The sequence below is a fragment of the Roseateles sp. 22389 genome (genome assembly GCF_052044995.1).
Lineage (GTDB): Bacteria > Pseudomonadota > Gammaproteobacteria > Burkholderiales > Burkholderiaceae_C > Roseateles.
On sequence record NZ_JBQEOF010000011.1, the window covers coordinates 52160 to 106265 of the forward strand.

Below are 54106 nucleotides of genomic sequence, written 5' to 3' on the forward strand. Positions count from 1 at the left end.
GCACCGAGACCATCGCCCGCGCGATCGCCGCGTCGGACGCGTTCTCGATCGCCGGCGGCGGCGACACGCTGGCCGCGATCGCCAAGTACGGCATCGAGCAGGACGTGGGCTACATCTCTACCGGCGGCGGCGCCTTCCTGGAAGTGCTGGAAGGCAAGACCCTGCCGGCCTTCGAGATCCTGTCCAAGCGCGCGCAGGGCTGAACGCCGCGCCTCAAGAAAGAAACGCGCCCTCGTGCGCGTTTTTTGTTGCAGGCGAGAGGTCGCTAGTGAGCGCGTTCCTCGCACGCCGCGAGCGCGGCGGCCTGAAGTGCAATTGGGCACGGTTCTCGGGTGAACGCTCTAACTTGCGGGCAAATCCCGATGCGGACCCTCATGGCGCGCATGAGCGATTGCCATCTTTGCATGGCAGTTAAAGCTGAATTCATCGCGCCGCGCGAGCCGGAGGATTAAGCTTTGCGCCCCCCGGGCCCCTGTTACCGGGCGATTACGGCACCGGTTCGTCGCCGCGATCGCATGCCGGAAATGGCGCCGGGCCCCCTTCATCGCGACGGAGATTTGCATGACCGACAAGAACGACGGCCTCGGCCTGAGCCCCGCCGAAGCCGCCCTGCGCGAGGCGGCGCTGGACTATCACCGCACCCCGACGCGCGGCAAGATCGCCGTCACCCCGACCAAGCCGCTGGCCAACCAGCGCGACCTGTCGCTGGCCTACTCCCCGGGCGTCGCCTATCCCTGCCTCGACATCGAGAAGGACCCGACGCTGGCCGCCGAGTACACCTCGCGCGGCAACCTGGTCGGCGTGGTCACCAACGGCACCGCGGTGCTGGGCCTGGGCGACATCGGCCCGCTGGCCGCCAAGCCGGTGATGGAAGGCAAGGGCTGCCTGTTCAAGAAGTTCGCCGGCATCGACGTCTTCGACATCGAGCTGGCCGAGCGCGACCCCGACAAGCTGGTCGAGATCATCGCGGCGATGGAGCCCACGCTGGGCGGCGTGAACCTCGAGGACATCAAGGCGCCCGAGTGCTTCTACATCGAGAAGCAGCTCAGCGCGCGGATGAACATCCCCGTCTTCCACGACGACCAGCACGGCACCGCGATCATCTCCAGCGCCGCGCTGCTGAACGGGCTGGAACTGGTCGGCAAGGACATCGGCGCGGTGAAGGTCGCCGTGTCGGGCGCCGGCGCCGCCGCCATCGCCTGCCTGGACGTGATGGTCGGCCTGGGCGTGAAGCGCGAGAACGTCTTCGTCGTCGACTCCAAGGGCGTGGTCCAGAGCGAGCGCGCCGATGCCGCCAAGCTCGACGAGTCCAAGCGCCGCTATTGCCAGATCACTCCGGCTCGCACGCTGGCCGACGTGGTCAAGGACGCGGACGTGTTCCTGGGTTGCTCCGCCGCCGGCGTGCTGACCGGTGAGATGGTCAAGACCATGGCGCGCCAGCCCATCATCCTGGCGCTGGCCAACCCCGAGCCGGAGATCCGTCCCGAGCTCGCAAAGGAAGCGCGCCCGGACTGCATCGTCGCCACCGGCCGCTCGGACTATCCGAACCAGGTCAACAACGTCCTGTGCTTCCCCTACATCTTCCGCGGCGCGCTGGACTGCGGCGCGACCAAGATCACCGAGGCGATGAAGCTGGCCTGCGTGCGCGAGATCGCCGCGCTGGCCAAGGCCGAGACGCCGCCGGAAGTCGCCGCGGCCTATCCGGGCCAGGACCTGGCCTTCGGCCCGGACTACCTGATCCCCAAGCCCTTCGACAACCGGCTGATCCTGCGCATCGCGCCCGCGGTCGCAAAGGCGGCGGAGGACTCCGGCGTCGCGACGCGTCCGATCACCGACATGGCCGCGTACCGCGAGCAGCTCTCGCGCTTCGTCTACCAGACCGGCATGTTCATGCGCCCGGTCTTCGCCGAGGCCAAGGCCCATCCGGCCCGCGTGATCTACGCCGAGGGCGAGGACGAGCGCGTGCTGCGCGCGGTGCAGGTGGCGCTCGATGAAGGCCTGGCCAAGCCCACGCTGATCGGCCGCCCCGAGGTCATCGCGATGCGCCTGAAGCGCGCCGGCCTGCGCCTGAAGCTGGGCGAGGACGTGGCCGTCATCGACCCCGAGAACGACCACCGCTTCCGCCAGTACTGGGAGGCCTACCACCAGGCGATGGGCCGCAACGGCTTCACGCCGGAGATGGCCAAGTCGGCGGTGCGCCGCTCCAACACGACGATCGGCGCGCTCGCGATCCAGCTCGGCGACGCCGACGCGATGATCTGCGGCATGGTCGGCCGCTTCGACTCCCACCTGGAGCACATCCAGAACCTCATCGGCCTGAAGGCGAACGTCTCCAACTTCGCGACGATGAACGCGCTGATGCTGGAGCAGCGCACGCTGTTCATCGCCGACACCTTCGTCAACGAAGACCCCAGCGCCGAACAGCTCGCCGACATCGCCTGGCAGGCCGCCGAGGAACTGCAGCGCTTCGGCCTGCCGCCGAAGGTGGCCTTCCTCTCGCACTCGATGTTCGGCAGCAGCAAGCGGGCCTCGGCGGTCAAGATGCGCAAGGCGCGCGACCTCTTCGCGGCCGCCCATCCCGAGGTCGAATGCGACGGCGAGATGCATGGCGACGCGGCGTTGTCGGAGGACGTGCGCAACAACTTCCTGCCCGACTCGACGCTGTCCGGCTCCGCCAACCTGCTGGTGCTGCCGACGCTGGATGCCGCCAACATCCTCTTCAACGTGCTGAAGGTCGTGGGCGGGCAGGGCGTGACCGTGGGACCGATCCTGCTGGGCGCCCAGCGGCCGGTGCACATCCTCACGCCGTCGGCGACCGTGCGCCGCATCGTCAACATGACGGCGCTCGCCAGCGCGGACGTGAAGGCCTCGCAAGGCTGATCGGACGCTCCGGGAGTCGCGGCGTTGGAAACTTCGCCGTAACTCTCGGAAACTGTTCCGGGGCCCCGTGAGCCCCTCATAATCGGCGGCTGTAACTAAATTTCAGACAGAGACAAGTCATGTCCCGTGCCACCAAGATCGTCGCCACCCTCGGTCCCGCTTCTTCGTCGCCGGAGGTGCTGGAACAGATGATCCAGGCCGGCGTCGACGTGGTGCGGTTGAACTTCTCGCACGGCAAGGCGCAGGATCACATCGACCGGGCCCGGATGGTCCGCGAGGCCGCGGCCCGCGCCGGCAAGCAGGTGGCCATCATGGCCGACCTGCAAGGTCCCAAGATCCGCGTCGGCAAGTTCGAGAACGGCAAGATCGAACTGGTGAACGGCACGCCCTTCGTGCTGGACGCCGACCGCACCGAGCCGGGCAACGAGATGGTCGTGGGCCTGGACTACAAGGAACTGCCCCGTGACGTGAAGCCCGGCGACACGCTGCTGCTCAACGACGGCCTGCTGGTGCTGACGGTCGAGGCGGTGCGCGGCTCGCAGGTCCACACGATCGTGAAGCAGGGCGGCGAGCTGTCCAACAACAAGGGCATCAACAAGCAGGGCGGCGGCCTGACCGCCCCCGCGCTGACCGGCAAGGACATGGAGGACATCAAGACCGCGATGTCCTTCCAGTGCGAATACCTGGCGGTGAGCTTCCCCAAGAACGCCACCGACATGGAGATGGCCCGCCAACTGGCCAACGTCGCCGGCGAGCCCTACCGCCACAAGCCGGGGATGATCGCCAAGATCGAGCGCTACGAGGCCATCCCCCACCTGGAGGCCATCCTCAAGGCGTCCGACGGCATCATGGTCGCCCGCGGCGACCTGGCCGTCGAAGTCGGCAACGCGGCGGTGCCCGCGCTGCAGAAGCGCATGATCAAGATGGCGCTGGAGCTCGACAAGGTCTGCATCACCGCGACGCAGATGATGGAGTCGATGATCGTGAACCCGGTGCCGACCCGCGCCGAGGTCTCCGACGTCGCCAACGCGGTGCTCGACGGCACCGACGCGGTGATGCTGAGCGCCGAGACCGCCGCGGGCCGCTTCCCGGTCGAGACCATCCAGCAGATGGCCGCGATCGCGCGGGAAGCCGAGAACGCCGAGTTCGTGACGCTGGACACCGACTTCGCCAACCGCCAGTTCGGCCGCATCGACCAGTCGATCGCGATGGGCGCGCTGTTCACCGCGCACCACCTGGGCTGCAAGGCGATCGTGGCGCTGACCGAGTCCGGCTCGACCGCGCTGTGGATGAGCCGCCACCGCATCCATGTGCCGATCTTCGCGCTGACCTCGCAGACGCTGACGCACCGCAAGATGGCGCTGTACCGCAACGTCACGCCGCTGCTGATGCCCAACTTCAGCGATCGCGACCAGGCGCTGCAGGCCGCCGAGGACCTGTTGATCGAGCGCGGCGTGCTGATGCCGGGCGACACCTACGCCATCACCTGCGGCGAGCCGATGGGCTACCCGGGCGGCACCAACATGCTGAAGGTCTGCCGGGTCGCCTGAACCCCGGTCCGTTCGCATGAAGCCGCTGCGCCGCCGTGAGCTGCTGATGGGCGTGACGGGCGGCGTGGGCCTGGCGACGGTCGCCGGCGGCGCGCTGGCCAAGCCCGACGCGGCCGCGGTCGGTGCACCGGGGCCGATCCGGCTGGCCATCAGCGAACAGACGCACAAGCCCTTCGTCCTGCCGCTGCTGCGGCTGATCGCCGAAGCGGCCGGCCTGCAGTGGCAACTGCAGCTGCTGCCCTGGCCGCGCGCGCTGCTGGGCGCGGAACTCGGCCAGCACCTGACCTTCGGACTGTCGCGCAACCCGGCGCGGGACAAGATCTTCGCCTACAGCCAGCCGGCCTTCGTCAGCCGCGGCTGGCTGGTGGTGCCCAAGGCGCGGTCGATCGTCTTCGAGCGGCTCGAGGACCTGCGCGGCCTGACGCTGTGCGTGTCGCGCGGTGCGACCTATGGCCCCGCCTTCGAGGACGCCCGCCGGCGGCTGTTCCGCGTCGAGCACGGCGGCAACGACCTCGAGGGCCGCGCGCGCATGCTGGTGGCGGGACGCTGCGACGCGATGCTCGCCACCCACCGCGGCAGCGCGGCCGCGCTGGAGCGGCGCCTGCGTCCGCTGCGCGATGGCGCCCAGCTGCAGGTGCTGCCCCGGCCGCTGGTGGAGGAGGGCATCCTGTTCGCCGCGGCCAAGGGCAGCGAGCCCGCCTTGCTGCTGCCGCGGCTGGACGAGGCCATCCAGCGCAGCCGCGCCGCGATCCAGGCGCTGGTCGACAGCGATCTCTGACGGGGCCGGCGACGGGCCGGGCCTCAGGCGTTGCGCGCGGCCTGCACCAGCGCGGCGATGCGCGGCGTCATGTTCAGGGGCACGAGTTCCACGTCCTGGTGCGCGCGCGCGAAGACCCGGAACAGCTCGTCGGCAAAGGCATGGCCGACATCGGTGACGCCGGCGAAGTCGACTTCCGCCCGCTTGAACTGCGGCAGGCGCGCCGCCACCCGACGCGCCTGCGCCCGCGAGTCCAGCATCTGCCCCGCCCCGACGACCAGGTTCAGCATCACCCGCGTCTGGTCGAAGGCGATGCCGCTGCCGTCCACGCTCCACTGCTCCAGCACCTGCTCCAGCGTGCGGGTGCTTTCCAGCGCCATGGCCATGTAGATCGAGCTGCCCTGGCGCGGCAGGCCCTTGCCGTCCTTCCACGCATTGCCTTCCCACGCGCGGCGCTGGAAGGCCTTGCCGTTGGCGTGGATGTCGAACACGTCCGCCAGCTGCGAGCTGAAGAACAGCCCGCGTCCGGTGTGGGCCTGCGGCTGCGTCGTCAGCCGGCCCTTGCTCAGCTCCAGCATCGCGTGGCGGGCGTCGGTCAGTTCGTAGGTGTCGCAGATCTTGTCGAAGACGCCGCAGCCGTCGTCGGAGACCAGCAGCTGCGCGTGGGTCGGCGTCTGGCGCAGCGACACGGTGACGCTGGTGCCGCCGCTGTGGTCGATGGCGTTGTTCACCAGCTCGGTGAAGCCGTGCTGGACCATGCGCGCGACATGCCGCGGCAGCTGGAAGTGGGGTGCGAAGTCGCGTTGCCAGACCACGTCCTCCATCAGCCCGTGCAGCGTGTAGCTGCGCGCCACCTGCCGCAGCGCGCCCGGCCCGAAGACCGGCCGGCGCGTGGTGCCCGACCGGGTCAGCCACTGGGCGTCGACCAGCCGGCGCAGCGCCGCCAGCGTCGCGCGATGGCTGGCGCCGGTGCGTTCCTCGACGTAGGCGGGCAGGTCCAGCGAATGCTCGTTGGCGGCGGCGGTGATCCACAGCGTCAGCTGGTCGATCGCGAGACGGGTCATGAAGGTCCTGGCGGGCGCGACGCGTCGCGCGAAGGGAAGTCGCGGGCGATCCGCGCCGGTGGCGACCGGACAAGGCACGAGGCTTGCTCCCACCGGAGCCGGGCCGCCCGGGCAAGAGCCTACCGGCCGCTTCCGCCGCCGCGCAAGCGCATTCACCCCTGTCCGAGGGGGCGAGGCGGCCTGCCCGGGTTCCGGCGGGGCCGTCCCTCCGACGGGCGCTGGTATGGCACCAGTTCGGGGGGAGCCCCAGGTTGGTTACAGAGCCGGTCATGGGGGCTGGCTAGAATCCCGCCCAGTTACGGCGCGGTTACGGCATGGTGTTGGCGCCGGTCCGCGGCCCAAGGATTTTTCACTTCCTCGGAGAACTCTCATGGCACTCGTCTCGATGCGCCAGCTGCTGGACCACGCGGCCGAACAGGGCTACGGCATTCCAGCGTTCAACGTCAACAACCTGGAGCAGGTGCAGGCCGTGATGGCCGCGGCCGACGAGGTCGGCGCCCCGGTCATCCTGCAGGCCAGCGCCGGCGCCCGGAAGTACGCCGGCGAACCCTTCATCAAGCACCTGATCCAGGCCGCGGTCGAGGCCTACCCGCACATCCCGCTGGTGATGCACCAGGACCACGGCACCAGCCCCAAGGTCTGCGAGGGCGCGATCAACCTGGGCTTCGGCTCGGTGATGATGGACGGCTCGCTGATGGACGACGGCAAGACGCCCGCCAGCTTCGACTACAACGTGGACGTCACGCGCCGCGTCGTGGAGATGGCGCACAAGGTCGGCGTCACCGTCGAGGGCGAGCTGGGCTGCCTGGGCAACCTGGAAACCGGTGACGCGGGCGAGGAGGACGGCATCGGCGCCGCCGGCAAGCTGGACCACAGCCAGATGCTGACCGACCCCGAGGAAGCCGCGGTCTTCGTGAAGGCCACGCAGCTGGACGCACTGGCCATCGCCATCGGCACCAGCCACGGCGCCTACAAGTTCTCGCGCAAGCCCACCGGCGACATCCTGGCGATCTCCCGCGTCAAGGAGATTCACAAGCGCATCCCCAACACCCACCTGGTGATGCACGGCTCGTCGAGCGTGCCGCAGGAGCTGCTGGCGATCATCAACCAGTACGGCGGCAAGATGAAGGAGACCTTCGGCGTGCCGGTCGAGGAGATCCAGGAAGCCATCAAGCACGGCGTGCGCAAGATCAACATCGACACCGACATCCGCCTGGCGATGACCGGCGCGGTGCGCAAGTTCCTGGCCGAGAACCCGGACAAGTTCGATGCCCGCGAATGGCTCAAGCCGGCGCGTGAAGCGGCCAAGCTGGTCTGCAAGGCGCGTTACCTGGAATTCGGCTGCGAAGGCCAGGCCTCGAAGATCAAGCCGCGTCCGCTGACCGAGGTGGCCGCCGCCTACGCGCGCGGCGAGCTGGCGCAAGTCGTCCAGTGATCGATCCGGACCGGCCTCGCGCCGGTCCTTTTCCATCCCCCTCCGCTTTCCACCCGCTTTCCCGTCAGGGATGCCATGGCCCATCTCTTCACCTACGGCACGCTGATGTGGCCCGACATCATGGCCCGCGTCTGCGGGCCGGCCTGCGCGCCGCTGGCGACGCCACAGGCTGCGACGCTGGCCGGCCATGCGCGCCGCCCGGTGCGCGGGCAGGACTACCCGGCGATGGTGCCGGCGGACGGGCATCAGGTCGTCGGCCGCCTCTACCTCGACCTGCCCGAGGCCGCCTGGGCGCGGCTCGACCTGTTCGAGGGCGACGAGTACGAGCGCCACGAGGTGCTGGTCACCCTGGCCGACGGCCGCTGGGAGCGGGCCTGGACCTACCTGCTCAAGCCGGGCCTGGCGGGGCGTCTCGACGCCGGTGACTGGGACGAGGCCGCCTTCGAGCGCGAAGGCAAGGCGCGTTTCGTGGCGCGCTACGTCGGGTTCGACGCGATCTGAGGCGATCGGCGGCGACCGGCGCCGCGCCGGCGCGGCGTGAAGCGGATGGCGGGGGCGCTCGCAGAGCAGGGATTTCCCCTGCCGCCTCTAGAATCCCCGCTTTGCCGTTCCGTCCGACCGCACGCCCATGACCGCCGCCCTGCACACCTCGTCGATCACCTCCCTTCCCCTCCTCGCGCGCGGCAAGGTGCGCGAGAACTACGCGGTCGGCGAGGATCGCATCCTGATGATCGCCTCGGACCGCATCTCGGCCTTCGACGTCATCATGAGCGAGCCGATCCCGGGCAAGGGCGCGCTGCTGACGAAGATGGCGCTGTTCTGGTTCGACAAGCTCGACGGCATCGTCCCCAACCACCTGACCGGCGACGATCCGCTGTCCGTGGTGAGCGATGCGGAGAAGGACCAGGTGCGCGACCGCGCGATGCTGGTCAAGCGCCTGAAGCCGCTGCCGATCGAGGCGGTGGTGCGCGGTTACCTGGCCGGCAGCGGCTGGTCCGAATACAAGGCCGGCGGCAAGGTCTGCGGCGTCGAACTGCCGGCGGGCCTGCAGAACGCCAGCAAGCTGCCGCAGCCGATCTTCACGCCCGCCACCAAGGCCGAGATGGGCGATCACGACGAGAACATCGACTTCGAGCGCTGCGCGCAGATCATCGGCCGCGAGCTGGCCGAACAGGTCCGCGACATCGCCATCCGCCTCTATCAGCGCGCGGCGGACTATGCGCTGACCAAGGGCATCATCATCGCGGACACCAAGTTCGAGTTCGGCCTCGATGCCGACGGCACGCTGACGCTGATGGACGAGGTGCTGACGCCCGATTCCTCGCGCTACTGGCCGGCCGAGAGCTACGCGGTCGGCAGCAATCCGCCGAGCTATGACAAGCAGTTCCTGCGCGACTGGCTGGAGCAGGCCACCGTCGACGGCCAGCCCTGGGGCAAGGTCGCGCCGGCGCCGACGCTGCCTGCGGACGTGATCGCCAACACGGCGGCGAAGTACCAGGAAGCGCTGGACCGCCTGACGCGCTGAGGCCGGCATGCAAGACGCCTCGCCCGACGCGACGCCTTCCCCGGCGATCAAGTCGCGTCTGCTCAAGCAGCTCGAGAAGGAAATCGCCGCCGCCGCGTCGCCGATGGCCTCCGCCGGCGCGCGGGCCAAGCGCGCGATGCTGCTGGCGCGGCACGGCGCGGTGGGCGAGGCCCGCGAGGCGCTGACCGCGCTGCACCAGCTCTCCTTCCAGCATCCGCATCCGGAGATCGGCGCCTGGCTGCACATGGCCGAAGGCCTGATGAGCTACTACAACGGCTTCGTCGCGCAGCAGGCCTGGGACCGCATCCAGCGCGCGCAGGCGATCGCCGGCAGCGCGCCCGCGCTGGTCGAGGTGCGCGTGCTGGCCGCGGCCTGGCTGGCGCAACTGGCCTTCATCCGGCACGACCCGGCCGCGCTGGTCGAGCACGCGCGGCGCTGCCTCGACGAAGCGCGACCCGACCACCACGTCGCGCTGGCGCGCGTGGCGATGGCGATGGGCGTGGGCTGGCACTACGCCGGCGATGTCGAGTCCGCGCAGCGCTGGTACATCCGCGCGCGGCACCATGCCGCGGTGGAGGGCGACGATGCGTCGCTGTCGGCGTTGATGTTCAACATGGCGGGGATGCGCGCGTCGCAGCTGCGGCGCGAGAGCCTGTGGGCCCATGCGGCCCGCGGGCCCGAGCTGCTGTTGACCGTCGACTCGATGCATCACTTCGACGAGGCCGTCGGCGCGCAGATGATGGGCGAGTTGAGGCCGGTGCTGCGCGCGCAGGTGCTGACGATGCAGGGCGACTTCGACGAGGCGCGCCAGCTCTACGAGGAGCACCTGCCGCAGGCGATGTCGCTCGGGCTGGAGCGGCTGGGCAGCAGCCTGCTGTCGGACCTGGCCTGGTGCCGGGCCAACCTCGGCCAGCACGAGCATGCGCTGCATCAGGCGCGCGAGGCCGAGATCGAGCTCGATCCCGATTGCGAGCTCGACGACCGGGCGATCACCCACAGCCGGCTGGCGCAGACCTTCCGCCTGCTGGGTGAGATCACCGACGCCGACCGTCACCAGGCGCTGGCCGACGAGGCCTGGCAGCAGTTCGCCGATCAGCAGCGCCAATGGCGCGATCTGCTGGGGGCCAGCGGGCTCACGCCTTGAGGGCCAGGCGCTTCGCGACGAAGCGCCAGATCATCGCCGTCGCGTCCGGCCCGGCCGGGTCGCTGAAGGGCTCCTTCGCGGCGCCGCCGCTCCACGCATGCGCCAGGCCGTCGATCTCGACGAGCGTGGCCGCGACCGCGCGGCCGCGCTTGAAGTCGACCACCGTCATCGGCCAGCGACGACCGCGCTGCACGACGCGCGCGGGCGCCGCCTTGGCGCCTGCCGCCTCGGCCCATTGCCGCGCCGCCTCGTAGGCATTCGACGCACCGACCACGCGATCCCGCGTGCCGTGGATCACCAGCAGCGGTGGCCAGGCGCCGGTCGCATTCGACGTGGACGTCGATGCCGATGCCGATGCCGATGTCGATGTCGATGTCGATGTCGATGTCGAGGGCAGTGCCGAGCCGCGCATCGCGCGCAGGGCATTCGTCGCCGAGGTGGCCATGCCCGGCGGGACGCCGGAATGCATCGCGACGGCTTTGAAGCGCGAGGGGTGCATCGTCGCGAGCAGCGCCGCCATGCCCGCGCCCGCGGAGAGCCCGACCAGGGCGACGCGTTCGCGGTCGGCGCCATGGAGCAGGCAGACTTGATCGATGGCGGCGAGGATCAGCGCGGCCTCGGCCTGCGCGCGACCGGACTCGGTGTCGAACCAGTTCCAGCAGCGCTGCGGGTTGGCCAGGCGGCTCTGTTCCGGATAAAGCACCAGGAAGCCCTCGCGCGCGGCGAGCCGGTTCATCCGCGTGCTGCGCGCGAAGCCGGCGGGATCCTGCCCGCAGCCGTGCAGCATCACCACCAGCGGTGGACGCTCGCCCACCGCAAGCCCCGACGGACGGAAGAGCCGGAACCGACGCATGCCCGCGCGGCCCGAGGCGATCCCCGCGACCCAGTCGCCGAGTCCGGGCGAGGGATGCGCCGGCGTCTTGCGCATCCCGCGCACCAAGTCGGGCATCAGATCGGAGGAACCGGTGCGCCTGGCTTGGTGCGCCGCGTCGCGGGCGCTGCGCAAGACCTGGCCCGTGACGGCGCTCAGGCCCTTGCGCCAGGCCCGGCGCAAGGAGGCGGCAGCGGACGGACGTTTCGGCATCACGCCAGCCTAACGGGCTTTGATGGCAGGCGTACGACCGCGTGTCCATCGTGTGTTTGGCGCGTGAAGGAAACCGACGAGGGGGCAGACGACGAACCTCCCTCCGCACACCGATTGCCGCGACTCGCGGCATGATCGTCCCCATGTCCCCGACCCGCTGGTCCGTTGCCGACCTCCAGCTGTCCCGCATCGACACCAAGCTCGTGCGCGAGCACGACGCGCTGTTCCTGCTCGTGTGCAGCGCCTCCTTCATCGAGAGCGGCAGCGACACCTACACCCGCAACCTGATCGAGCGTTTCGACGATGACCCCGAGGTCGCCGCCTGGCTGCGCGACCACTGGGAACCCGAGGAGCTGCAGCACGGTGCCGCGCTGCGGGCCTATGTGGAGGCGGTGTGGCCGGGCTTCGACTGGGCATCCGCCTACGCCGCCTTCTTCGAGGAGTATTCGCGGCTGTGCACGATGGATCAGCTGGAGCCGACACGTGGCCAGGAGATGGTGGCGCGCTGCATCGTCGAGATGGGGACGACGACGTATTACCAGGCGCTGCACGAGGCCTGCGACGAGCCGGTGCTGCGTGACCTGTTCTGGCGCATCCGCTGCGACGAGGTGCGGCATTACAAGCACTTCCTGTCCTACTTCATGAAGTACCGCGGCATCGAGGGCCTGCATCGCGGCCGCGTGCTCACCGCGCTGGTGCGGCGCGCGCTCGAGCTGCGCAAGGAGGACGCGTCGATCGCGCTGCGGCACGCGGTGAACGGGCGCCTGCGCAGCGGCGCGCCGGATGGCGGCCCGGCACCGATCGCGCAGGCCGATGCGCTTGCGCGCGAAGCGATCGCACTGGTCGGCGCGCACCTGCCGATGGACCTCGCGGTGCGCATGACGCTCAAGCCGCTGATGCTGGGCCCGGCGCTACAGCGCGCGGTGGAGCGGCCGCTCGCCGCGCTCGGGCGGCGCGTGCTGCTGACCTGAGGCGGCGTCGCGTCGCGCGATTCAGATCTCCGAATCCCACGGCCGCGAGAGCCGCATCGCGCCATTGATGATCCCCACCATCGAGTAGGTCTGCGGGAAGTTGCCCCACAGCTCGCCGGTGACCGGATGGGTGTCCTCGGACAGCAGGCCGAGGTGGTTGCGCGAGGCGAGCAGCGCTTCGAAGAGCTCGCGCGCCTGGCCGTAGCGGCCGATGCGGGCGAGGGCATCGATGCGCCAGAACGCGCAGATGTTGAACGAGGTCTCGGGCTTGCCGAAATCGTCGGGCGCCTCGTAGCGGCGCATGTAGGGGCCGTCGCACAGCGTGGCCTCGAGCGCGTCGACGGTCTTCACGAAGCGCGGGTCGCGCGGGTCGATGAAGCCCACCTCCGTCATCAGCAGCACGCTGGCGTCCAGGTCCTTGCCGCCGAAGCTCTCGACGAAAGCCTGGCGATGCTCGCTCCAGGCGTGGTCCAGGATCTTGCGCTTGATCAGGTCGGCCCGCTCCTGCCAGAGCGCCACGCGCTGCGGCAGGCCGAGCACGCGCGCGATCTTGGCCAGGCGATCGCAGGCGGCCCAGTTCATGAGCACCGACGAGGTGTGGACCCGGGCGCGCGTGCGCAGCTCCCACATGCTGGCATCGGGCTTGTCGTGGATCGCGAAGGCCTGCTCGCCGGCGCGCTCGAGCAGCGCGAACTCGTCGATGCCGGCGCGCTGGTGCAGCCGGTGATCGAAGAAGGCCTGCGCCGAGCCCAGGACGATGTTGCCGTAGACGTCGTGCTGGAAGTGCTCGAAGGCCTGGTTGCCCGCGCGCACCGGGCCCATGCCGCGGTAGCCGCGCAGGTGCGGCACCAGGTACTCGGTGAGCTTGGCCTCCAGCCCGATGCCGTAGAGCGGCTGCACGTGGCCGTCCTGGGACTGGCCGATGATGTTGCGCATCCAGCGCAGGTAGTCCTCCATCGTGCCGGTCTCGGACAGGCTGTTGAGCGCGCGCACGACGAAGAAGGCATCGCGCAGCCAGCAGTAGCGGTAGTCCCAGTTGCGCTGCGTGTGGGGCGCCTCCGGCACGCTGGTCGTCATCGCGGCGACGATGGCGCCGGTCTCCTCGTAGAGGCACATCTTCAGCGTGATCGCCGCGCGGATCACCGCCTCCTGCCACTCCAGCGGGATGGCCAGGCGGCGCGTCCAGTCGCGCCAGTAGCTGATGGTCTTTTCCTCGAGCAGCCGCGCGGTGTCCTCGACGGCGCGGTCCAGCGTCTCGTCGGGGCCGAAGATGAAGCTCATCGGCATGTCCAGCGCGAAGGCGGTCTCTTCCTGGACGTAGGTGAGCGGCGCGTTGGTGGTCAGGCGGATGGTGCCTTCCGGGCCGACGAAGCGCAGGTGGTTGCTGCCGCGCGTGCGCGCCGGATGCGCCGAGCCCCACTGGATGACCGGCCGCAGCACGACGCGGATGCGCGGATGGCCCTGCAGCGGCCGCATCCGGCGCACCAGCATCATCGGCCGGTAGGGTCGGTCGTTGAGGAAGAAGCGCGGCATGAAATCGGTGATCTCGATCGCATTGCCGTGGGAGTCGTACAGCCGGGTGCGCAGGACCGCGGTGCCATGGTCGTAGGACTGCTCGCTGCGGGCGAAGTCCTCGAGCACGACCTGGAAGGTGCCGTCCAGGCCGATGCCGTCGGGCGAGTCGATCAGCGCGTGGAACACCGGATCGCCGTCGAAGCGTGGCGCGCAGCACCACACGACGCGGGCGCGGTCATCGATCAGCGCGCTGACGGCGCAATTGCCGACGAGACCGAGTTTGAGCGAGGCGGCGTCCATCGAGTCCTCCTTCTTCGTCGTTCTGGCGATGTTGCTCGGGACGGGGTCAGGGCTCAAGGCAAAACCCGTTCCCGAGGCGGGGTGCTTGCGGGGGCGAACCGCTTCGCTGCGATGGGACGACATGGCAACAGAATGTGGGTCTGCTCACTGCACCGCTTTGCCGCTCCATATGACCGCATCGGACCTGCGCGCCCACGCGCTCGATCAACTGAACCGCTACCTGGAGGTGCATCCGCAGGAGCGTGAGGAGCTCGGCGCGCTGATGGCGCAATTGCTGGAAGATCCTGCCGACGTCTTCGCCCGCGCCAACATGCGCGGGCATGTGACCACGAGCGGCATCGTCTACGACGCGCGCGCCGACAAGGTGCTGATGATCCACCACAAGGTGCTCGACCGCTGGCTGCAGCCGGGCGGGCATCACGAAGGCATCGATCGGCTGGACGTGTCGGCGGCGCGGGAGGTCCGGGAGGAAACCGGTGTGGAGCGCTTTGCGCCGTGGCCGGCGGGCGCGGAGAGCGAGCTCCCGTTCGATGTCGAGTCGCACGCGATCCGCGCCAACCCCGCGAAGGGCGAGGGCGACCATGTCCACCACGACTTCATCTATCTTTTCGCGGCCGATTCCACGCAGCCGGTGCAGCCGGAATTGGCGGAGGTGAAGGGCGTGCGGTGGATGTCGCGCGCGGAATTCGCGGCGCTGCCGAGCGCGCGTTTCGCGCGGATGGGCGAGAAGCTGCTGGCCTTGGCACCGGCCCGGACTCCGGCGGACCTGGCGCCGTCAAGCTGAACTCCAGGCGCCCGCCCGTGGCCGACGGCGGGAGCGAATCGCAAAGGGCGGCCGCCTGTCCAGGCGCTTGCGAGGTGAGGCGAATGCCCGCCGACTAGTCGTCGATCCAGCGCAGCGCCGCTTCGGCGATCGTGAGCGGCACTTCGCTGCCGGGCGCGAGGTCGGGGTCCTCATGCCCGCGCCATAGCGTCAGCCCCTGGCCGTTCGGGCCTTCGAGCTCGCAGGTGACACGCTGCTGCCCCGGGTAACTCGCGCGCACGGACGCGCGCAAGTGCAGCCCATCGCGGGGCGGATCCACGGGATGGGCATCGGTCGCTTCCGACAACATGAGCGCGTCCACCGGCGCGATCCAATGGCCGCTGTCGCGCCGCCAGGCGCCATCGAGCGTGCGTGCGTCCAGCCTGTTGAACAGGCCCAGGAAATCGGCCACGCGCCGGTTGGCCGGCGCGCGGCGCAGCTCGCGCGGCGATGCGCATTGCGCGATGACGCCGTCGACCATGACCGCGACGCGGTCGGCGATCTCGAAGGCTTCCTCGCGGTCGTGGGTCACGATCACGCAGCTCTGGCCCAGCGCCCGCTGCAGCTGGCGGAACTGCCGCCGCAGCGGCAGGCGGAAATGCTCGTCGAGCGCGGAGAAGGGCTCGTCCATCAGCAGCAGCATGGGCTGCGTCGCCAACGCCCGCGCCAGGGCCACGCGTTGCCGCTGGCCGCCCGACAGGGCCGGCGGCAGCCGGTCGGCGAGCGCCTGCAGCTCGACCAGCGCCAGCAGCTCCTCGGCGCGGGCATCGGCCACCGCTGGCTCCTCGCCCCGGGCGAGCGGACCAAAGCGGATGTTCTCGCGCACCGTCAGGTTGGGGAACAGCGCGTAATGCTGGAAGACCATGCCGATGTCGCGTTGCTGCGGCGGTAGCGACTGCACCTGCTGTCCGCTCATCGTGAGCGTGCCGGCATCGAGTCGCTGCAGCCCGGCGATCGCGCGCAGCAGCGTCGTCTTTCCGCAGCCCGAGGCGCCCAGCAGCGCGACCACCTCGCCGCGCGCCAGCGACAGGTCGATGCCGCGCAGCACCGGCCGGCCGCCCAGGGCCAGGCGCGCATCACGAATGGAAAGTTGGGGCATCAGGTCCATCGGCGAGAGAGTCTTGAAATGGCCACCACGACCGCGCCGACGCCGGCGAAGGTCATCACCATCAGCGCCGCGGCTTGATGACCGTTGGCATTGCGCAGGCTGTTCATCAGGGGCTGCAGCAGTTCCAGCTGACCGCCCAGCAGCAGGTTGGCGATGGCGAATTCCATCGCGGCCGTGACCCAGGCCAGCAGGAAGGCGGCCAGCAGCGCGGGCGCCAGCATCGGCAGCAGCACGCGGCGCAGTGTGTGGCCGTCGCTGGCGCCGAGCGTGCGGCCGGCCTCGATCAGCGCCGCGGCCTGGAGCTGCGCGAGCGCCGATTGCAAGGTCTTGTGCACCAGCGGAAACAGCGTCGGCGCCACGACCGCGACGTACACCAGCGGCAGCGGCAGCCAGCCGCCCCATTGACCGACGAACAGCTCCAGCGCGCTGATTGCGATCACCACCGGCGCGATCGCGAAGGGCAGCAGCGCGAGCAGGTCCAGCAGCCGTGTGAGCCGGGCCGTGCGCGCGGTGCCGTCGACAGCATCGAGCTGCGCGGCGATGGCCGCCGGGATCGTCGCCATCGCGCCGCAGACCAGCGCGAGCGCCGCGCTGGCCAGCGCGAGCACCGCGGTGCGCAGCACCGCGCCCTGCACGCGCGGGTCGAGGGCCGCCTCGGCCATCCAGCGCAGCGTGGGGCCCTCCGGCCACCAGTGACGATCCCAGCGCGTGCTCGCGCCGTAGAGCAGCAGCGCGAGCATCGGCACCAGCACCACGACGAGCAGCGCTGCGAGCGCGAGACCCGGGAAGCTCGGACGAAACGATCGCAGCCGTGAGCGCGAGGGCGCGCGGGCCGGCGAGCTCCCTGATGCCGCGGCGCTCATGCCGATCCTCCGGGCAGGGCTGGGCGTGAGGGATCGCCGGGCTTGCGGCGCAGGTGGGCGGCGATGCCGCGCGTCAGCCCGATCACGACGGCCAGCATCGCGAACAGCAGCAGCGCGAGCAGCGCGGACAACTCCGGCTGCGCGAAGATGTCGCCGCTGACCAGCGCGGCGATGCGCACCGCCAGCACATGCGCCGCCGTGCCGCTGAGCGCGAAGGGCGTGGCGAAGGCCGCGGCCGCGTTGGCGAAGAGCAGGCCGAAGACCTCGACCAGGCTGGGCAGCAGCAGCGGCAGGCCGACCCGCCGCCAGTACATCGCCGGGCTGGCGCCCAAGGTGGCGGCTGCGTCGGCCAATGTCGCATCGAGCATCCGCACCGGCGCGACGAGCAGCAGGGCCGCCAGCGGTGCCTGGAAGCAGACGTAGGCGAGCAGCAGCCCGCCCAGTCCCTGCAGGTCGACCCAGGGCGACAGCCCCAGCGCCTGCAGCGAGCCGGTCACCACGCCCTGCGCGCCGAAGAGCAGCAGCAAGGCCACCGACAGCGGCACGCCGGAGAAGTTGGAGCCCAGGCTGGCCAGCAGCGTCACGGGGCGTTCCAGCCGCGGCAGGCGCAGCAGCGCGATCGCCGCGCCCGTGCCGATGACCAGCCCGATCAACGCCGACGCGCTGCTCAGCCACCAGGTGTTCCAGGCGGCATCGAGGTAATAGCTGTCGGCGGTCAGCTCGCCGAGGGCGCAGCCGTCGCCGCGGCCCAGGCAGGCGCCGAGCACCGACACCGCGCGCCAGCCGAAGGGCAGGACCAGCGCCAGGCCGGTGAGCAGCAGCAAGGGCCAGGCGCAACGCCAGGCGCTGCCCGCGTTCAGCGTCATGCGGCGGGGTCCTCGCGATGCGCGCGGCCGTCGCGTCCGCCCAGGCCGAGCCGCTCGAGGATCCAGCCGGCGACCTCGGTCTGCCGCTCGGGCAGCGGGAGGTCGGCCGCGCCGTCATGCGGCGCCCAGACCAGCGGCACCTCGCGCTCGACGGGCAGCGGGCCGCCATGCATGCGGTCCGCGTGCATGCCGTGGTCGCTGGTCAGCAGCAGATCGAAACCCGCCGCGTGCCAGCGCGGCAGCAACTGTGCCAGCAGCATGTCGAGCTTGCGCGCGCTCATCGAATACTGCGTGGATTCGCCGCCATGCAGATGGCCCGCGAGGTCCGGACCCATCGGATGGATGAACAGCAGGGACGGCCCCTCCAGCGGCAGATGCGCGCGGCGCAGCGCCTCGGCGTCGGCCAGCAGGTGGCTGTCGGGGTAGTCGTCCTCCCAGTACCAGCGCGCGGCGGCGATGCCGCAGCCCGCGGGCACCGCGTCGCGATGGCGCAGCGGGTCGAAGACCTCGCCGGCCAGCAGCTCGTAGAACCAGTGGTAGGCGGCCACGGCTGCCGGCACCTCATGCGCGTCCAGCGAATGGAACAGGTGGCGCGCCAGCCGCTGACCGGCTTGACCATTGCCCAGGATGCCGTGCGTCAGCGGCGTCTCGCCGTTGATCACCGTCGCGTAGAGCGGGCGCGAGAGGCTGGGCAACTCACTGCGCAGCGAGCGCCATTGCGCGCGGCCCGCCTCGTTCAGCGCCTGCAGATAACCCATGTAGTCGTGCGCCGTGTCGGCGCGCAGGCCGTCGGCCAGCAGCACGACCAGCCGCCGTGAAGCGGCAGTGGGCACGCGTCCCTCGACCGGCTCGCTCATCGCGCCGCTCCCAGCACCTCGCGCTGCCAAGCGCGCGGCAGCTTCTTCACTTCCTCGGTCCACACCGCCGGCTTGAGCGCGCGCGCCTTCGCGTACTGGGCCTCCGGCACCAGCAGCGCCTTGAGGTCCGGCGGCAGCTTCAGATGCGCGACGCGGATCGGCCGCGCATGGCCGCGCGCCAGGTTCATCTGCCCGGCGTCGCTGAAGATGTACTCGCGCGCCAGCATCGCGGCGTTCGGATGCGGTGCCCAGCGGTTGATGATCGTCGTGTAGCCGCTGGTCACCGAGCCGTCCGAGGGGATCAGCACCTCGTAGTCCGCCGCGTTGGGTAGCTTGGCGCGGTAGGACAGCGCGTTGAAATCCCAGAGCAGGAAGACGTCGGCCTCGGCGCGCTCCATCAGCGCCGGCGTGGCGTTGGTGCCGATCAGGCGCCGGTCCTTGGCCAGCTGCGCGAAGGCGGCCAGCGCCGGCTGCAGGCGTGTCTCGTCCCCGCCCAGCGCCACCGCCGCCGCCAGCACCGCCGCGTTGGACTGCGCCGCGCGGCCGACCTCGCCGATCATCACGCGCGCCTTCGACGCGAACAGCGCCTGCCAGCTGCGCGGCACGTCCTTGAGCCGCCGGCGGTTCACCGCGAACGCGATCGTGCCGGTGTAGGCCAGCGCCCAGTGGCCTTCGGGATCCTTGGCCCAGTCCGGCACCTGCGCCCAGGTCGTCGGCTGGTAGGCCTGCGTGAGGCCACGCGCCTTCGCGATCGCGCCGAACTCGAAGCCCACGTCGCCGATGTCGGCGCTCGCGTTGCCTTTCTCGGCCTCGATCTTGGCGATCTCCTCGGCGCTGCTCATGTCGGTGTCGACATGGGCCAGCGCGTAGAGCCGCTGCAGATCGGCCCAGGTGGCGCGCCAGTTGGCCCAGTCGTCGGGCATGCCCAGGCTGTGAACGCGGCCCTCCTTGCGCGCCGCGGTCATCAGCGCGTCGAGCGCCGGCGTCGCCGGCATGCCGCCCTGGGCCAGGGCGTCCAGGGCAAAAGGCCCGCACAGGGCGGGCAGGGTCCGGAGCACGGCGCGTCGGGACAGGGTCATGCGGTCTTCTCCTTGGCCGGGCGACGCAGGTCCGACAGCAGCAGGTCCTTCGTCACCTTGGCCTTTCCATTCACGTCGCACAGCGCGAGGCGAAGTCGCAGATCATCCTCTCCTTCGGTGACAGGCTCGATGTCCACCACGCCGAAGTTCACTTCCGCCATCACCGCCGAGCGCCGGTTGCGGTTGGGCGTGGGAATGTCCCAGACCTCGGTGAGGCCGCTCGAGGTCGCGTCCCACAGCGGGTAGCCGCCATCGACCTCGACGCTGGAGAGCTCCGCGTAGTGCATGTCGCCGCTGAGGAACACCACACCCTCGGCGCCGGTGGCGCGGATCAGCTCGATCAGCCGGGCCCGCTCGCGCGGGAAGTTGGCCCAGCATTCCCAGCCGCTGCCGTCGGCCGCGAACTGCACGCTGGAGCCGATCAGCCGCACGTCCGCCGGCACGCGCAGCTGCGCTTCCAGCCATTGCCATTGCGCCTCGCCGAGGATCGTCGCCTCCGGCCGCGGGTCGGGCACATACCAGCCGGTCATCGGCTGGCCGCTGAGCTTGGCCCGCAGCACCATCGCGGCGTAGCTCGACTTCAGCGAGGGATCCGCCGTCAGCATCGTGCGGTTGAAGCGCAGGTCCGGCAGGATCACCTGGATGCGCCGGCCGAAGGCCTCGAAGACCTGGCTCGTGTAGATGCCGTCGGCGCGCCGGCGCGGCGAGTCCACCGGCTCGCCCCAGGCATCGCAGAACAGCTGCTGCGACAGCTGCTTGAGCGGATAGTCCGCGCCTTCGTCGTCATCGCCGAAGTCGTGGTCGTCCCAGATCGCCAGGTGCGGCGTCGAGCGCCGGAAGGCCTGCAGCGGCTCCACCGCCATGAACTCGGCGTAGCGCTGGCGCAGCGTGGCCTCGTCGCGGGCGTCGGCATAGAGGTTGTCGCCGAGGAAGACGAACAGGTCGGGCCTCGCCTCGCCGATGGCGCGCCAGATCGGTTGCGGCTTGGACTGCTTCGCGCAGGAGCCGAAGGCGACGCGAAAACGCGGCGGCGTCGTCGCATCGGCTGGGGCGCCCGCGGAGGCGGAGGCCTGCGGGCGCGCGACCTCGGTCGCGCAGCCGGCCAGCGGACCGCTCACCAGCGGCGCCGCGATCGGCGCCGCCAGCGAGCCCGCCAGCGACCTCGCGAGCAGGCGGCGGCGCGTCAGCCGCGCGGCGCCGGCCGCGCCGGCCTTCAGCACATCGTCGTCATGCGGCATGGCGTCAGAACTTGCCGGTCAGCGTCAGGGAGAACTGCCGCGGCGCGCCCGGCAGCAGCGTGGCGTAGGTGCCGGTCGGGTCGCTGTTGGTGAAGCCGTTGGAGCCGATGGTCGAGATGTAGTGCTTGTCGAAGACGTTGCTCACGCTGGCCTGCAGGCTCAGTTCGCGCAGCATCGGGACGTTCTTCATCCTGTAGCCGGCGCTGAGGTTGACCAGCGTGCGGTCCGGCACCGAGGCGTCGTTGGTGTACGAGTAGTAGCGCTTGGACATGTAGTCCACGCCGATCGTGCCGAACAGCGCGCCGTCGTCGTAGCCGAGCTGCGACTTGACCATGGTGTCGGGCGCGTCGGCCACGCGCTTGCCGCGGATCGCCACCGGCGTGCCGCCGCTGACGACGTCGTCGCGGTAGGTCGACTTGGACAGGCTCACGCTGTTGTACCAGGTGAGCGTCGGCGCCAGACGGAACGACAGCGCGCCTTCCACGCCGGTGGCGCGCACGTCGCCGACGTTGGACAGCACCACCGGATTGCCCTGGATGCCGGAGCCGCTCTGCACGCTCAGCAGTCGGTCTTTGAAGTTGACGAGATAGGCGCTGACCGAGCCCTCGTAGCCGCGGCCGCTGGTGCGCCAGCCCGCCTCGATGGTGTCGGAGGTCTCGGGCTTGAGGCTGCCCTTGATCGCGTCGAAGCCGACGGCGTTGGTCGCGAACGGCGAGGTGCCGGTGGCTGCGCCCTGATACGCGCGCATGTTGCGGGCGATGGTGCCGTAGAGCTCGTTGCTGGCCGACAGGCGGTAGTTGATGCCCAGCTGCGGCAGGAAGTTCTTCTGCGCCGTGATCGAGCCCGAGGGCATGTCGTTGCCGACCTCGCGGTTGCCGTCGATCTTGACCTTGAGCGACTTGAAGCCGGCGCCCACGGTCAGGTCCTTGGTCACCGACCAGGTGTCGGACAGCGAGAACTGCGTGGTCTTGGTGTTGAACCCGTACTGCCACTGCGTGGACATCGGGTTGGTCGGGAACTGGTAGACGCTGGGCAGCGCATTCGGGCGCACCGCGTAGAAGCGGCGCGCCTGATCGAAGTCGTTGTCCTCGAACCAGACGCCGGCCTTGAGCAGGTGCTCGCCCAGGTCCATCTCGGCGTTGGAGACCACGCCCCAGCGGTGGATGCCGTACTCGGTGGTGCGCTCGGCGATCGGGGAGCCGGTGCCCGCGATGTCGTTGCCCTGCGCGTCCTTCAGCGCCGGCGTCGCGTTGTACGGCGTGAACCACAGGCCCATGCCCTTGTTGTGGTGGTAGTACGCGGTGGTCTTCCAGGTCGCGTTCGTGGCCAGGCGCAGGTCGGCGGTGGCGCCGGCCAGTTCGTCGTTGCGCAGGCCCGCGCCGGCGTAGTACTGGTCATCGCAGGCGGCGACGTAGTTGCTCGGCTGGCACAGCGTGTTGGCGGCGTTCACCGCGGCGGCGAAGTCCGGATAGAAGTTGTCCAGCGTGTCGCCGCGGCGTTTGATCAGGTCCAGCGACAGGTCTTGATAGTCGACCTCGCGGCGCCGCGAGGTGTTGAGGAAGGCGGACAGGCGGCTGTCGCCGACGGCCTTCACCCACTTGAAGTTCCACTGCTCCAGCTTCTGCTGGCCGGAGCCCTTCCACTTGTCGGCGTCCTGGTTCGTGTAGCTCAGGTAGACCTGGCCCAGCGAGGAGGCGCCGCTGTCCACGCGCAGGAAGGTGCGGGTGGCCGAGTCGCTGCCCAGCGTCTGCGAGGCGCGGAAACCGAACTGGCCGGTCGGGTCGTTCGAATAGAACTGCAGCGTGCCGCCCAGGTTGCTCGAGGACGCCGCCTCCAGCGCGCCCGCGCCCTGCGACAGCGAGGCGCGGCCGACGTTCTCGCTCGAGATCGCGCGGCTGATGTGCAGGCCGTTGAAGTTGCCGTAGGACATGTCGCCCAGCGGCACGTCGTCGAGGGTGAAGCCGAGCTGGTTCTGCGAGAAGCCGCGCACGGTGAAGCGCGTGGACCACTCGTAGTTGCCCAGGCCGTCGGCGGACTGGAAGTTCACGCCCGGCAGGCGCGCGACCGTCGCCAGCGGGCTGCTGCCGGCCGGGGCGTTGTCGAACTCCGCCTGGGTCAGGCTCTGCACCGAGCGCAGCTGGCCGCGGCCGACCGAGACGGTGACGCGTTCGAGCTCGGAGCGCTCGCCGCCGGCGGTGGTGGTGGCCTCGGTCCTGGCGGTGTCGGCTGGCAGCGGGGCGGGGGTGGACGTCGCGGACTGGGCGGCGGCGGGGACGGCATGGGCCAGGCTCAGGGCCAGGACCAGGGCGGTGGGCATCGGGTGCTTCATCGGTCGCGTGCGGTGAGGGGAGGAATCGGGAAATCCGAAAGCCCCGCACTGTCACCAGCAAGCGCGACAGAACGACGACAAGCAGCGACCACCCGCAGCGCCGGCACGCGCGCCGCAGGCGATCCGCCACATCACAAATGAATCTTCAAACCGTCATAAAAAAAACGCCCCGGAACTCTGCGGGGCGTTGTCGCGGACGGGCGGGTCGCTGCTCAGAACAGCGCCATGCTCAGCTTGCGGCGGTACTGGTCCACCAGCGGATCCGCCGGCGCCACGACGCTCGGGCCGGACAGCTGCAGGCCGCCCGCGCCGGCCTGCGGGGCCGCGGCGCCATGCGCCGGCTGGGCGGGCTTGGTCATGATCTCGAGGATCGCGACATAGGTCTTGCGCGCGAGCTGCTCGTTCCAGGTCTTGTCGCGCATGATGATTTCCAGCAGCTCGTCCATCGCGCCGGTGAAGTCGCGGCCGGCGAAGAGCCCCTGCGCCAGCGCGAAGCGCGCCTCGAAATCGCGCTTGTTGGCGGCGATGGCCGACTGCAGCGCCGCCGGGTCCAGGCCCTGCTCGGCGCGTTCCGCCGCCGCGATCCAGGCGGCCAGCGCCTGGAAGCGCGCATGCGGGGTGATCGTGTCCGCGGCCAGGTGCGCCACCGGCGCGAAGGCGGCCTTGGCGTGCTCCAGCTGGTCGTCCTCGAGCAGCGCGCGGATCAGGTCGAAACGCGCCACCTCGTTCGAGGGATCGGCCTGCACCGCCGCCTGCAGCTTCTGCAGCGCGCCGTCGGCATCGCCTTCCTCCAGCAGCGCCTGCGCCTCGGCCAGGTCCTCCTCGGCCTCGAGCGCCTCGCCGGTGGGGACGTGGCGGTCCAGGAACTCGCGGATCTGCACCTCGGGGATCGCGCCGACGAACCCGTCCACGGGCTGGCCGCCGACGAACATCACGCAGAACGGGATCGAGCGCACGCCGAAGGCCTGGCTCAGCTGGGTCGCGATCTCGGGCTGGTCGTCGCTGTTGAGCTTGGCCAGCTTCCAGCGGCCGGCATAGGCCACCTCCAGCTTCTCCAGCATCGGGCCGAGCGTGCGGCAGGGGCCGCACCACGGGGCCCAGATGTCCAGCAGCACCGGTTGCTGCATGGACGCCTGCAGCAGGTCGGCTTCGAAGTTTTGGAGGGTGATGTCGGTCATGGTGGGGGAGGACGGAACAGGCCGGCGACGCTCGCCAGGCGGCAAGAACGGCACCTGAGGCTGCCCGCCTACAATTCAAGGTTTCACGATTTGACAGATCGAGGACCGACCCGTGAGCAGCGCCACCACTCCCGACATCGCCCCCGTCATCGGCGTGGTCATGGGCTCCAGCAGTGACTGGGAGACCATGAAACACGCCGCCGACATTCTCACCGAGTTCGGCGTGCCGTTCGAGGCGCGGGTGGTTTCGGCCCATCGCATGCCCGACGAGATGTTCCGCTACGCCGAGCAGGCCGAGGCCCGCGGCCTGAAGGCCATCATCGCGGGCGCCGGCGGCGCCGCCCACCTGCCGGGCATGCTGGCGGCCAAGACGCTGGTGCCGGTGCTGGGCGTGCCGGTGGCGAGCCGCCACCTGCAGGGCGTGGACTCGCTGCACTCGATCGTGCAGATGCCCAAGGGCATCCCGGTGGCGACCTTCGCGATCGGCACCGCGGGCGCGGGCAACGCGGCCCTGTTCGCCGTGGCCGTGCTGGCCCGGGACAATCCCGCGCTGCGCGACCGGCTCGACGCGTTCCGCCAGCGACAGACCGCCGCCGCGACCGCGATGACCGAGGAGCTGCGCTGATGCCGCTGCTGCCGGGCGCCGCCACGCTGGGCGTGCTGGGAGGCGGCCAACTGGGCCGCATGTTCGTCCATGCCGCGCAGGCGCTGGGCTACCGCTGCGTCGTGCTGGACCCGGATGCGGCCAGCCCCGCCGGCGCGGTCGCGCAGGACCATCTGAAGGCGGACTACCTGGACGCCGCCGCGCTCGAGGAACTGGCCCGCCGCTGCGACGCGATCACCACGGAATTCGAGAACGTCCCGGCCCGCGCGCTGGAGCAGCTGGCGCGCACCCGCGTGGTCGCGCCGGGCGCTTCGGCGGTGGCCATCTGCCAGGACCGGGCGCGCGAGAAGGCCCACTTCGACGCCAGCGGCGTCGCCTGCGCGCCCTATGCGGTGCTGCGCGCGCCGGCCGACCTGGCCGCCGTGCCGGACGCGCTGCTGCCGGGCATCCTGAAGACCGCCCGCCTGGGCTACGACGGCAAGGGCCAGCGCCGCGTGGCCGACCGCGCGCAACTGGCCGCCGCCTTCGACGAACTCGGCCGCGTCGACTGCGTGCTCGAGCAGATGCTGCCGCTGGCACTGGAGCTGAGCGTGCTGGTCGTGCGCGGCGCGGGCGGCGAGGTCGTCACCTATCCGGTCCAGCAGAACCTGCACCGCGACGGCATCCTGGCGGTGACCGAGGTGCCGGCGCCGGACGTCGATGCCGCGCTGCAGGCGCAGGCACGCCGTTCCGCCGCGGCGATCGCGACCGGCATGGGTTACGTCGGCGTGCTGTGCGTCGAGTTCTTCGTCTTGAAGGACGGTCGCCTGGTGGTCAACGAGATGGCGCCGCGGCCGCACAACTCCGGCCATTACACGATGAACGCCTGCGACCTGTCGCAGTTCGAGATGCAGGTCCGCGCGATGGCCGGCCTGCCGCTGCGCGAGCCGCGCCTGCATTCGCCGGTGGTCATGCTGAACCTGCTGGGCGACCTGTGGTTCGACGCCGCCGGCCGCGAACGCGCGCCCGACTGGGCCGGCGTGCTGGCGCTGCCCGGCGCCGAGCTGCACCTGTACGGCAAGGCGCAGGCGCGCCCGGGCCGCAAGATGGGCCACCTGAACGTGATCGGCGCCACCGCCGGGGAAGCGCGCGAGCACGCGCGCCGCGCCTGCGCGCTCCTCGGCCTGCCGGACACGTGGTGACGGAGGCGGGCGTGACGGTGCTCGACGGTCAGTCGCCCGAGGCGGTGCGCGAGACGGCGCGGGTGCTCGCCGCCGGCGAGCTGGCCGGCGTGCCGACCGAGACCGTCTACGGCCTGGCCGCGCGCGCCGACCGCGACGACGCGGTGGCGAAGATCTTCGCGGCCAAGGGCCGTCCCAGCGACCATCCGCTGATCGTCCATGTGCTCGACGAGCAGGGCGCGCGCGTGTTCGCGCAGGACCTGCCCCCGGTCGCGCACCGGCTGATCGAGGCCTTCTGGCCCGGTCCGCTGACGCTGATCGTGCGGCGCGTGCCCGGCATCGCCGCGGCGGCGGCCGGCGGGCAGGAGTCGGTCGGGCTGCGCTGCCCGTCGCATCCGGTCTTCCGCGCGCTGATGGCGCAGTGCCGCGCGCTGGGCGTCGAAGGCCTGGCCGCGCCCAGCGCCAACCGCTTCGGCCGCGTCAGCCCCACCACCGCCGCGCATGTCGCCGGTGAATTCGAGCCGGGCCTGACCGTGCTCGACGGCGGACCCTGCGAGGTCGGCATCGAATCGACCATCGTCGACGTCAGCCGCGGCGGCCTGGTGCTGCTGCGGCCCGGCGTACTGACGCCGGCGCAGCTGGAGGCCGCGGCCGGCATGGCTTTACACGCGCCCGACGCCCAGGCGCCACGGGCCTCGGGCACACTCGCGGCGCACTATGCGCCGCACGCGACGGTGCGGCTGATGTCGACCGACGCGCTGCGCGACGCCCTGGCGGGCGGGTGCCCGGCGGGGCTGGCGGTATATTCCCGCACGTCCTTCGCAGGGACGGGCGTGGCGCCAGCGCTGCAGCGGGCGATGCCCGCGCAGGCGCGGGCCGCGGCGCGGCAGCTGTTCGCCGTCCTGCGCGAGCTGGACGCGGCCGGCGCGACCGAGATCTGGATCGAGGCGCCTCCGCAGGAGGCTGCCTGGGATGGGGTGCGGGACCGCTTGTCCCGCGCGGCGGCGGCCTTTTCGCCCCGCTGAGTTTTCGAGATTTGGAGAGTTCATGAAGAGTCTGAAGCGCCACCTGGCCGTGCTGCTGGGTGCGACCGCGATGCTGGCGGCCTGCGGCGGCGGCGGCCAGCAGATCGACCCCTTCCGTCCGACGCGGATCATTGCCTTCGGTGACGAGGCCAGCGCGCTGCGCAGCGATGGCAGCAAGTACTCCATCAACGGCACCGACACGACCACCGGCGCGGTCACCTGCGGCCTGAATCCGGTCTGGACCCAGTCGCTGGCCACCTTCTTCGGCCTGGTGTTCGGCGAGTGCAACGCCGACAAGCTCGCCACGCCGACCGGCCGCATGTATGCCGCGGCCGGCGCCAAGGTCGCCGACGTCGCCGCGCAGATCGATCGCCAGTTCGCGCTCGACGGCTTCAACAACAAGGACCTGGTGACCGTGCTGGCGGGCGCCAACGACGTGCTGGAGCTCTACGCGCAGTACCCGGCGCAGGACGCCGGCACGCTGGGCAACGCGGCGCAGGCGCGCGGCGAGCAACTGGCCGCGCAGGTCAACCGCATCGTCGACGCCGACGGCCGCATCATCCTGTCGACCACGCAGGACATGGGCCTGTCGCCGTTCGCGCTCAAGGAAAAGGCCGCCAACGCCGACACCGACCGCGCCGCGCTGCTGACCGAGCTCTCGCGCCGCTTCAACGCCGGCCTGCGCCTGAAGATCCGCAACGACGGCCACTACATCGGCCTCATCCTGACCGACGAGCTGATGGGCACGATGAGCCGGTTCCCGTCGATCTACGGCGCGTCCAACTCGACCGACGCCGCCTGCCTGGCGACCTCGCTGCCGCCGGTGTGCACCGACAAGACGCTGGTCGCCAACGCCACGGCCACGTCCCACATGTGGGCGAGCGATCGGCTGATCGGGCCGCTGATGCATTCGCAGATGGGCTCGCAGGCCGCCACGCGCGCGTCGAACAACCCGTTCTGACGCCGTGCCGCGCCGGCGGGATGCCGGCGCCTTCCATTCTTCACGCCACGTTCACCCGGCCCTGACGCGCGATTCGCGCGCGGCGCCGGGTGACCCTCGGCCAGGGCGCCGATGGCGACCGGCTCCGACGCCGGCCATCCGCCCCGACGCGTCGTACCGCGCTGCGCACGCCCCCTTCGACAGGCGCCTCAAGACCTGGCCCCACGCCAGCGCCGCGCGCTGTCCGCATCGCGTCGACCTTGGCAATTCCGATGCCTGTTGCCCTGCGTGAACAGGCGGCCGCGCTTTCGCACAGCCATGACACAAGTGTTGCGGCCGCGCCGCGCCCAGGGGCAGGTTGTGCGTCCCGCAGCGCCGTGACGCTGGCATGCTGGCCCCTGTCAGGGTTTTCCTTTTGCGTTCGCCTCGTATCGAGCGCTTACAGTGATCCCTGAGAAAAACGAACGACCGTTCGATTTAATGCCGACCGCGATCGCCGGGACGGTGTGAACGACGGAGACAACCCCTGGAGAAGTCCGAATGAACAGCCAATTCAAACTGGCCAGCCTGACCCTGGCCGCCGCGGCCATGCTGAGCGCCTGCGGTGGCGGCAGCTCCGCTGCGAGCGACGATCCCCCGCCCGCGCGCGGCGCGGTGCAACTGGGCGTCGTTGCCTCGACGACCCCGGTGACCAAGGCGCAGATCGACGCGGGTACCGCGGCCAAGGGCATCGGCGCGCTGGCCGGCGCGGCGCAGTGCGACGTCGAGATCCGCTACGTCTACTACTCGACGCGTGATCCGCAGGGCGTGATCGCGATGGCCTCGACCGCGGTGTTCGTGCCGACCGGCACCGGCGCCGCCTGCTCGGGCAACCGCCCGGTGGTGCTGTATGCCCACGGCACGACGACCGACCAGACCTTCAACATGGCCCAGGTCGACAAGAACGCCGAAGGCTCGCTGGTGATGGCCTTCTACGCCGCCCAGGGCTTCATCGTCGTCGCGCCGAACTACCTCGGCTACGACCGCTCCGGCCTGCAGTACACGACCTACCTGAACGCCGAGCAGTCGGCGATCGAGATGGTCGACGGCCTGCGTGCCGCCAAGACCTACCTGAACGCCGACAGCGCGGTGAAGCCGTCGGCCAAGCTGCTGATCGCGGGCTACTCGCAGGGCGGCCACGTGGCGATGGCCACGCAGAAGGCGATCGAGCGCGACTACGCGTCCGAGTTCACCGTCACCGCCGCGGCGCCGATGTCCGGCCCGTACAACCTGGTGAAGTTCGGCGACGTGATCACCACCACCGGCCCGATCAACGCCGGCGCGACGCTGTTCCTGCCGCTGATGCTGACCAGCTACCAGAAGGCCTACGGCAACATCTACGCGTCGCCGTCCGACGTGTACCAGTCGCCGTATGACAAGACCGCGGAGACGCTGTTCCCGACGAAGTCGACCCTCACGCAGCTGATCCAGGACGGCAAGCTGCCGAACGACCCGACCTTCACCAAGCTGTTCGGCACCGGCGGCCTGCTGACGGACTCGTTCCGCGCCGGCTACGCGACCTCCAACTACCGCAAGGCGCTGCAGACCAACACGCTGCTGGGCTGGACGCCGAAGGCGCCGGTGGCGCTGTGCGGTGGCGCCAACGACCCGACGGTGTTCTTCTTCAACACCACCGACGCGCAAGCCGACTTCGCCTCGCGCGGCAAGGCCTTCCCGGCCTCCAACCTGGAGAGCGCGGCCTCGATGCAGTGGGCCGGCGCCACGACGGCGGCCACGATCGCCGGCGGCTTCGCGCAAGCCAAGGCGGCGACCTCCGCGGCCAACGGCGGCGGTGCGGCCGGCGCGGCCGCGGTCCAGGGCGCCTACCACGGCACGCTGGTCCCGCCGTTCTGCAATGCGCTGGCACGCGGCTTCTTCCAATCGGTCCTGGCTGCCCAGCCGTAATCCCCGGCGACCAGAACGGAGACACCATCCATGAACAAGAAAATCACCCTGATCCTGGCCGCCTCGCTGATGGCGCTGGCGGGCGCCGCGAGCGCCGAGACGGCCGTGGGCACCCACACGGTCTACCTGGGCCTGGCCCACATCGACGTGAACAGCAAGGCCGCTCCGCTGGAAGGCGGCACCAAGCAGTTCCCCGCTCCGGGCGCGCAGATCCGTGTCGGTGACGCGACCACCACCGGCTTCGGCTACACCTACCGCTTCGCGCCGAGCTGGAGCGGCGAGATCGCGCTGGGCATCCCGCCCTCGCACAAGATCTACGGCAACGGCGTCATCAAGAACGCCGGCCAGATCGCGGTCGTGCGCCAGATGCCGCCGACGGTGTTCATCAACTACCACCTGGGCGAGTACTTCACCAAGGTGGAGCCCTTCGTCGGCGTGGGCGTGAACTACACCTACTTCGAGAAGAAGCGCAGCACCCCGACCGGCGACGCGATCAGCGGCGGCCCGACCCGGATCACGCTGGAGAACTCCTGGGGCGCCGCGGCGCACGTGGGTTTCACCGTGCACTACACCAAGCAGTGGTCGCTGACCGCGACCGCGGCTTACGCGGACGTGCGCAGCCAGATGCGCTCGTACACGACGACGAACAACGGCACGGAAGAGCTTCACACGAAGATCAACTTCCGCCCGATGGTCTACACGATGTCGCTGGGCTACTCGTTCTGACGGCCGGCCGCTCGACCGCGTGCACCCACGCGGTCGGGGGCTTGCCCCGCCCCGGGCGGTCCGGGGCCGATACACTTGCCGCATGAGCGTGTTGCTGGCCCTGGATAGCTCGACCGAACACATGGCTCTGGCCCTCGTGGGCCAGGGCCATGCTGCTTTTGTGGACGCCGATGGCGGGGCCCTGGCCTCCCAGCGGATGGTCCCCGAGGCGATGGCGCTGCTCCAGCAGGCCGGCGTCGCGCTGACCCAGGTCGACGCGATCGGCTTCGGCCGCGGCCCCGGCGCCTTCACCGGGCTGCGCACCGCCTGCTCGGTGGCGCAGGGCCTGGCCTTCGGCGCCGGCAAGCCGGTGCTGGCCCTGGACAGCCTGATGCTGGTGGCCGAGGACGCGCGCCAGCAGCTTGCCGCCCGCCCGCAGGGTGGCGACGCGGCCCCGCTCGAGGTGTGGGTCGCGATGGACGCCCGCATGAACCAGATCTACCTCGGACGTTATCGCTGGGAGGGCGCGCGCTGGTCGGCGCGGCTCGAGCCGGCGCTGGTCGACCTCGAACCGCTGCGCGCGCTCTGGCGCGAGACGCCGCCGGCGATCGTCGCCGGCACCGCGCTGCAGGCCTTCGAGCTCGACACCGGCGCGGCGCTGCGCGTGCCGGGGACCGTCTCGCGGGCCCGCGCGCTGGGCGCGCTGGCGCAACAGGCCTTCGAGGCCGGCTTGGCCGAGGACGCCGACCACGCGCTGCCGCTCTACGTGCGCGACAAGGTCGCGCTGACGACCGCCGAGCGCGAGGCCGCCAAGGCCGAGGCGCAGGGACCGGTGCCACGATGAGCGCCCAGCCCAAGGACCTGGCCTGGCCGCCGTCGCTGCAATCGCTGCAGCCGCTGCGCGCGGTCGACCTGGACGAGGTGATGGCCATCGAGGCCGTCGCCTACAGCCACCCGTGGACGCGGGGCAACTTCATCGATTCGATGGCCGCGGGCTATGCCGGCTTCGTCATGCGCGACGAGCAGGCGCGGCTGTGCGGTTATTTCCTCGCGATGCAGGTGATCGACGAGATGCACCTGCTCAACATCACCGTGCCGCCGGAACGCCAGGGCCAGGGCCTGGCGCGCCGCATGCTCGACGCGCTGGGGCTGCTGGCGCGGGCGCGCGGCTGCCACCAGGTCTGGCTGGAGGTGCGCGAGAGCAACGTCCGCGCGCGCCGGCTGTACGAACGCTACGGCTTCGTGCAGAGCGGCCTGCGCCGCGGCTACTACCCGAGCGCCGACGGCCGCGAAGACGCGCTGCTGATGACGCTGCGCCTGACGGAGCACCCCGCATGAGCTGGACCGATCGTCAACGCGCGATGCTGGAGGCGATGGGCCTCAAGCTGTGGACGCCGCCAGCGGCGGCCGAGGCAGGCTCGCCGGCCAATGTGGCGGCTGATGCGACAGCGGCTCCTGCTGCGGCCGCGCCGCCGCGCGCCGTCCCGGCCAGCGCACCCGTCGCCGGTCCGGCGACGCGCGTGCCGCCGATGGACGCCGAGATCGCGGTCGCGGAACCGCCGCCGCGTCGCGCGTCCGAGCCGTCGCCCCGCACCGCGCCGGTGGCCGCTCCCGTGCTGGCCGCGGCCGCTGCCGACGCGGCGCTGGCGCAGGCCCGCGGACTGGCCCGCGAGACGATCGCCCGGCTCGACTGGCCCGGCCTGCGCGACGAGGTCGCGCAATGCCGCGCCTGCGCGCTGTGCGAGTCCCGCAAGCACACCGTCTTCGGCGTCGGCAACGAGCGCGCGCACTGGATGGTGGTCGGCGAGGCGCCCGGCGAGAAGGAGGACCTGCAAGGTGAGCCCTTCGTCGGCGCGGCCGGCCAGCTGCTGGACAGCATGCTGCGCGCGATCGGCCTGGGGCGCGCCGAGGGCCCGCCGCAGCGGCAGGTCTACATCGCCAACACGCTGAAGTGCCGCCCGCCGCGCAACCGCAATCCGGATCCCGCGGAGCTGGCGCAATGCGAGCCCTTCCTGCAGCGGCAGATCGAGCTGATCCAGCCGCGCATCATCCTGGCGATGGGGCGCTTCGCGGTGCAGCAGCTGCTGCGCAGCCAGGAGCCGATCGGCCGCCTGCGCGGCCGCGTCCATCGCTACCAGGGCGTGCCGCTGATCGTCACCTACCACCCGGCCTACCTGCTGCGCAACCTGCCCGACAAGGCGCGCGCCTGGGAAGACCTCTGCCTGGCGCTGAAGACGCTGGACGAATCCCCGGCTCGTCCGGAGGCCGGCGGCGGGAGCGCCTGAATGGTCGCGCCGGTGCCGCCCGTGCCGCCGGCAGGCCCGGCTTCCTCCGCCGAGGACCAGGCGGCGCAGTTCCGGCTGCTCGCCGACAACGTGCCGGTGCTGATCGCGGTCTTCGACGCCGCCACGCGCACCTGCCGTTTCGCCAACCGCCAGTACGCGCGCAGCTTCGGGCTGGACGAGGGCAGCGTGCTGGGCCGCACCTTCGCGCAGATCATCGGCGAGGACGCGGCGCAGGAGATCGAACCCCATGTGCGCCGGGTGCTCGACGAGCGCGTCAGCGTCAGCTACGAACGGCGCCTGGAGCGCCGCGACGGCCGGCCGCGCTGGATCGAGGTCAACCTGATCCCCTACCTGCCGCCCGGCGCGGAAGCGGTGCAGTCGACCTTCGTGCTGATCTCCGACATCACCCGCTTCCGCGAGGCCGAACTGGCGGTGCGCGAATCCGAGGACCGGCTGGCCAAGTTCATGGAAGCGTCGATGGAGGGCATCGTCTTCCACCGCGACGGCATCATGACCGACGTGAATCCGCCGCTGTGCGAGCTGGTGGGTTACTCGCTCGACGAACTGGTCGGGCGGCCGGCGCTGTCGATGATCGCCGGCGACCAGATCGACACGGTGCGCGCGGTCATGGCGGCCGGCCAGGAGACCCGCTACCCGACCGCGATCCTGCATCGCAGCGGCGCGCGCATCGACGTCGAATTCATCGTCCGCACGCTGTGGCGCAACGGCGAGCGGCTGCGCATGACGATCGTGCGCGACCTGCGTCCCCACCTCGAGGCGCTGGCGCGCATCCAGCACCTGGCGCAGCACGACCCGCTGACCGGCCTGCTGAACCGCTCGACCTTCATGGAGCGGCTGCGCGAGCGCCTGTCGCAGGGCTCGGCGCGGCGGGCGGCGCTGCTGTTCATCGACCTGGACAACTTCAAGCGGGTCAACGACTCGCTCGGCCACCTGGAGGGCGACCGCGTGCTGCGCACCGTGTCCGAGCGCCTGCGCGGCGGGCTGCGCGGCAGCGACCTGGTGGCACGCTTCGGCGGCGACGAGTTCGTCGTGCTGCTGGAGGACGTGCACCAGCGCAAGGACGTGCAGACGGTGCTGAACGCCTTGCTCAGCGTCGTCGAGGTGCCGGTGCAGGCGGACGGCCGCGACCTGTCGGTGACGCCGTCGATCGGCGTGGCGATGTACCCGGAGCACGGCGAGTCGCCCGAGGACCTGCTGCAGCATGCCGACACCGCGATGTACCTGGCCAAGACCGCCGGCCGCGCGACCTACCGCTTCTTCGAGCCGGCGATGGCCGAGAACGCCTATGCCGACCTGGTGCTGGAGAGCGAGCTCGCCCAGGCGCTGACGGCCGACGAGTTCGTGCTCTTCTACCAACCGCAGGTCGACGCGCGCAGCGGAGAACTGGTGGGCGCCGAGGCGCTGCTGCGCTGGCGGCATCCGCAACGCGGGCTGCTGACGCCGGACGCCTTCATCGTCGTGGCCGAGCGGCATCGGCTGATGCTGCCGCTGGGCGAGTGGGTCATGTACGAGGCCGCCCGGCAGGCGCGTGCCTGGCACGAGCGCGGCGTCGCGCCGGTGCCCATCGCCGTCAACCTGTCCAGCATGCAGTTCCGGCTGGCCAGCTTCTCCAAGTCGGTCGCCCATGTGCTGAAGACGGCCGGCGTGCCGGGCGAGTGGCTGGAGCTCGAGCTGACCGAGCGCATGCTGACCGACGAGATCGACCGCCTGCCCGAGCTGCTGCAGACGCTGCGTTCGCAGGGGCTGGCGATCTCGATCGACGACTTCGGCACCGGCTACACCGCGCTCAACCAGCTGACGCGGCTGCCGCTGGACAAGCTGAAGATCGACCAGAGCTTCGTCGCCGTGCTGCCGGACGACGCCGGCGCGGCGGCGATCACCCGCGCGGTGGTGCAGATGGCCAAGGGCCTGGGCCTGCGCATCGGCGCCGAGGGCGTGCGCAACGCGCGGCAATGGCATCTGCTGGCCGAATGGGGCTGCGACGAGCTGCAGGGCGAGGTCATCGCCACCGCGATGCCAGCCGACGAATTCGAAGCATGGCTGGCCCAGCGCGGCGAGCCCCGGCTTCCCAGGATCGACACATGACTTCCAAGACTCCCGACTCCGCCGGCCTGAATGGCGCGGCGTCCGCGGCGCATGGCGCGCCGGCTTCCCCGGCATCCCACGCGACCGATCCGGCCATGACCGCCTTGCTGCGCGACGAGATCGCCGCCGCCGGCGGCTGGCTGCCCTTCGACCGCTACATGAGCCTGGCGCTGTACGCGCCGGGGCTGGGCTACTACGCCAACGCGCGCCGCAAGTTCGGCACGATGCCGCAGCAGGGCTCGGACTTCGTGACGGCGCCGGAGCTGTCGCCGCTGTTCGGTCGCGCGCTGGCGCGGCAGGTCGCGCAGGCGCTGGCGGTCAGCGGCACCGACACGGTGATCGAGTTCGGCGCCGGCAGCGGCGCGCTGGCCGAGCAGCTGCTGGAGGCGCTGGACGCCCTGGGGCAGCCGCTGACGAAGTACTTCATCGTCGACCTGTCCGGCAGCCTGCGCGAGCGCCAGGCCGAGCGGCTGGCGCGCTTCGCGCCGCGGGTCGAATGGCTGGACCGCTGGCCCGACGAGATCCACGGCGTGATGGTGGCCAACGAGCTGCTGGACGCGATCCCGGTCGACCTGGTGCGCTGGGACGGCCGACAGTGGCTGCGGCGCGGCGTGGGCCTGGACGGGCAGGGCGGGCTGGTGTTCGTCGACCGTGCCGGCGACGCGCGTCCGCCGCTACCGCCCGAGGAGGATGCCGGCTTCCTGCCGGACACGGTGACCGAGATCCACCCGCAGGCCGAGGCCTTCGTGCGCACGCTGGCGGAGCGCCTCAAGCGCGGTGCGGCGTTCTTCATCGACTACGGTTTCCCGGAGTCGGAGTACTACCACCCGCAGCGCACCGGCGGCACGCTGATGTGCCACCACCTGCACCGGGCCGATCCCGATCCGCTGGCGCTGCCGGGGCAGAAGGACATCACCGCGCATGTGAACTTCACCGGCATCGCGCTGGCGGGCCAGGACGCGGGGCTGACGGTGCTGGGCTACACGAGCCAGGCCAACTTCCTGATCAACTGCGGCCTGGTCGACCTGATGGGCCAGGCCACGCTGGCGCAGCGCGGCATGGCCCACCGGCTGATCGCCGAGCACGAGATGGGCGAGCTGTTCAAGGTGATCGGCTTCGCGCCGGGCGAGGGCTTCGACGCGCTGGGGTTCAGCGCGGGCGATCGGTCTCACACGCTCTGAGCGCGGCCAGCCGCGCCGCGTGGATCGCCTGCCCGATCGCCGGCCCTTGCTTGCCGGCCGCCAGCGCCGCCGCTGAAATCGCCGACTGGTCGACCGACTGCACCGCCTTCAGGTCGTGCAGCAGCGCGGTCCGCTGCGGGTAGGCGCGGTCCTGCAGGCCGGCACGGCCGCGCGCGTCGCACTCGCAGGCCAGCAGCAGCTGCGCGAAGCGCTCCGGCCGGCGCATCGCATCGCAACGCTCGATCAGGCGCAGGCGCGCCTCGGCGCTGAAGTCCAGGCTCTGGTGGACATGCGTGTGCTCGCGCGCCACCAGCTCGGCCAGTTCCTTGCAGTCCGACGGCACGCGCCAGCGCTGCGAGAGCGCGGCCGCCAGGGCCACGCCTCGCGCCTCGTGCTTCAAGTGGCGGGGCCACTCGGCCTCGGGCGTCGTGCCCTTGCCCAGGTCGTGGCAGAGCGAGGCGTAACGCACCGGCAGCGGCGCGTCGATGCGCGCGCATTCCGCCAGCACCAGCAGCAGGTGGGCGCCGGTGTCGATCTCCGGGTGATGCGCCTCGGGCTGCGGGACGCCGAACAGCCGCGCCAGCTCCGGCGCGATGCGCGCCAGCGCGCCGCAATCGCGCAGGATCTCGATCATCCGCGCCGGATGCCGCTCCATCAGCCCCCGGGAGAGTTCCTGCCAGACGCGTTCGGCGACCAGCGCATCGGCCTCGCCGGCGTCCACCATGCGGCGCATCAGCGCCATGGTTTCCGGCGCGACCGAGAAGTCCCCGAAGCGCGCCGCGAAGCGGGCCAGGCGCAGGATCCGCACCGGATCCTCGGCGAAGGCCGGCGACACGTGGCGCAGGATGCGCGCCGCCAGATCCCGCTGGCCGCCATAGGGGTCGATGAGCGAACCGTCCTCGGCCAGGGCCATCGCGTTGATGGTCAGGTCCCGGCGCGCCAGGTCCTGTTCGAGGGTGACGTCGGGGTCGGTGTGGAACTGGAAACCGTGGTATCCGGATCCGGTCTTGCGCTCGGTCCGGGCCAGTGCCACCTCTTCATGGGTCACGGGGTGCAGGAACACCGGGAAATCCTTGCCGACGGGCTGAAATCCCTTGTCGATCAAGGACTTGGGCGTGGCTCCGACCACCACCCAATCACGGTCCTGGACCGGCAGGCCCAGCAGGGCGTCCCGAACGGCCCCCCCGACGAGATACATCTGATCACTCATGTTGCGGCGCAGCATCCCCAAGCTATGGGGTGCTCATTTAGGCTGTGTCTCCGTATATTCACCAATGCCACCTGCACACCAGTGTCTGTTCAAACAGACCAGCTACCGAGAGAGACAGTTGTAGCCAGGCAGGTCGGGCAAGCAGTCGGGAGTTTATGAATGAAGTCTGTTCTCCTCCTCTTGCTGGGCGGAATTGGTCTGGCCGCTCAAGCGCAGGAATCCCCGGTCACGGACGCGAAGGCCGTCCATGTGGCCGCCGAGACGAGTTTCGTCTCGCAAAGCCAGTCGGCACCGGCCCAGCTGCCGGATGTCAATGAACAGGACGGCGCGGACCAGGTGCTGCCGTCGTTCGTGTCCGAGTCCCAGAACCAGGCCATGATGCTCGGCGGCTTGCTGGCCGCCGGCTTCCTGGTCCGCCGCCGCCGCGATCACTGACCCCGGCGGTCCACCTCGCCGCTTCCCGCCGCCTGCCCGCACAGGTGACCGGAAGCGGTTTTTCATGGGGCGGGCGGGTCGGCGGGCGTCTCAGCCCTTGAGCACCGGCACCGGCCCGCTGACGTCGCGATAGGGCTCCTCGAAGTCCAGGAAATCCTTCTCCGCGATCGCGTCGGCGATCCACTCGCGCACGCCGGGGGCCGCTTCCACGCGCGCCAGGTAGCCCTTGAGCGCCTCGGGCACCGGCAAGGCGTAGCGCGTCACCCGCATCACGACCGGCGCGAAGAACGCATCCGCCGCGCCGAACGCGCCGAACAGGAAGGGCCCGCCGCTTTGCGCGAGCGCGTCCGTCCACAGCTCGACGATGCGCGCCAGGTCCTTGCGCAGGCCGGCCTCGGAGGCCAGCAGCCGCGGCCCCACCGAACTCAGGTCGGCGTCGATGTTCATCACGCACAGGCCGCGCAGCTGGCCGAAGCCGCTGTGCATCTCGGCGCACAGGCTGCGCGCGCGGGCGCGCTGGCGGGGATCGCTCGGCCAGATGCCCTTGTCGGGGAAGCGCTCGGCCAGGTACTCGACGATGGCCAGCGAATCCCACACCGCCAGGCCCTCGTCGACCAGCACCGGGACCTTGCCGGTCGGCGTCGCCGCGCCGACCTCGCGGTAGAAGGCCGAATCCGGCGTGAAGTCGAAGCGCAGCACACGCTCCTGGAAATCGATGCCCAGGCCCTTCATCAGCACCCAGGGGCGCATCGACCAGGACGAGTAGTTCTTGTTGCCGACGATCAATTGCATGCGGGAGTCCCTTCGCGTGGAGGAGGACGGCGCCGGCGGGGAGCCGGCGCCGCGGGGTCAGTTGGTGCCGGCGGGCGCGCCCGCCGTGGTGCCGTTGGCCGGGATGTCCGGCGCCGACGCCGCGGCCGGGCCGATGACGCGCCCGAGCCGGTCGCGCAGCTGCGTGCCGCCCTCGCGGCCCATCAACTGGGCATAGATCGTCGCGTTGGACAGCACCTTGCGCACATAGTCACGGGTCTCCCAGATCGGGATGTTCTCGGTCCAGATGGCGGCGTCGAGCTGCGGCCCCTCGCGCCAGCGCCGGGGGCGGTTCGGTCCGGCGTTGTAGGCCGCCGCGGCCATCGCCTGCGAACCGTCGAAGCTGTCCATCACCAGCTTCAGGTAGCCGGTGCCCAGGCGCAGGTTGGTGTCCCGGTCGTGCAGCATGTCGGGCCGGAATTCGACGCCCAGTTTCCTGGCGGTCCACTTGGCGGTCGCCGGCATCACCTGCATCAGGCCGCCGGCGCCGACATGCGAGCGCGCGTCCATCATGAAGCGCGACTCCTGGCGGATCAGCCCGTAGACATAGGCCGGGTCCAGGCCCACCGCGGTGGACTGCCGGAGCACGTCGGCGCGGTAGGGCATGGGGAAGCGCTGGGCCAGGTCGATCTCGGTGCGCGTGCGTTCGCTGGTCTGGATGCAGCGCTCCCAGAGCTCGCGCTCGCAGGCGGTCTGCGCGACGGCGAGCAGTTCGCGGTCGGACAGGCCGCGCAGGCTGAAGTTCCACTCCCGCTGGCCCTCGCTGCGCAGGCCCACCGCCAGCAGCTGCAGCGCGCGCTGGATGCCGGGATTGGCCAGCGCCTGCGCCCGTTCCTGCGCGCTCAGCTCGGCCGGCGAGGGCGGCAGCGGCAGGCGCAGCTTGAGTTCGTCCGCGGCGAGCTTGCCGTAGAAACTCAGCGGCGACGCGATCGCGCGCAGTGACTCCAGGGCCTCGCGACGCTGGGCGTCGCCGGCAGGGCCGTTCGCCGCGAGCTGCTGCTGGGCCTTGGCGCGCCAGTACTGCCAGGTGATGTCCTTCTGGTCCGACGGCTTCATCAGCGCGATCGCCGCCACCAGCTGCTCCGGCCGGCTGGCGCCGGCATCGCCGCGCAGCGCGGCGCGGGCGATCCAGTTCACCGTGTCGTCGCTCCATTCGAGCGGCCCGCCCAGCCGCGCCTGCAGCTTCAGCGCGCGTTCGAAGTGGTCGTTGGCCTCGTCCTTCAGCCGCAGCGCGGCCTGCCGGCCGTACTGGGCCCACAGCCAGGCGGACAGGTCGTTGGGCAGCTTCGGCGCCCAGCGGCGAACGTCGTCTTCGGCCTTGTCGTAGTCGGTGGCGAGCAGCCGCATCAGCGCCAGCAGCGTCAGCTCCGCTTTGGCGCGCGGGGACGCGGCGGCCTTGCGCTGGAGGTAGCGGTCGGGCTTGTCCATCAGTTCGGCGATCGCGTCCTGGTCCGCCTTGGACAGCAGCGCCGCGGCCTGCTTCACGGCGCGCGGCTTGTTGGTCTCGACGACCAGCCGCAGCTTGCGCCAGACGTCCGAGTCCTTGAACTGGCCGTTCTCGTGCAGCGTCGTGGCCAGCATGTTGCAGCCCTCGTCCGCATCGCGCTGCGCCAGCCAGGCGGTGCGCGCCGCCTCGCGCAGCTCGCGCGCCGGCGGGTCGGCCAGCAGCGTGTAGCAGACGACCTCGCGGTCGTCCTGCATCTTGTAGCCGGCCAGGTCGCGACGGAAGTTGGCCCAGTCGCGCCGGTGGCCCAGTTCGAGCAGCCAGTCGTTGCGCAGGCGGTCCTCGACGTAGCTGCCGGGCCAGCGGGCGTAGAAGGCGGTGATCTCGGGCTGCTGCGCGTCGGCCAGCCGGGCGTTCAGCTCCCAGTAGTCGAACCAGGGCGCGAGCGGGTGCTGCTGGTCGAAGGCGACCTGCCGCATCGCGGCCAGCCGCGAGCGGTCGCGGGTGCGCCAGGCCTCGCGGGCGTCGGTCACCAGGTCCGGCAACGGCGGTGGCGGATTGGGCACGACGGCGAAGGGCATCGTCGACTGGGCGGCGGCGGGGAGGGCCGTCCAGGCGCAGAGCGCGCCCAGGACGGTGCAGGTGAGGGCGGTTACAGTGATTCGAGCGAACTTCATGACCGACTGCGATGAATGATTCCCCCACGGCCCCCGACGCCGCCGGCATCGCCGGCAAGACCTGGCCCCATGAGCGAAGCGAATTGCGCCGCGCCTTGCTGGCGCGCCGCCGCGAATGGTCGGCCGGCGCCGAGGCCCGTCTCGCCGCCGACAAGCTGGGCGAGCAGCTGCTTCCGCTGCTGCGCCAGCTCGAGCCGCTGAGCCTCGGCCTGTACTGGCCGCTGGAGGGTGAATTTAACGCAGCGGCCTGGGCCGCGACGCACAAGCTCGGCGGGGCGATGCAGCTGGCGTTGCCGTTCGCCCGCAAGGCCGGCGATCGCGGGCCGGCGGCGATGGAATTCCGGCGCTGGGACGGCACCCCGCCGACGCTCAAGGACGAGTGCGGCATCCCCAGCGCCACCGGCCCGGTCCTCGTGCCCGAGGTGCTGCTGGTGCCCTGCCTGGGCTACACGCGCGAGGGGTTCCGGCTCGGCTACGGCGGCGGTTATTTCGACCGCTGGCTGGAAGCGCATCCCGGCGTCGCGACGATCGGCCTGGCCTGGAGTTGCTGCGAAGCCAGCTTCGAGGTGCAGCCGCACGACCAGGCGATGACCGTCGTCGTGACCGAGCGCGAGGTGATCGCGCCCTGAGGCGGCGCGGCGCTCAGCCCGAGTGCTCGTCCACGGGCGGATCGGGCTCGCCGATCGCGCGCCGGGTGAGCGCCGACTGCTCGCCGATCCAGCGCGCGAACTCGACGACCTCGGGCCGCTGCCGCCCGTGCGCCGACATCATGAGCCAGTAGACCGTCGGGCAGTCGGTGCGACCGGCCGCGCCGAAGGGCTCGACCAGCTCGCCGCGCTCCAGCGCCTCGTAGATCAGCGGTAGCCGCGCCAGCGCGACCGCCTGGCCCGAGACCGCCGCCTGGATCTGCTGGTAGGTGAAGTTGAGGTACATCCAGCGCCGCGGCTGCAGGTCGGGCGCGCCGTGCAGCGCCAGCCAGCGCCGCCAGCTCAGGAACAGGCCGCTGGGGCGCTGGTCGTCCTCCTCGGCCAGCGTGTACTGGCGCAGGTCGGCGGCCTGGCTCAGCGGCGGGCCCTGGCCCTCCTGCGCCTGCTTCGCGACCCAGGGGTTGACCACCGGCGTGAGCATCTCGCCGAACATCCGCTGCGCCGACGGCGCCACCCGGTTGGGCGCGGCATAACGCAGCGCGACGTCGAACTCGCTGTCGTCGATCTCGACGAGCTGGTCGAGCGCGGACACGCGGATGTCCATGTCCGGATGCTCGCGCTGGAAGGCCTCCAGGCGCGGGATCAGCCACAGCGACGCGAACGAGGCGAAAGTGGTGACGTTGACCACGCGTCGGCCGCGCGTCGAGCGGATCTGGCGCACGGTGCCGTCCAGCCGGTCCAGCATGGGCTCGACCGCCGCCAGCAGCAACTTGCCGTCCGGCGCCAGTTCGACATGGCGGGTGCCGCGCAGGAAGAGCGTCGCGCCGAGTTCCTCCTCCAGCGACCGGATCTGGCGGCTGATGGCGGACTGGGTCAGGTAGAGCTCGTCGGCGGCGGCGCTGAAGCTCAGGCGCCGGGCCACCGCCTCGAAGGCGCGCAGCGGACCGACGGCGAGCGGGCGATGGCGAGGCGGATTCATGCTCGGATGGTATCAATCGACGCGCGAAGACTCATTGGACCGGCATGCGGGGCAACCCTAATATCCCTCCATGTCCACGAGGAACGCCGCCAAGTGCGCGGGCCGCCCGGCGGACGGGGAGCCGATCATGAACGTCATGCAAAAGTCATCAATCCAGGTCAGCCGCGACGATGCCGCTTGGGCGTTGTCCGCGGGCGAGGCGATGAGCCTGCCGATCGGCCCGGGCCGCCGCGAGCTGCATGTGCTCGACGGGCGCGTCTGGGTGACGCAGCGCGGCGACCTGAACCTGCCGGCCCAGGACTTCTGGCTGTCGGCCGGGGAGACCCTGGAAGTGGCCAGCGGCACCGAACTGGTCGTGGAAGCCTGGCCGACCGCCCGCTTCCAGCTGATGGTGCCGCCGCAGGCCTGCGCCGCCCAGCGCGCGCGGCGCGTCAGCCGGCTGCCTTCTTTCGGGCAGCTGTTCGGCCAGCGCCTGGCGAACGCTTGAGCGCCGGAGCCGTGGCCTTGACCGGTTTCAGCTTCCTGTCGGTGCTGGGTTCGGCGGTGGTGCCGGCGCTCTTCTTCGGCGTGCTGGCCTTCGGCTTCGCATTGGCCGAGCGCAAGGCCGACTCCATCGCCAGCCGCCCCCAGGGCAGCATCAGCGCCGGCGACTCCAGCGTCTCCTCCGGCGGCCGGAAGTAATTCAGGCTGGCGACCTCCTGTCGCCCGTCCTTGCCGGTCTTCGCGTACCGGAAGGGCTCGCAGCCGGCCTCGAGGTAGCGCGGCTGGCTGACGGCGTCCGCCTTCAGGTAGAGCTCGTCGCGGCTGATGATGGCCAGGAACAGGTCGTCGACATAAAGCCCGAAGCCCCCGAACATCCGCCGCGCCAGCACGGGCCCGAGCGGCGCCAGCAGCTCCATGCAGTGGTTGGCGAAATCGCTGCCCGCGCCGGCGACGCGCCGGACGGTTCCCGTGGTGGTGGTGCCTCGTGCCATGGCGGCGACTCTAGCAACCCGCGTCCGGCGCGGCCACAATGGCCGGCTCCGGGGCCCGTCGGTCCCGCTGGGCAACGCGAAGGGGCCGGATGGATCCGAACGACAAGCTGCCGATTTCCGAAGACCGCCAGGCGCTGCGCGAGCGCCTGATCCGCGAGCGCCTGGACCTGCCGGGCCGCCTGGAACTCGCGGACCTGGTGCAGGGCGTGCTGCGCGTGTGGCTGGTGGGACGCAAGGAAAAGCGCATCGCGGCGTACTGGCCGATCAAGGGCGAGTTCGATCCGCTGCCGGCGCTGTACCGCTGGAGCGAGGTCGATCCCGAACGTCGCATCGGCCTGCCCGTCGTCGATCGCGAGCAGGGTCGCCTGCGCTTCCACGTCTGGTATCCCGGCTGCCCGATGGAAGAGGACGCGACCGGCATCACCAAGCCCAAGGACACCGAGGCCTTCGAGCCCGAACTCCTGCTGCTGCCCTGCCTGGGCTACGGCCCGGGCGGCATCCGCATGGGCTACGGCGGCGGCTTCATGCTGCGCACCATCGCGCAGATCCAGCCCCGGCCGCAGGCCGTGGGCGTCGGTTTCAGCCACGGCTTCCAGCCGACGCTGACCGCCCAGCCGAACGACGTGCGGCTGGACGCGATGCTGACCGAGATGGGGGTGGTCTGGGAGAATCCGCGCGCATGAATGCCGTCGATTCCCTCGTCCGCCCGACCGCCGACACGCTGGATGCGCTGTATGTGGCCCACCTCGCCGAGCAGCAGCGTCGCACCGAACACGCGCTCCAGCGCGGTGGCTACGACGCGCTGCTGATCGCGTCCGGTGTCGAGAAGTTCGCCTTCCTCGACGACCGGCCCTACGTCTTCCAGCCCAACCCCCACTTCAAGCTGTGGGTGCCGTTGATCCGCCATCCGGACAGCTGGCTGGTGATCCGTCCCGGCCACCGGCCCCGGCTGGTCTACGTCCAGCCCGAGGACTACTGGCATGTGCCGCCCGAGGCGCCGAGCGGTTTCTGGGTGGAGCACTTCGAACTGATCGTGGTGCGCACCCCGGGTGACGCGCTGCCCTACCTGCAGCTGCCGGGCGAGCTGGCGATCGTCGGCGAGGCCGACGCGGCGCTGGGCGACATCGTCCCGAACAACCCGCCCGAGGTGCTGAACCCGCTGCATCACGCGCGCGCGGTGAAGACCGGCTACGAGCTGCTGCGCCTGCGCGAGGCATCGGCGCTGGGCGCGACGGCGCACCTGGCCGCGCAGCGCGCCTTCCGCGAAGGCCGATCGGAGGCGGCGATCCATGCCGCCTACCTCCGGGCCTGCGGCCTGGCCGAGCGCGACCTGCCCTACGGCAACATCGTCGCGCTGAACGAGCACGCCGCGGTGCTGCATTACCAGTACCAGGACCAGCGGGCACCGGCGCAGTCGCTGTCGCTGCTGATCGACGCGGGCGCGCACAGCTGCGGGTATGCCTCGGACATCACCCGCACCACCGGCAACGGCGACGCCAGCTTCCAGGCGCTGGTCGACGCGATGGAGGCCGCGCAGCTGCGCCTGGTCGATCGCGTGCGCGCGGGCGTCGACTACCGCGACATCCACCTGGCCTCGCACCGCGAGATCGCCGGCGTACTGCGGCAGCTGGGCATCGTGCGGATGGACGAGGACGCGATGCTCGCGCAGGGCGTGACCTCGACCTTCCTGCCGCATGGCATCGGCCACCTGCTCGGCCTGCAGGTGCATGACATCGGCGGCTTCATGGCCGGCGAGGACGGCGGCACGATCGCCAAGCCCGACGGCCATCCCTACCTGCGGCTGACGCGCGTGCTGCAGCCCGGCATGGTGGTGACGATCGAGCCGGGGCTGTACTTCATCCCGATGCTGCTGGACAAGCTGCGCGCGACGCCCGCGGCGGCGCAGGTGGACTGGGCGCTGGTCCAGCACCTCAGCGCCTTCGGCGGCGTGCGCATCGAAGACGATGTCGCCTGCCGCGACAGCGGCGCGCCGGAGAACCTGACGCGGGACGCGTTCGCGGCGTTGGGCTGAAGGCGGGCGCTCCTCGGCGCCCACCCCATCGCGCATGAAAAAAGGGCCCGCGGGCCCTTTCGTTCATCGTTCCGGTCGTCGAGCGGCGCCCGACGACCATCGCTGGCGGGCGCTCGCCCGCCGGCCTCAGGCTGCCTTGCGGCGGCGCGCCATGCCCAGGCCGACCAGCGCCAGCCCGGCCAGGGCCAGCGAACCCGGCTCCGGCACGGTCGTCAGCTGCACGTTCCAGTTGTTGATCACGCCGACGTCGGCGCCGGCCAGGTCGGCCACGCGCAGCGTCCAGGTGCCGAAGGTGTCCTGGCCGTTGAAGGCCGACAGCAGTTCTTCCGCGCGGAAGGTGCCGGTGAACGGCGCGGCGCCGTTGGCGATCGAGGTGGTCGCCGCATCGTCGAAGACGGTGTTGAAGAAGTTGTCGGCCGATCCGCCGCGGCGGTTGAACAGCTGGACGGTGGTGCCGGTCGGCGCGATCAGCCAGATCGCCAGGTCGGCGTCATAGGTGTGGCGCAGGTCGACGATCGACACGTTCACGTCGCTCAGCGTGCCGCGGGTGTCCACGTTCAGCGTGGAGGTCACGACGCAGCGGTCGCAGATGGCGGTCGGCGTGGTGCTGGAGGCGGTCACGACCGCGGCTTGGGCGGCGAAGGCGGTGGTCAGGGAGGCGGCGCAGACGGCCAGCAGACGCTTGAAGTTCATGGAGTCAGGGTCACAAAAAGGTGGCTTGTGACTCCATGTAAGCAGTGTTCATGCCAATGAATTAGGGATGGCGTTCGAATCCCTTTCGGCATAAGCACTTGGCGTTGTTTCCGTGAACAATTCCCGGGGCCTCGCGCGTGCGGTTTTAACGAACTGTCAAGAATCCCGACGTTTGGCGGCTCGCGTCGTCCCCTCAGCCGATGCGACGGCCAAGGGGATGAAGCGGATTCCTGGGACTTAGAACCGATAGCCCACGCCGACGCCGATCAGCAGCGGATCGATCTTGAACTTGCCGACCGACGCGCCTTTGGAGCGCACCTCGGTGTCCATCTTGAGCTTCTTGATGTCGAGGTTGATCGACCACCGCGGATCCAGCATCACGTCGAAACCGGCCTGCACGGCCAGGCCGACGCTCTGCTTCTCGATGCTGGGCGCCAGCGCCGCCTGCACGGCTGGCTCGAATCGGGCGCTGGAGAAGCGCGTGTAGTTGAGGCCGGCGCCAAGGTAGGGGCGGAACTGCCCCTCCGGGTTGAAGTGGTACTGCAGGGTCAGCGTCGGCGGCAGGTGCTTGACCGTCCCGATGCGCACGCCGTTGCTGCGCAGCGTGTGCCGTTGCGGCACGGTCAGGATCAGTTCGGTCGCCAGGTTCGGCGTGATGAAGTAGCTGATGTCGACTTCGGGAATCGTCTTGCGGCTCAGCGACAGGCCGAGGCCGGTCCGGTCCTTGTCCGCCGGGTCGATGTTCACCGCGCGGGCGCGGATCACCCAGGGGCTGCCCTGCGCATGCGCGGGCAGCGCGGCGGTCGTCATCAGCGCCATGAGCGCCATGGGCGCCATGAGCGCCGCGGCGCCGAGGGACAAGCGGGGTCGGGTGGGGATGCGGGACATGCGTTCACTCCTGGTCAATGGGTGACCGGCATTGAACGTGGGCTCCGGGCCGCTGGCCTTGACCGTTCACAAGGAACGGCGGCGCGGCATGAAGACCGCCCGCGGCGGCGCGGACCGCTTGCGCGGGGTCAAGCTTGGGCGGCGAGACCGAGGCGTTTGCACAACTCCAGCGTCAGCGCGCTCTGGTTGAGCGTGTAGAAGTGCAGCCCCGGCACGCCGCCGGCGATCAGGCGCTCGCACAGTCGCGTGACGACGTCCAGGCCGAAGGCGCGCACGGAGGCGGCGTCATCCATGTAGCCCTCCATCTTCAGCGCGACCCAGCGCGGGATCTCGATGCCGTCGCGCTGCGCGAACTGCGCGATGCGCGCGTAGTTGTTGATCGGCATGACGCCCGGCACGATCGGCACCTCCACGCCCAGGGCGCGGGAGGCCTCGACGAAGTGGAAGTAGGCATCGGGGTTGTAGAAGAACTGCGTGATCGCGCCGCTGGCGCCGGCGCGCACCTTGTCGGCGAAGAACTGCAGGTCGCGCGCCGCGTAGCGCTGCTGCGGGTGGTACTCGGGATAGGCCGCGACCTCGATGTCCCAGTCCTCGCCCTGCGTCTCGCGGATGAAGCGCACCAGCTCGGCGGCGTAGCGGAACTCGCCCGCCGTGGCCGTGCCGCTGGGCAGGTCGCCGCGCAGCGCGACGACGCGGCGGATGTCCTGCGCGCGGTAGGTCGCCAGGATCTCGGCGATGTTCTCGCGCGTGGAGCCGACGCAGGACAGGTGCGGCGCGGCGTCGAAGCCTTGCGACGCGATGTCGGCGACGGTCGACAGCGTCTTCTCGCGCGTGGAGCCGCCGGCGCCGTAGGTGACGCTGAAGTACTGCGGATTCACCGCGCGCAGTTCCTGCACGACGGTCTTGAGCTTCTCGGTGCCGACGGGCGTGTTGGGCGGGAAGAATTCGATGCTGACCGGCGTCGTCATGGCGGGGCGTCCTGGAAGGTCGATGGAATCGGGGGATCCGGGGATCGGGAGGGGGCGGGCCGGCGCTCAGGCGCTCGCCTTGCGGGCCCACAGGAAGAATTCGCGGTTGCCGTCGCCGCCGGTGATGGGGCTGTCGAACCAGCCCTGCACCGACCAGCCGAGCGCCGTCGCCGCGTCGCGCGCCTGCTGCTCGAGCACCGGATAAAGCGACGGGTCCTTGACCAGTCCGCCCTTGCCGATGGCCTGCGGGCCGAGCTCGAACTGCGGCTTGACCAGCAGCAGCGCCTGCCCGTCCGCGGCGAGCCACGGATCGAGCTGCGGCAGCGCGCCGATCATCGAGATGAAGCTGAGGTCGCCGACGATCAGCGCGAAACCGCCGGGCGGGGCGAGCGCCTCGAGCCGCGACCCGGCGAGCTCGCGCACATGCGTGCCCTCGAGCGCGTCGACCCGCGCATCGCTCGCGAGCGAGGCGTGCAGCTGGCCGTGGCCGACGTCGATGCCGACCACGCGCGCCGCGCCCGCCTTGAGCAGGCAATCGGTGAAGCCGCCGGTGCTCTGGCCGACATCGAGCGCGACCCACCCCGCCGGATCGAGGCCGGCCAGGCGCAGCGCGCCTTCCAGCTTCAATCCGCCGCGCGAGACATAGCGCAGTTCCGCGTCGTCGGTGACGCGCAGCTGCGCCTGCTCGGGCAGCGCCTCGCCGGCCTTCTTCAACGGGACCCAGCCCTTGGGCGAGTCCCATTGCACGGCGCCGCGCTCGATCAACCGCTGCGCGGCCGATCGCGTCGGCGCCAGGCCGGACGAGACGAGGAGCTGATCGGCTCTCATCGGTTCAGAGGCTCGCGGATCAGTAGCGGTAGGTGTCGGGCTTGTAGGGGCCGGACTTGGACACGCCGATGTAGGCGGCCTGCTCGTCGGTCAGCTCGCTCAGCTGCGCGTTCAGCGTCTTGAGCTGCAGGCGCGCGACGTGCTCGTCCAGGTGCTTGGGCAGCACGTAGACCTGGCCCACGGCATAAGCGTCCTTGTGCGCGAAGAGCTCAATCTGCGCGATGGTCTGGTTGGCGAAGCTCGAGGACATCACGTAGCTCGGGTGGCCGGTGCCGCAGCCCAGGTTCACGAGGCGGCCCTTGGCCAGCAGGATGATGCGCTTGCCGTCCGGGAAGATCACGTGGTCCACCTGCGGCTTGATCTCCTCCCACTCGTACTGCTCGAGCGAGGCGACGTCGATCTCGTTGTCGAAGTGGCCGATGTTGCAGACGATCGCGTTGTGCTTCATCGCGGCCATGTGCTCGTGGCGGATCACGTTCTTGTTGCCGGTCGTGGTCACGAAGATGTCGGCCTTGTCGGCGGCGTATTCCATCGTCACGACGCGGAAGCCCTCCATCGCGGCCTGCAGCGCGCAGATCGGATCGATCTCGGTGACCCAGACCTGGGCCGACAGCGCGCGCATCGCCTGCGCCGAGCCCTTGCCCACGTCGCCGTAGCCGGCGATCACGGCGATCTTGCCGGCGACCATGACGTCGGTGGCGCGCTTGATGCCGTCCACCAGCGACTCGCGGCAGCCGTAGAGGTTGTCGAACTTGCTCTTGGTGACCGAGTCGTTGACGTTGATCGCGCGGAACAGCAGCGTGCCCTTGGCCGACATCTCCTTCAGGCGATGCACGCCCGTGGTCGTTTCCTCGGTCACGCCGATGATCTCGGCGCTCTTGCGGGTGTACCAGGTCGCGTCTTCGGCGATCTTCTTCTTGATCGCGGCGAACAGGATGCGCTCTTCCTCGCTGCCCGGGTTGGCCAGGACCGACAGGTCCTTCTCGGCCTTCTGGCCCAGGTGCATCAGCAGCGTCGCGTCGCCGCCGTCGTCCAGGATCATGTTGGGGCCTTCGCCCGCTTCGCCCTTGGCGCCGAATTCGAAGATGCGGTGGGTGTAGTCCCAGTAATCCTCCAGCGTCTCGCCCTTGTAGGCGAAGACGGGGGTGCCGACGGCGACCAGCGCGGCGGCGGCGTGGTCCTGCGTCGAGAAGATGTTGCAGGAGGCCCAGCGGACTTCGGCGCCCAGCGCCTGCAGCGTCTCGACCAGCACGGCGGTCTGGATCGTCATGTGCAGCGAGCCGGTGATGCGCGCGCCCTTGAGCGGCTGGGCCGCGGCGTATTCCTCACGGATCGCCATCAGCGCGGGCATCTCGCTCTCGGCGATCTTGATCTCCTTGCGGCCCCAGTCGGCCAGCGACAGGTCTTTGATCAGGTACTGGTCTTGGGCCAGCGGCTTCAGTTGGGCGTTCATGCGGACTCCTGCGAGGAAGGGCCGTCGACGCCAGCGATCAGGACATGGGGAGAAGTGGGGAGGGCACTTGCCGCTCGGTCCTCACCCGGCCTGCGAAGGGTCGACGGGTGAGCGCGGTTGCCATGGCCGCGGGCACGTCGCCGCGCGGCGGTTCCGAGCCTGGCCTCGATGGGATGGGAGGTCGCAACGCTCCTCGGAACAGGGCGCGATTGTAGACATGTTCCGTTCGACGGCTCGATGACAGCGTCACGGTCGGGGCCACAATCGCCCCCCATGCGAACGATCCCCCCGCTCAGCGACTGTCCCCGCGCGGCCTGGCTCCCCCTGCGCGGGGTGCTGACCGACATCGACGACACCCTGACGGCCGAGGGCGACATCGCCCCCGCCGCGCTGGCGGCCCTGCACCGGCTGCAGGACGCCGGCGTCCCGGTCATCGCGATCACCGGCCGGCCCGCGGGCTGGAGCGCGCCCTTCGCGTTGGACTGGCCCCTGCGGGGGATCGTGGCGGAGAACGGCGGGGTGCTGCTGCACCGCGAGAAGGACGCGCTGGTCACCGAGTTCGCCCAGGACGACGCGACGCGGCGGGAGAACTTCGCGCGCCTGCAGGCCTGCGCGGGGGCGATCGTGGCGACGGTGCCGGGCGCCCAGCTGGCGCGCGACAGCGCGGGGCGGCTGACCGACATCGCGGTCGACCACAGCGAATTCACGCGGCTGGACGACGACGCGATCGCCGCCGTCTGCGACCTGATGCGCGCCCATGGGCTGGTGGCGACGGTGAGCTCGATCCACGTCAACGGCTGGATCGGCGAGCACAGCAAGTGGACCGCCGCGCAATGGGCGGTGAAACGGCTGACCGGGCGAGCGTTCGATCCGCGGGAGTGGGTCTACGTCGGCGACTCGACGAATGACCAGCTGATGTTCGAACGGGTGCCCCTCTCGGTGGGAGTGGCCAACATCGCGCGTTTCCTGCCGATGCTGGATCACCCGCCGGCCTACGTCACCGCCAGCGAGCGCGGCGACGGTTTCGCGGAAGTGGCCCGCGCCTTGCTGGCCGCGGCTGGCTGAGGGCGGGTCGGCGCGTCCTCGAGGACCGGGACGCGCGGCCGCGGCTGGCGCCCTTCGACCGGATCCCGGGCATGCCGCCCGACCAGCGCCGACACGCCCGGCCAGTCATGCCCACGCGGCAGCACCCGCGCCAGGCTCGCATGGCTGACGCGTCCGCCGACGGCCACCAGCCGCTCCGCCACCTCGATGCGCCGGCGACGCAGCCGCGGCAGCAGCCAGCGGTTGGTCGGGCGCTCGCGCAGCACGCTGGGATGCGGCATGCAGCGGTGCTCCGCCATCAGCAGGTGGCGCAGTAGCACCTCCAGTCCGAACGGGTCGAGGTGGCGCCAGTCGGTGCTCAGCCGCGCCAGCGCGAAGCGCAGGTTGGCCTGGGCGTCGGAACGCGCGACATGGAAACGGTTCTGGCCGGTCATGAACATCGGGGCCTCCGATCGAGGGAGATCGATGCGCCCGCGCGGCAAGCGCGGCGCCTGTCCAGGATGTCGGCGGGCGCGCGCGGGTTCTGAAGCCCGAGGATGTCCCCAAAAACGTCACGAAACGCAAACGCCCCTCGAGCTGAGGGGGGGCCTCGTCGGAGGGAGGCGAGACCCCCGAACGTGGACGGGGCCGCCGGAAAAAGCGAAGGGCCGCGCGAGGCGGCCCTTCCGGGTGGGGGTGAGGCGTCAGCCGGCCTCGGGGTGGCGGGCCTTCCAGGCGCGCATCGCTTGCCGGTAGCGGTCCATCGCCAGGTCGTGCAGGTCGAAGATGCACGGGTCGCAGCCGTTGCCGCAGCAGGCGTCGATGTCCGGCTGCACGGGCGGCTGGGGCATCGGGTCGTCGGCCTCGAGCGAGGCCGGCGCCGCGGCGGGGTCGGGCAGGGCGGTGGTCATGACCGGGAGGCTCCGCGAGGGTTTCGGCCCCCGCGGCGCACGCTCAGCGACGGACCGGCGGCGGTCCCGAGTGGGCCGAGCGCTGCAGGTGACGGAAGGTGATCCGGCCCTTGGTCAGGTCGTAGGGCGACATCTCCAGGGAGACGGCGTCGCCAGCCAGGATGCGGATGTGATGCTTGCGCATCTTGCCGCCCGTGTAGGCGATGACCTGGTGGCCGTTCTCCAGCGTCACGCGAAAGCGCGAGTCCGGCAGGATTTCGTTGACGACACCCTGCATTTCAATCAGTTCTTCCTTGGCCATACGGGAGGCTCCTTTCTTGAAATCGATAAGGGCGCCGGCCGCGGTCTGCCGCGGGCCTTCGCCTCGGGAATCACGGGCGCGCCGTCAATGGCAGCGCGCCCAGGCCGTGCCTTCGGTCTCCGCGTAGCGCAACGCGGCGCGGCGGGTCTCGAAGGTCGGCACGAATCGCATGACGCGATCGATGCTGGCCATGCCGCGTCCCGATCGGATCGAGACGGCCGCGGCGAATCCGCCGTCGGCATGGGGTTTGGTCATCGGTGAGACAAGGAATCGCCCCACCTCAATGCTTTTGGTTCGCATAGTTCTCATGAGGTGTGCGCCTTGACAGGCAATCGCAATAAGCAACCGTCTTGGCGCGGTTTGGGAATGTGCCCTTTCCCTGTTTCGATGGCGCGAAGCCGGGGCGGGACACGAAGAGGTGCTCCAGCAGCCGTTCGCCCAAGGACGATCGAACCGGCCGAAGCCAGAAACGCGCAAGCGCACGAACCGGGGGTTGATGCTGGTGCGAGCCGCTCGCAGAAAGGTCCGTGAGAGGGACCGGAGGGGCTGCAGAAGAAGACCTGAAGAGGGTGGTCTTGTGCGAATCAAGCTGCGGATTGTAGCGCAAGCGCGCGAATTGCGCAGCGTCGCTTGCAGTCAGGACGCGGGGATCGTGCGGAAGGGCCGGCGGTTGGCGGGCGGCGCAAGCGGGACGAGCGCGACGAGCACGACGAGCACCGCCTGCCGGTCGCGGCGGATCGTGCAAGCGGTCCGCCGGAACGGGCATGCGGCCCCGGGGGCTGCTGCCTACGATGAATCCATCCCTCGCGAGGTCCGCCGGCAAGCGCCCCCGTCGAGGGGAAATCCCTCCACCCTGTCATCCCTCCAAGGACTGAATCCCATGAGCAAGATCTGGTTCATCACCGGCGCCAACCGCGGCTTCGGGCTGGAGATCGCCAAGGCGGCGCTGGTCGCCGGCGATCGCGTCGTCGCCACCGGCCGCGATGTCGCGGCGCTCCAGGACGCCTATGCGGCGCACGCCGACGCCGTGCTGTGCCTGCCGCTGGACGTCAGCCGCGAGGCCGACGCGGTCCACGCGGTCGAGCAGGCCGTCGCGCGCTTCGGTCGCATCGACGTGCTGGTCAACAACGCGGGGTATGGCCAGCTGGGCCTGTTCGAGGCCATCGGCGCCGACGACATCGAGCGCCAGTTCGCCACCAACGTCTTCGGCCTGATGCACGTCACCCGGGCGGTGCTGCCGGTCATGCGCCGGCAGCGCGACGGTCACGTGATCAACATCGCCTCGGTCGGCGGTTTCCGCGGCTTCGATGGCGCGGCGGTCTACTGCGCGACGAAGTT

General features: G+C 70.6%; 53 protein-coding genes and 1 riboswitch (2 of these 54 cut by a window edge). Of the genes, 28 read left to right on the forward strand and 25 right to left on the reverse strand.

The genetic code is table 11. The features are described 5' to 3' along the window. From ACTJKJ_RS16235 to ACTJKJ_RS16250, 4 genes are all read left to right on the forward strand, one after another. Positions 1 to 203, forward strand: partial view of a phosphoglycerate kinase gene (locus ACTJKJ_RS16235; RefSeq protein WP_440821043.1) — the end only. The gene continues 991 nt to the left of window position 1, outside the view; 203 of the gene's 1194 nt are visible here — the last part of the coding sequence; its start codon lies beyond the left edge, outside the window; it ends in the stop codon at positions 201 to 203. Between the two features lie 358 nt (positions 204 to 561). Beyond that, positions 562 to 2880, forward strand: a complete 2319-nt coding sequence (locus ACTJKJ_RS16240; protein ID WP_091727937.1) for an NADP-dependent malic enzyme — start codon at positions 562 to 564, stop codon at positions 2878 to 2880. A gap of 119 nt (positions 2881 to 2999) precedes the next feature. Next, positions 3000 to 4430 carry a pyruvate kinase gene (pyk, locus tag ACTJKJ_RS16245; protein WP_091727933.1) on the forward strand — a complete coding sequence of 477 codons (1431 nt, stop codon included), beginning with the start codon at positions 3000 to 3002 and terminating at the stop codon, positions 4428 to 4430. A 16-nt stretch (positions 4431 to 4446) separates the two neighbouring features. Then, complete coding sequence (locus tag ACTJKJ_RS16250) at positions 4447 to 5208, forward strand: substrate-binding periplasmic protein (RefSeq protein WP_440821045.1); 762 nt, start codon at positions 4447 to 4449, stop codon at positions 5206 to 5208. Between the two features lie 23 nt (positions 5209 to 5231). Here ACTJKJ_RS16250 and ACTJKJ_RS16255 read toward each other — a convergent pair whose 3' ends face one another. Beyond that, positions 5232 to 6251, reverse strand: coding sequence for an STAS-like domain-containing protein (locus ACTJKJ_RS16255; RefSeq protein WP_091727924.1), 1020 nt, complete (start codon positions 6249 to 6251; stop codon positions 5232 to 5234). 370 nt (positions 6252 to 6621) lie between these two features. Here ACTJKJ_RS16255 and fba point away from each other — a divergent pair, with 370 nt between their 5' ends. The 4 genes from fba (at position 6622) to ACTJKJ_RS16275 (ending at position 10355) form a co-directional block, all read left to right on the forward strand. After that, positions 6622 to 7686 carry a class II fructose-bisphosphate aldolase gene (gene fba / locus ACTJKJ_RS16260; RefSeq protein ID WP_091727920.1) on the forward strand — a complete coding sequence of 355 codons (1065 nt, stop codon included), beginning with the start codon at positions 6622 to 6624 and terminating at the stop codon, positions 7684 to 7686. A gap of 75 nt (positions 7687 to 7761) precedes the next feature. Beyond that, entirely contained in the window at positions 7762 to 8187 is a 426-nt protein-coding gene (locus ACTJKJ_RS16265; RefSeq protein ID WP_147242287.1) for a gamma-glutamylcyclotransferase family protein, read from the forward strand. A gap of 127 nt (positions 8188 to 8314) precedes the next feature. Then, positions 8315 to 9211 (forward strand): phosphoribosylaminoimidazolesuccinocarboxamide synthase, encoded by an 897-nt coding sequence (locus ACTJKJ_RS16270; RefSeq protein ID WP_183482919.1) that lies wholly within the window; start codon positions 8315 to 8317, stop codon positions 9209 to 9211. A gap of 7 nt (positions 9212 to 9218) precedes the next feature. After that, entirely contained in the window at positions 9219 to 10355 is a 1137-nt protein-coding gene (locus tag ACTJKJ_RS16275; protein WP_440821046.1) for a tetratricopeptide repeat protein, read from the forward strand. Here the strand turns inward: ACTJKJ_RS16275 and ACTJKJ_RS16280 are convergent. Continuing rightward, entirely contained in the window at positions 10345 to 11439 is a 1095-nt protein-coding gene (locus tag ACTJKJ_RS16280) for an extracellular catalytic domain type 1 short-chain-length polyhydroxyalkanoate depolymerase (protein ID WP_440821047.1), read from the reverse strand. The genes ACTJKJ_RS16275 and ACTJKJ_RS16280 overlap by 11 nt on opposite strands. A 143-nt stretch (positions 11440 to 11582) precedes the next feature. Between ACTJKJ_RS16280 and ACTJKJ_RS16285 the strand changes: the two genes are divergently transcribed. Next, complete coding sequence (locus tag ACTJKJ_RS16285) at positions 11583 to 12410, forward strand: ferritin-like domain-containing protein (RefSeq protein ID WP_440821049.1); 828 nt, start codon at positions 11583 to 11585, stop codon at positions 12408 to 12410. A 21-nt stretch (positions 12411 to 12431) separates the two neighbouring features. Here the strand turns inward: ACTJKJ_RS16285 and ACTJKJ_RS16290 are convergent, their stop codons facing one another. Next, positions 12432 to 14225, reverse strand: a complete 1794-nt coding sequence (locus ACTJKJ_RS16290; protein ID WP_183482913.1) for a glycoside hydrolase family 15 protein — start codon at positions 14223 to 14225, stop codon at positions 12432 to 12434. Here ACTJKJ_RS16290 and ACTJKJ_RS16295 point away from each other — a divergent pair. After that, complete coding sequence (locus ACTJKJ_RS16295) at positions 14206 to 15009, forward strand: NUDIX hydrolase (RefSeq protein ID WP_440821050.1); 804 nt, start codon at positions 14206 to 14208, stop codon at positions 15007 to 15009. The two genes, ACTJKJ_RS16290 and ACTJKJ_RS16295, sit on opposite strands and share 20 nt — an antisense overlap. A gap of 94 nt (positions 15010 to 15103) precedes the next feature. Here the strand turns inward: ACTJKJ_RS16295 and ACTJKJ_RS16300 are convergent, their stop codons facing one another. The 8 genes from ACTJKJ_RS16300 to ACTJKJ_RS16335 form a co-directional block, all read right to left on the reverse strand. Then, the gene (locus tag ACTJKJ_RS16300) at positions 15104 to 16126 is read right to left on the reverse strand and encodes an ABC transporter ATP-binding protein (protein WP_440821052.1); all 1023 of its coding nucleotides are present in this window, start codon (positions 16124 to 16126) and stop codon (positions 15104 to 15106) included. After that, the gene (locus ACTJKJ_RS16305) at positions 16126 to 16998 is read right to left on the reverse strand and encodes an ABC transporter permease subunit (protein WP_440821053.1); all 873 of its coding nucleotides are present in this window, start codon (positions 16996 to 16998) and stop codon (positions 16126 to 16128) included. The genes ACTJKJ_RS16300 and ACTJKJ_RS16305 overlap by 1 nt, the downstream gene beginning before the upstream one ends. After that, positions 16995 to 17864, reverse strand: coding sequence for a hypothetical protein (locus ACTJKJ_RS16310; protein ID WP_440821055.1), 870 nt, complete (start codon positions 17862 to 17864; stop codon positions 16995 to 16997). Before ACTJKJ_RS16310 ends, ACTJKJ_RS16305 begins: the two co-directional genes overlap by 4 nt. Then, complete coding sequence (locus ACTJKJ_RS16315) at positions 17861 to 18721, reverse strand: alkaline phosphatase family protein (RefSeq protein ID WP_440821056.1); 861 nt, start codon at positions 18719 to 18721, stop codon at positions 17861 to 17863. Before ACTJKJ_RS16315 ends, ACTJKJ_RS16310 begins: the two co-directional genes overlap by 4 nt. After that, a complete protein-coding gene (locus tag ACTJKJ_RS16320) occupies positions 18718 to 19800 on the reverse strand; it encodes an ABC transporter substrate-binding protein (RefSeq protein WP_297382944.1) in 1083 nt (360 codons plus the stop codon). Before ACTJKJ_RS16320 ends, ACTJKJ_RS16315 begins: the two co-directional genes overlap by 4 nt. Continuing rightward, complete coding sequence (locus ACTJKJ_RS16325; RefSeq protein WP_440821058.1) at positions 19797 to 21038, reverse strand: alkaline phosphatase D family protein; 1242 nt, start codon at positions 21036 to 21038, stop codon at positions 19797 to 19799. Before ACTJKJ_RS16325 ends, ACTJKJ_RS16320 begins: the two co-directional genes overlap by 4 nt. Positions 21039 to 21042: 4 nt before the next feature. Continuing rightward, on the reverse strand, positions 21043 to 23355 hold the full coding sequence (locus ACTJKJ_RS16330; RefSeq protein ID WP_440821060.1) for a TonB-dependent receptor: 2313 nt from the start codon (positions 23353 to 23355) through the stop codon (positions 21043 to 21045). Positions 23356 to 23579: 224 nt separating this feature from the next. Continuing rightward, complete coding sequence (locus ACTJKJ_RS16335; RefSeq protein ID WP_440821061.1) at positions 23580 to 24545, reverse strand: tetratricopeptide repeat protein; 966 nt, start codon at positions 24543 to 24545, stop codon at positions 23580 to 23582. 136 nt (positions 24546 to 24681) lie between these two features. Here ACTJKJ_RS16335 and purE point away from each other — a divergent pair, with 136 nt between their 5' ends. The 11 genes from purE to ACTJKJ_RS16390 all read left to right on the forward strand — a co-directional run bounded on the left by purE (position 24682) and on the right by ACTJKJ_RS16390 (position 36495). Beyond that, a complete protein-coding gene (gene purE, locus ACTJKJ_RS16340; protein ID WP_091731619.1) occupies positions 24682 to 25170 on the forward strand; it encodes a 5-(carboxyamino)imidazole ribonucleotide mutase in 489 nt (162 codons plus the stop codon). Continuing rightward, positions 25170 to 26330, forward strand: coding sequence for a 5-(carboxyamino)imidazole ribonucleotide synthase (locus ACTJKJ_RS16345; protein WP_440821063.1), 1161 nt, complete (start codon positions 25170 to 25172; stop codon positions 26328 to 26330). Before purE ends, ACTJKJ_RS16345 begins: the two co-directional genes overlap by 1 nt. Before the next feature lie 11 nt (positions 26331 to 26341). Next, the gene (locus tag ACTJKJ_RS16350) at positions 26342 to 27334 is read left to right on the forward strand and encodes an L-threonylcarbamoyladenylate synthase (protein ID WP_440821064.1); all 993 of its coding nucleotides are present in this window, start codon (positions 26342 to 26344) and stop codon (positions 27332 to 27334) included. Between the two features lie 22 nt (positions 27335 to 27356). Then, a complete protein-coding gene (locus ACTJKJ_RS16355) occupies positions 27357 to 28295 on the forward strand; it encodes an SGNH/GDSL hydrolase family protein (protein ID WP_440821066.1) in 939 nt (312 codons plus the stop codon). Between the two features lie 519 nt (positions 28296 to 28814). Next, a complete protein-coding gene (locus ACTJKJ_RS16360; RefSeq protein ID WP_440821067.1) occupies positions 28815 to 30218 on the forward strand; it encodes an alpha/beta hydrolase in 1404 nt (467 codons plus the stop codon). Positions 30219 to 30248: 30 nt separating this feature from the next. Next, positions 30249 to 30944, forward strand: a complete 696-nt coding sequence (locus ACTJKJ_RS16365; protein ID WP_440821069.1) for an OmpW/AlkL family protein — start codon at positions 30249 to 30251, stop codon at positions 30942 to 30944. A gap of 82 nt (positions 30945 to 31026) precedes the next feature. Further along, the gene (gene tsaB, locus ACTJKJ_RS16370; protein ID WP_440821070.1) at positions 31027 to 31767 is read left to right on the forward strand and encodes a tRNA (adenosine(37)-N6)-threonylcarbamoyltransferase complex dimerization subunit type 1 TsaB; all 741 of its coding nucleotides are present in this window, start codon (positions 31027 to 31029) and stop codon (positions 31765 to 31767) included. After that, a complete protein-coding gene (gene rimI / locus ACTJKJ_RS16375) occupies positions 31764 to 32261 on the forward strand; it encodes a ribosomal protein S18-alanine N-acetyltransferase (RefSeq protein ID WP_091727842.1) in 498 nt (165 codons plus the stop codon). Before tsaB ends, rimI begins: the two co-directional genes overlap by 4 nt. Next, on the forward strand, positions 32258 to 33208 hold the full coding sequence (locus tag ACTJKJ_RS16380; protein WP_440821071.1) for a uracil-DNA glycosylase: 951 nt from the start codon (positions 32258 to 32260) through the stop codon (positions 33206 to 33208). The genes rimI and ACTJKJ_RS16380 overlap by 4 nt, the downstream gene beginning before the upstream one ends. Then, positions 33209 to 35314 (forward strand): putative bifunctional diguanylate cyclase/phosphodiesterase, encoded by a 2106-nt coding sequence (locus tag ACTJKJ_RS16385; protein ID WP_440821073.1) that lies wholly within the window; start codon positions 33209 to 33211, stop codon positions 35312 to 35314. 95 nt (positions 35315 to 35409) lie between these two features. Beyond that, positions 35410 to 36495: a class I SAM-dependent methyltransferase gene (locus tag ACTJKJ_RS16390; protein WP_440821149.1), complete on the forward strand. Its 1086-nt coding sequence runs from the start codon at positions 35410 to 35412 to the stop codon at positions 36493 to 36495. On the opposite strand, the gene ACTJKJ_RS16395 is transcribed toward ACTJKJ_RS16390, so the two are convergent. Continuing rightward, a complete protein-coding gene (locus tag ACTJKJ_RS16395) occupies positions 36464 to 37693 on the reverse strand; it encodes a multifunctional CCA addition/repair protein (protein WP_440821074.1) in 1230 nt (409 codons plus the stop codon). The two genes, ACTJKJ_RS16390 and ACTJKJ_RS16395, sit on opposite strands and share 32 nt — an antisense overlap. A gap of 171 nt (positions 37694 to 37864) precedes the next feature. Between ACTJKJ_RS16395 and ACTJKJ_RS16400 the strand changes: the two genes are divergently transcribed. After that, complete coding sequence (locus ACTJKJ_RS16400) at positions 37865 to 38140, forward strand: hypothetical protein (protein WP_147239771.1); 276 nt, start codon at positions 37865 to 37867, stop codon at positions 38138 to 38140. 90 nt (positions 38141 to 38230) lie between these two features. On the opposite strand, the gene ACTJKJ_RS16405 is transcribed toward ACTJKJ_RS16400, so the two are convergent. Further along, positions 38231 to 38932 (reverse strand): glutathione S-transferase family protein, encoded by a 702-nt coding sequence (locus tag ACTJKJ_RS16405; RefSeq protein WP_440821076.1) that lies wholly within the window; start codon positions 38930 to 38932, stop codon positions 38231 to 38233. Positions 38933 to 38989: 57 nt separating this feature from the next. Beyond that, complete coding sequence (locus tag ACTJKJ_RS16410; RefSeq protein ID WP_440821077.1) at positions 38990 to 41071, reverse strand: transglycosylase SLT domain-containing protein; 2082 nt, start codon at positions 41069 to 41071, stop codon at positions 38990 to 38992. Between the two features lie 11 nt (positions 41072 to 41082). Here ACTJKJ_RS16410 and ACTJKJ_RS16415 point away from each other — a divergent pair, with 11 nt between their 5' ends. Continuing rightward, positions 41083 to 41700, forward strand: coding sequence for a 5-formyltetrahydrofolate cyclo-ligase (locus ACTJKJ_RS16415; protein WP_440821078.1), 618 nt, complete (start codon positions 41083 to 41085; stop codon positions 41698 to 41700). A gap of 13 nt (positions 41701 to 41713) precedes the next feature. On the opposite strand, the gene ACTJKJ_RS16420 is transcribed toward ACTJKJ_RS16415, so the two are convergent. Next, on the reverse strand, positions 41714 to 42697 hold the full coding sequence (locus ACTJKJ_RS16420) for a LysR family transcriptional regulator (RefSeq protein WP_297382927.1): 984 nt from the start codon (positions 42695 to 42697) through the stop codon (positions 41714 to 41716). A 127-nt stretch (positions 42698 to 42824) separates the two neighbouring features. Here ACTJKJ_RS16420 and ACTJKJ_RS16425 point away from each other — a divergent pair, with 127 nt between their 5' ends. Continuing rightward, positions 42825 to 43184 carry a DUF2917 domain-containing protein gene (locus tag ACTJKJ_RS16425; RefSeq protein ID WP_175538354.1) on the forward strand — a complete coding sequence of 120 codons (360 nt, stop codon included), beginning with the start codon at positions 42825 to 42827 and terminating at the stop codon, positions 43182 to 43184. Here ACTJKJ_RS16425 and ACTJKJ_RS16430 read toward each other — a convergent pair. Next, entirely contained in the window at positions 43129 to 43671 is a 543-nt protein-coding gene (locus ACTJKJ_RS16430) for a TfoX/Sxy family protein (RefSeq protein ID WP_255488871.1), read from the reverse strand. The genes ACTJKJ_RS16425 and ACTJKJ_RS16430 overlap by 56 nt on opposite strands. An 89-nt stretch (positions 43672 to 43760) precedes the next feature. On the opposite strand from ACTJKJ_RS16430, the gene ACTJKJ_RS16435 reads away from it, so the two are divergent. Together ACTJKJ_RS16435 and pepQ are read left to right on the forward strand one after the other, a co-directional pair. After that, positions 43761 to 44354, forward strand: coding sequence for a 5-formyltetrahydrofolate cyclo-ligase (locus ACTJKJ_RS16435; RefSeq protein WP_091727809.1), 594 nt, complete (start codon positions 43761 to 43763; stop codon positions 44352 to 44354). Further along, complete coding sequence (pepQ, locus tag ACTJKJ_RS16440; RefSeq protein WP_440821079.1) at positions 44351 to 45703, forward strand: Xaa-Pro dipeptidase; 1353 nt, start codon at positions 44351 to 44353, stop codon at positions 45701 to 45703. Before ACTJKJ_RS16435 ends, pepQ begins: the two co-directional genes overlap by 4 nt. A 126-nt stretch (positions 45704 to 45829) precedes the next feature. Here pepQ and ACTJKJ_RS16445 read toward each other — a convergent pair whose 3' ends face one another. The 5 genes from ACTJKJ_RS16445 to ahcY all read right to left on the reverse strand — a co-directional run bounded on the left by ACTJKJ_RS16445 (position 45830) and on the right by ahcY (position 50533). Beyond that, a complete protein-coding gene (locus ACTJKJ_RS16445) occupies positions 45830 to 46396 on the reverse strand; it encodes a proprotein convertase P-domain-containing protein (protein WP_440821080.1) in 567 nt (188 codons plus the stop codon). A gap of 237 nt (positions 46397 to 46633) precedes the next feature. Beyond that, a complete protein-coding gene (locus ACTJKJ_RS16450; protein ID WP_297382924.1) occupies positions 46634 to 47284 on the reverse strand; it encodes an OmpW/AlkL family protein in 651 nt (216 codons plus the stop codon). A 128-nt stretch (positions 47285 to 47412) separates the two neighbouring features. After that, positions 47413 to 48252, reverse strand: coding sequence for a methylenetetrahydrofolate reductase [NAD(P)H] (gene metF, locus ACTJKJ_RS16455; protein WP_091727800.1), 840 nt, complete (start codon positions 48250 to 48252; stop codon positions 47413 to 47415). 66 nt (positions 48253 to 48318) lie between these two features. Continuing rightward, complete coding sequence (locus tag ACTJKJ_RS16460) at positions 48319 to 49080, reverse strand: TlyA family RNA methyltransferase (RefSeq protein WP_297382923.1); 762 nt, start codon at positions 49078 to 49080, stop codon at positions 48319 to 48321. Between the two features lie 19 nt (positions 49081 to 49099). Continuing rightward, on the reverse strand, positions 49100 to 50533 hold the full coding sequence (gene ahcY / locus ACTJKJ_RS16465; protein ID WP_297382922.1) for an adenosylhomocysteinase: 1434 nt from the start codon (positions 50531 to 50533) through the stop codon (positions 49100 to 49102). 102 nt (positions 50534 to 50635) lie between these two features. Next, positions 50636 to 50734, reverse strand: a riboswitch (S-adenosyl-L-homocysteine riboswitch). 72 nt (positions 50735 to 50806) lie between these two features. Here ahcY and ACTJKJ_RS16470 point away from each other — a divergent pair. Further along, complete coding sequence (locus ACTJKJ_RS16470) at positions 50807 to 51598, forward strand: HAD family hydrolase (RefSeq protein WP_440821081.1); 792 nt, start codon at positions 50807 to 50809, stop codon at positions 51596 to 51598. Here the strand turns inward: ACTJKJ_RS16470 and ACTJKJ_RS16475 are convergent. From ACTJKJ_RS16475 to ACTJKJ_RS16490, 4 genes are all read right to left on the reverse strand, one after another. Beyond that, entirely contained in the window at positions 51526 to 52017 is a 492-nt protein-coding gene (locus ACTJKJ_RS16475; RefSeq protein ID WP_440821082.1) for a hypothetical protein, read from the reverse strand. The genes ACTJKJ_RS16470 and ACTJKJ_RS16475 overlap by 73 nt on opposite strands. A gap of 243 nt (positions 52018 to 52260) precedes the next feature. Next, positions 52261 to 52467, reverse strand: coding sequence for an oxidoreductase-like domain-containing protein (locus ACTJKJ_RS16480; protein WP_091727779.1), 207 nt, complete (start codon positions 52465 to 52467; stop codon positions 52261 to 52263). 43 nt (positions 52468 to 52510) lie between these two features. Beyond that, a complete protein-coding gene (gene infA / locus ACTJKJ_RS16485; protein ID WP_091727775.1) occupies positions 52511 to 52768 on the reverse strand; it encodes a translation initiation factor IF-1 in 258 nt (85 codons plus the stop codon). A gap of 84 nt (positions 52769 to 52852) precedes the next feature. Next, positions 52853 to 53023, reverse strand: coding sequence for a hypothetical protein (locus tag ACTJKJ_RS16490; RefSeq protein ID WP_175538353.1), 171 nt, complete (start codon positions 53021 to 53023; stop codon positions 52853 to 52855). A 625-nt stretch (positions 53024 to 53648) separates the two neighbouring features. Between ACTJKJ_RS16490 and ACTJKJ_RS16495 the strand changes: the two genes are divergently transcribed. Further along, positions 53649 to 54106, forward strand: partial view of an SDR family NAD(P)-dependent oxidoreductase gene (locus ACTJKJ_RS16495; RefSeq protein ID WP_183492992.1) — the 5' portion only. 382 nt of this gene lie beyond the right edge of the window; the window shows 458 of its 840 coding nt (coding positions 1–458); the start codon lies at positions 53649 to 53651; its stop codon lies off the right edge, out of view.

Bases quoted from the DNA above. Each gene is read 5' to 3' on its own strand.
- ACTJKJ_RS16240 (WP_091727937.1), top strand. From the start codon at position 562: ATGACCGACAAGAACGACGGCCTCGGCCTGAGCCCCGCCGAAGCCGCC.
- pyk (WP_091727933.1), top strand. From the start codon at position 3,000: ATGTCCCGTGCCACCAAGATCGTCGCCACCCTCGGTCCCGCTTCTTCG.
- ACTJKJ_RS16250 (WP_440821045.1), top strand. From the start codon at position 4,447: ATGAAGCCGCTGCGCCGCCGTGAGCTGCTGATGGGCGTGACGGGCGGC.
- ACTJKJ_RS16255 (WP_091727924.1), bottom strand. From the start codon at position 6,251: ATGACCCGTCTCGCGATCGACCAGCTGACGCTGTGGATCACCGCCGCC.
- fba (WP_091727920.1), top strand. From the start codon at position 6,622: ATGGCACTCGTCTCGATGCGCCAGCTGCTGGACCACGCGGCCGAACAG.
- ACTJKJ_RS16265 (WP_147242287.1), top strand. From the start codon at position 7,762: ATGGCCCATCTCTTCACCTACGGCACGCTGATGTGGCCCGACATCATG.
- ACTJKJ_RS16270 (WP_183482919.1), top strand. From the start codon at position 8,315: ATGACCGCCGCCCTGCACACCTCGTCGATCACCTCCCTTCCCCTCCTC.
- ACTJKJ_RS16275 (WP_440821046.1), top strand. From the start codon at position 9,219: ATGCAAGACGCCTCGCCCGACGCGACGCCTTCCCCGGCGATCAAGTCG.
- ACTJKJ_RS16280 (WP_440821047.1), bottom strand. From the start codon at position 11,439: ATGCCGAAACGTCCGTCCGCTGCCGCCTCCTTGCGCCGGGCCTGGCGC.
- ACTJKJ_RS16285 (WP_440821049.1), top strand. From the start codon at position 11,583: ATGTCCCCGACCCGCTGGTCCGTTGCCGACCTCCAGCTGTCCCGCATC.
- ACTJKJ_RS16290 (WP_183482913.1), bottom strand. From the start codon at position 14,225: ATGGACGCCGCCTCGCTCAAACTCGGTCTCGTCGGCAATTGCGCCGTC.
- ACTJKJ_RS16300 (WP_440821052.1), bottom strand. From the start codon at position 16,126: ATGCCCCAACTTTCCATTCGTGATGCGCGCCTGGCCCTGGGCGGCCGG.
- ACTJKJ_RS16305 (WP_440821053.1), bottom strand. From the start codon at position 16,998: ATGAGCGCCGCGGCATCAGGGAGCTCGCCGGCCCGCGCGCCCTCGCGC.
- ACTJKJ_RS16310 (WP_440821055.1), bottom strand. From the start codon at position 17,864: ATGACGCTGAACGCGGGCAGCGCCTGGCGTTGCGCCTGGCCCTTGCTG.
- ACTJKJ_RS16315 (WP_440821056.1), bottom strand. From the start codon at position 18,721: ATGAGCGAGCCGGTCGAGGGACGCGTGCCCACTGCCGCTTCACGGCGG.
- ACTJKJ_RS16320 (WP_297382944.1), bottom strand. From the start codon at position 19,800: ATGACCCTGTCCCGACGCGCCGTGCTCCGGACCCTGCCCGCCCTGTGC.
- ACTJKJ_RS16325 (WP_440821058.1), bottom strand. From the start codon at position 21,038: ATGCCGCATGACGACGATGTGCTGAAGGCCGGCGCGGCCGGCGCCGCG.
- ACTJKJ_RS16330 (WP_440821060.1), bottom strand. From the start codon at position 23,355: ATGCCCACCGCCCTGGTCCTGGCCCTGAGCCTGGCCCATGCCGTCCCC.
- ACTJKJ_RS16335 (WP_440821061.1), bottom strand. From the start codon at position 24,545: ATGACCGACATCACCCTCCAAAACTTCGAAGCCGACCTGCTGCAGGCG.
- ACTJKJ_RS16345 (WP_440821063.1), top strand. From the start codon at position 25,170: ATGCCGCTGCTGCCGGGCGCCGCCACGCTGGGCGTGCTGGGAGGCGGC.
- ACTJKJ_RS16355 (WP_440821066.1), top strand. From the start codon at position 27,357: ATGAAGAGTCTGAAGCGCCACCTGGCCGTGCTGCTGGGTGCGACCGCG.
- ACTJKJ_RS16360 (WP_440821067.1), top strand. From the start codon at position 28,815: ATGAACAGCCAATTCAAACTGGCCAGCCTGACCCTGGCCGCCGCGGCC.
- ACTJKJ_RS16365 (WP_440821069.1), top strand. From the start codon at position 30,249: ATGAACAAGAAAATCACCCTGATCCTGGCCGCCTCGCTGATGGCGCTG.
- tsaB (WP_440821070.1), top strand. From the start codon at position 31,027: ATGAGCGTGTTGCTGGCCCTGGATAGCTCGACCGAACACATGGCTCTG.
- rimI (WP_091727842.1), top strand. From the start codon at position 31,764: ATGAGCGCCCAGCCCAAGGACCTGGCCTGGCCGCCGTCGCTGCAATCG.
- ACTJKJ_RS16380 (WP_440821071.1), top strand. From the start codon at position 32,258: ATGAGCTGGACCGATCGTCAACGCGCGATGCTGGAGGCGATGGGCCTC.
- ACTJKJ_RS16385 (WP_440821073.1), top strand. From the start codon at position 33,209: ATGGTCGCGCCGGTGCCGCCCGTGCCGCCGGCAGGCCCGGCTTCCTCC.
- ACTJKJ_RS16390 (WP_440821149.1), top strand. From the start codon at position 35,410: ATGACCGCCTTGCTGCGCGACGAGATCGCCGCCGCCGGCGGCTGGCTG.
- ACTJKJ_RS16395 (WP_440821074.1), bottom strand. From the start codon at position 37,693: ATGTATCTCGTCGGGGGGGCCGTTCGGGACGCCCTGCTGGGCCTGCCG.
- ACTJKJ_RS16400 (WP_147239771.1), top strand. From the start codon at position 37,865: ATGAAGTCTGTTCTCCTCCTCTTGCTGGGCGGAATTGGTCTGGCCGCT.
- ACTJKJ_RS16405 (WP_440821076.1), bottom strand. From the start codon at position 38,932: ATGCAATTGATCGTCGGCAACAAGAACTACTCGTCCTGGTCGATGCGC.
- ACTJKJ_RS16410 (WP_440821077.1), bottom strand. From the start codon at position 41,071: ATGAAGTTCGCTCGAATCACTGTAACCGCCCTCACCTGCACCGTCCTG.
- ACTJKJ_RS16415 (WP_440821078.1), top strand. From the start codon at position 41,083: ATGAATGATTCCCCCACGGCCCCCGACGCCGCCGGCATCGCCGGCAAG.
- ACTJKJ_RS16420 (WP_297382927.1), bottom strand. From the start codon at position 42,697: ATGAATCCGCCTCGCCATCGCCCGCTCGCCGTCGGTCCGCTGCGCGCC.
- ACTJKJ_RS16425 (WP_175538354.1), top strand. From the start codon at position 42,825: ATGAACGTCATGCAAAAGTCATCAATCCAGGTCAGCCGCGACGATGCC.
- ACTJKJ_RS16430 (WP_255488871.1), bottom strand. From the start codon at position 43,671: ATGGCACGAGGCACCACCACCACGGGAACCGTCCGGCGCGTCGCCGGC.
- ACTJKJ_RS16435 (WP_091727809.1), top strand. From the start codon at position 43,761: ATGGATCCGAACGACAAGCTGCCGATTTCCGAAGACCGCCAGGCGCTG.
- pepQ (WP_440821079.1), top strand. From the start codon at position 44,351: ATGAATGCCGTCGATTCCCTCGTCCGCCCGACCGCCGACACGCTGGAT.
- ACTJKJ_RS16445 (WP_440821080.1), bottom strand. From the start codon at position 46,396: ATGAACTTCAAGCGTCTGCTGGCCGTCTGCGCCGCCTCCCTGACCACC.
- ACTJKJ_RS16450 (WP_297382924.1), bottom strand. From the start codon at position 47,284: ATGTCCCGCATCCCCACCCGACCCCGCTTGTCCCTCGGCGCCGCGGCG.
- metF (WP_091727800.1), bottom strand. From the start codon at position 48,252: ATGACGACGCCGGTCAGCATCGAATTCTTCCCGCCCAACACGCCCGTC.
- ACTJKJ_RS16460 (WP_297382923.1), bottom strand. From the start codon at position 49,080: ATGAGAGCCGATCAGCTCCTCGTCTCGTCCGGCCTGGCGCCGACGCGA.
- ahcY (WP_297382922.1), bottom strand. From the start codon at position 50,533: ATGAACGCCCAACTGAAGCCGCTGGCCCAAGACCAGTACCTGATCAAA.
- ACTJKJ_RS16470 (WP_440821081.1), top strand. From the start codon at position 50,807: ATGCGAACGATCCCCCCGCTCAGCGACTGTCCCCGCGCGGCCTGGCTC.
- ACTJKJ_RS16475 (WP_440821082.1), bottom strand. From the start codon at position 52,017: ATGTTCATGACCGGCCAGAACCGTTTCCATGTCGCGCGTTCCGACGCC.
- ACTJKJ_RS16480 (WP_091727779.1), bottom strand. From the start codon at position 52,467: ATGACCACCGCCCTGCCCGACCCCGCCGCGGCGCCGGCCTCGCTCGAG.
- infA (WP_091727775.1), bottom strand. From the start codon at position 52,768: ATGGCCAAGGAAGAACTGATTGAAATGCAGGGTGTCGTCAACGAAATC.
- ACTJKJ_RS16490 (WP_175538353.1), bottom strand. From the start codon at position 53,023: ATGACCAAACCCCATGCCGACGGCGGATTCGCCGCGGCCGTCTCGATC.